Here is a 57,671-nt window from a genome sequence, read left to right as displayed (position 1 = left end):
AATTTCATTCGTAAAATTTTCATTAAATAACTTTTAACGTAGTCAAGGTTTCAGAGAACCCAGTGCCATCTCTTTAATTTAATTTCATTTTATTGAGATCCTAAATTAAATTCATTATGGAGCGCTTTTATGGCCTTATCTTTATCTGTAGAATTTACAAGACACCAAATTGTAGCATGTGAATCCGCAGTTTGAAGTACTTCTACATTTTCCTTTGTGAGCGATTTTAAAATACGAGCCATTACTCCTGGTACCCCACAAATTCCATTTCCAATAATGGCTATCTTACTACAATCTTCTATTGTTGAATAGGCTATTTTAAATGTATCCATTATTTCTTTAAATTTACCAAAACTACTTTCGTCAATTGTAAATATATTTTCTTTAGGAAATACATTTATTAAATCTATACTTATACCATTAAGCCCTAATATATTTAACAAATCAGCATAGTTATTATTATTTGTATTATCCTTTAATTTTGTATTTATTTGAATTCTTCCACTCATATAAGTTATTCCAGTTATAAGACCTTTTCCTGTAGTTTCTCCAAAATTATTTATTAATGTACCATCACAGCTGCTTAATGTATTTTTAACTACGAGTGGTATATTGCCAGCCATAGCTATTTCAACAGCTCTAGGGTGAATTACCTTAGCACCTTGCTCTGCAAATTCAAAAAGTTCATTATAACTTATTTTTTCTATTAATGTTGCATCTTCAACTATCCTTGGATCAGCTGTCATTATTCCATCCACATCTTTATAAACTTCAATTTTGCAAGCTTTCACAGCGCAGCCTATTATAGATGCAGTTACATCACTGCCGCCTCTTCCAAGAGTGGTAAAATACCCATTTTCACTTATTCCTTGAAAACCTGCTATAACGGGTACTTTTCCTTCTTTTACAATTTGAAATATTTTTTCTGGTTCAACTTTTTTAACGGATGCTTCATTATAATTATCATTAGTTATTATTCCTGCCTGTCCCCCTGTAAGTGGAACAGCAGCAATTCCATTTCTATTAAATTCATTGCTAACTACAACTGTGCTTATAAACTCTCCACAGCACATTAAAAGGTCTGCTGCCAATTTATTACTACTTTTAAATTCTTTATCTACAAGCGATAAAAGTGTGTCTGTAGCATATGGTTCGCCTTTTCTTCCCATTGCTGAAACTACTACTATTGGCAAGTAACCCTGTTTTTTAGCTTCTAGTACTTTATTAACTACACATTTTCTTCTTTCCTGATTAGATACAGATGTTCCTCCGAATTTTTGAACTATGAGATTCATAATAATCCTCCAAATCACAAGCGATTTTTTTTAATTACTGAATCCTCAACATCAATAATAATAGTTCTTGCACCGATTTTTTTTATATATTCCCATGGTACTTCAAAAAACTCACTTTTAGCAAATAATGAGAAACCAGATTTGTTATTCCCTAAAATTAATGATTTCATATTTCCTGCTTCATCTACTATTATATCATTATTGCTGAGAACAGAATATTTTTCACCATCATTGATATTAATAATTTCATACTTTTCTATATCACTATAATATTTTATTCCATCACTCATAATAAATTACCTCCTTAAATTATAAAATCCCATTAAAATATTATTCATAAGAAAAGTAATTTATTACTACAAATGTATAAAATAAAAAGGCCATTACGCCCTTCTATCGTTTGACTCTATTGTTCTTTTTCTTTTTCTTGTTCTTGTATTACATCTTTTCTTGATAAATTAATTCTTCCCTGATTATCTATATCAGTAACTTTAACTAAGATTTCATCACCAACAGAAACAACATCTTCAACCTTATTAACTCTCTCCACATCAAGTTTTGAAATGTGTACAAGTCCTTCTTTTCCAGGTAGTATTTCAACAAAGGCACCAAAGGTAGTTGTTTTTGTTACCTTTCCTAAATAAATTTCTCCTGCCTTAACGTCTTTAGTTAAATTATCTATCATTTTTAATGCTTTAGTTGCTGAAGGTCCATCAACAGATAATACAAAAACAGTTCCATCTTCTTTAATGTCTATTTTAACTCCAGTTTCATCAATAATCTTATTTATTGTTTTTCCACCAGGTCCTATTAAAGTTCTTATCTTGTCTGGTGATATACTCATAGTATATGCTCTAGGCGCATAAGGTGACATTTCTTTATTAGGTTCTGGAATACAAGCTTTTATTTTGTCAAGTATAAATAACCTAGCCTTTCTAGCTCCAGTTATTGCATCTCTAATACAAGTTTTAGAAAGTCCATGTATTTTAGTATCAACTTGTATTGATGTAATTCCTTTTTCAGTACCTGCAACTTTAAAATCCATATCTCCAAAGAAATCTTCTAGTCCCTGTATATCAGTCATAACTGTTTCTTTGCTTAAATCTTCACTAGTGATTAATCCCATAGCAATTCCTGCTGCTGGTCTTTTTATAGGCACACCTGCATCAAGTAAAGCTAACGTGCTACCACATACACTTGCTTGTGATGTTGAACCATTTGAGCTTAAAACTTCTGAAACAAGTCTAATAGTATATGGGAATTCTTCCTGTGAAGGAATTAATGGTTCAAGAGCTTTTTCAGCTAAAGCACCATGGCCAATTTCTCTTCTTCCTGGTCCTCTAAGTGGCTTAACTTCTCCCGTTGAATAAGCTGGGAAATTGTAATGATGCATATATCTTTTTGATTCTTCAGTACCTAAACCATCTAGCACTTGAACGTCACCTAAAGAACCTAATGTTGCAACAGTCATTACTTGAGTTAATCCTCTAGTAAATAATCCTGTACCATGAGTTCTTGGAAGCATTCCAACTTCACAGCTTATAGGTCTTATTTCATCAAAAGCTCTTCCATCAGGTCTTCTATGTTCATTAAGCATCATATTTCTAACTATTTTTTTCTGAAGATTATATATAACTTCTCCAATATCAGCAGAATCATCTGGATATTTTTCACCAAATTGTTCTGATATTTTTTCTTTTATTTCTTTTAATTTTAAATTTCTTTCATCTCTATCAGTTATGTACATAGCCTCTTTGAGCATGTCGAAAGCAAATTCATTTAAATCCTTTTCAATTTCTTCTTTTGGATGATATAATACTGGAACATCCTTTTCTTTACCAAATGATTTCATAGCTTCTTCTTGGAATTGAACTATTTTTTGACAAGCCTCAAATCCAAATTCTATGGCACTAATCATAACTTCTTCTGGTATTTCATCTCCACCAGCTTCTATCATCATAACTCTTTCTTTTGTAGCACATACTGTTAAATTTAATGTACTTTTGTCTCTTTCATCAACTGTAGGATTTAAAATAAATTCTCCATCAATAAGACCAACAGAAACAGTTGCCACTGGTGTAGTAAATGGAATACTTGATAAACAAAGCGCCATTGATGCTCCATTCATCGCTAAAATATCCGGTGCATTATCTTGTTCTACAGATACTACTGTACATACTATTTGAACATCATTTCTATATCCTTTTGGGAATAATGGCCTAATAGGTCTATCAATTGCTCTTGCATGAAGAATTGCTTTTTCAGAAGGTTTTCCTTCTCTTTTTACAAATCCACCTGGTATCTTTCCAACAGAATACAATCTTTCTTCATACTCAACACTTAATGGAAAAAAATCTATACCTTGGCGTGGCTGTTCTGAGGCATTAACATTAACCATAACAACAGTATCTCCATAGCTCATAAATATAGCGCAATTAGAAAGCTTTCCTGTTTTGCCATACTCAACCTTTAATTTTCTGCCAGCAATTATAGTCTCTAACTCATGTGACATACATCTACCTCCTTAATATAAAGTATCTCATTTATATTATTTATTTAATTATATACTTTTATGTAATTAAAGATAAACCACTTGAAACTTTAAAATTAATTTGTATCATAATGCCATCTTCTAGGCATTATGATGCAAATTAATTTTAGTAGTTGAAATGGTATATCTATATATAATTTTAATTAGTAAATTGCTATTGTTTCTATAAAATTTTCATATTTCCACAAACTTCATTAGAAACAATTGGCTACTTTGCTTTAAAATTGTATAATTCATTAATTTCATTAGAGTAATAGGTATAAAACAAAGAGCGGCATATACCGCTCCTGAGTTAATTATTTTCTTAAACCTAAGTTTTTTATTAATTCACGGTATCTTTCAATATCTATAGATTCAAGATAGTTTAAAAGACCTCTTCTTCTACCAACCATCATTAAAAGACCTCTTCTTGAATGGTGATCTTTTTTATGAAACTGTAAGTGCTCATTTAAATGATTGATTCTTTCTGTAAGTAATGCTATTTGCACTTCTGGAGAACCTGTGTCTCCTTCTTTTCTAGCATATTTAGTTATTAATTCTTGTTTTTTTGCCTTATCCATTGATAAAACACCTCCGTTAATATTATCGCCTCATTCCAAGAATATCGCCGGTGTCTCAGTATTCTTAGCATAAGGTTCCACGTGTAATTATAGCAAATAAATATATAAATGTAAATTAAAAAATGCTATTTTTGCTACAAATTATTATATTATTTTCTGCTTATCAGCAAAATGTTTATCTTTCTCAAGTTGATTCTTTAATTCAACTATATTGTTAAACTTAATTTCATCTCTAATCTTTCTTATAAAACTTACTTTTATATTTTTATTATAAATATCTTTATTAAAATTTAATATATAAGTTTCAACTGAAAGCACACTACCACCAACTGTAGGGTTAATACCAATATTTGTTATACCTTTATACAAAACACCTTCATATTCTACAATTGTATAATATACTCCCCTTCCAGGAACTGCAAACTTTTTATCGTATACTAAATTAGCTGTTGGAAAATTCATAGTTCTACCTATTTTCTTTCCATGACCAACAGTCCCACTAATAAAATATGGTCTTAATAACATATCATTAGCTTCTGAAATCTTACCACTAGAAATATATCCTCTTATATTTGTACTGCTTACTATAGTATCATTAATTTTTACAGGTTCAGTAATATACAGTTCAAATTTGTATTCTTTACTTAATTTTTTTAGTAATTCTACATCGCCCTGATTTTTATATCCAAACCTATGATTAAAGCCTGTTATAATTCCTTTTAAATTGTAGCATTTAATCATATTTAATATGTAATCTTTTGGTGATATTCTCATCATTTCTTCATTAAAATCACATAAGTTTAAGATGTCGATACCTAAGTTCTTAAGCATTTCTATTTTTGTTTCATTATCCATTATAATCTTAGGAGCTATATCCTTGTTAATTGTATTTAGTGGATGTTCTTTAAAAGTATTAACCATGCTTTTAGCATTATTTTTTTTACTAAGAGATATTGTTTTATTTATTAAACTTAAATGTCCCTTATGAAGTCCATCGAAACTTCCAATAGTAATATAAGTTTCATAATCAAGTTTAACTTTAAAATTATCATTTAAAACTATCATAAAACATTTCTCCTAAGTCAATAATTTTACAATTTTAAATCCCTTTTCAGTTAAAGAACCTAATCCCAATAACTTATTGTGAGAATTTTGCAATTTATAAATCTTCTCTTCTTCAACCATATCAATCATTTTTCTATCTTGGATGCTAACACCGTTTATAAGTAATTTTTCAAATTTTTCATTTACCTTTAATAAAGGATAATTACTTAAGCAGTCATCTAAAGAAATTATGTTTTCAAATATATTTTCTTTATTTAATTCTTCTAGTTTCACACTATTTTCAATATTAAATATCCCTGATGCACATCTAGTAAGGTTATACATTACCGCTCCACATCCAAGCTTTTGTCCAATATCGTAACATAAACTTCTTATATACGTACCTTTTGAGCATTCTACATCAAAAACCGCCAATGGTATATTTATGCTTTTAATATTGACATTGTAAATGCTTACTTTTCTAGCTTCTCTTTCCACTTCAATTCCGTTTCTAGCAAGCTCGTAAAGCTTTTTACCATTTACTTTTAACGCAGAATACATAGGGGGAACTTGAAGTATGTCACCTTTAAAACTCATAATAGCCTTGGAAATTTCAACTTCATCTGCTTCAACAGGTGCTGTTTTAATTATCTTTCCTTCTCTATCATAAGTATCTGTAATCTCCCCCAATTTCATTTCAGCCTGATAAACTTTTTTACCTGACATTATAAAATCTACAAGTTTTGTGGCCTTTCCCAAACATATTGGCAAAACCCCTTCTGCAAGAGGGTCTAAAGTTCCTGTATGACCAACCTTTTTCTCTCCAGAAATCTTTTTAATACTCTTTACAACGTCAAAGGATGTAATTCCTGATGGTTTATATACATTTATTACTCCATTCATCCTATCAACTCTTTTTCAATTTCACTTATTATAATTTTTTCTGCATCTTTAATGTCTGTATTTATAGCTAATCCAGCTGCCCTTATATGACCACCACCGCCAAATTTCTCAGCTATTTTTCTAACATCAACATAAGATTTAGACCTAAGACTTAATTTAGTGATATCATCTTTTTCTTTTAACAATACACTCACTTCTGCTGTATTAACTTTAAGTCCAAGTGAAACAAGTTCTCCAGTATCAGATTCATCTGCTCCAGAATTTTTTATCATATCCTTTGTAACTTTCATAACACACAATTTCTTATCGCAAGCCAAATACATATCATTCATAACAATAGCTTGAAGTTTTAAAACCTCAAATTTCTTATTATCAAATATCGTTCTATGTATTTCACTAAAATCAAGGCCAGTATTTATTAAATCTCCGGCTATATTATGCGTAACACTTGTTGTGTTAGAATGCCTAAATGAACCTGTATCAGTAAGTATTGACGTATACAAACATGCTGCAATTTCTTTGTTTATAGTTACATTCATCATTTTTAAAATTTGATAAATTATTTCGCCAACTGAAGCTGCATTAGAATCAACGTAATTTAAATCCCCAAATAAATCATTAGTAATATGATGATCCATATTTATAACTTCATAATTTCTATTTTTAAATTCTTCTACCGTTATATTGTAATTTAGCCTTTCAACATTACCACAGTCAAGAGTAATGAGCAAATCTGTATTTTCCCTTAAAGTTGTACTTTCTCCATCTATTTCATTAGAATTTGCCAAAAATGAAAATACTTCAGGAATTGCCTCTTTACACAATATATATGCATCTTTATTAAGTGATCTTAAACCATATAAAAGTCCAAGACTAGAACCAATAGAATCTCCATCAGGCGAAACATGAAAAGTAATTGCAATCTTATTACTTTTCATAATCTTATCTATTATTCTATTCACTATCATTTTTGTCATTCTCCTTTATCTTTTCCAAAAGTGCATCTATATGCATACCATACTCTATGGTATTATCTAGCTCAAAAATTACTTCTGGTGTATTTCTAAGCTTGACGCCTTTTGCTAATTCTCTTCTTATAAAGGAGGCACTATTTTTAAGTATTGCTAAAGCTTCTTTTTGTTCATCTTCTTTTCCAAGTATAGAAACATAAACCTTAGCATATCTTAAATCTTTAGTTACATCAACTTTAGTTACACTTACCATAGCTGTAAATCTTGGATCTCTTATTTCGTTTTGTATAGTATTGCTAATAGTTTTTTTTACTTCTTCGTTAATTCTTCCACTTCTATATTTAGCCATATAAATCTTCCCTTCCAAAGAAGTTTAGTTTACTTATTTAATTTAGGTTTAACTTCTTGCATTTCAAAAGCTTCAATGATATCTCCTTCTTTTTCATCATTGTACTTTTCTAGTGTAATACCACATTCAAATCCCTGAGCAACTTCCTTTGCATCATCTTTAAATCTTTTTAATGATCCAAGCTCGCCTTCTAAAATTACGATACCATCTCTAATAAGTCTAATTTGGCTATTTCTAGTTATTTTTCCATTTAGAACATAGCAACCTGCAACAGTTCCAATGCTTGATATTTTATATACCTGCCTTACTTCTACTCTTCCAATAACAACTTCCTTAAACTCAGGCTCAAGCATACCTGCCATAGCGGCTTTAATATCATCAATAGCATTATATATAACTCTATAAGTTTTTATATCTACATCTTCTTTTTCAGCAAGAGCAGCTGCATTATTATCAGGTCTTACATTAAATCCTATTATTATTGCATTAGAAGCACTTGCTAAAATTATATCAGTTTCAGTTATAGCTCCTACTGCACAGTGTATAACTCTTATTTTAACTTCATCAGTAGATAATTTTTCAAATGATTGTTTAACAGCTTCTACCGATCCTTGAACATCTGCTTTAACTATAATACTTAATTCTTTTACTTTTCCTTCTTGTATTTGACTGTACAAATCTTCCAAAGAAACTTTATGCTTAGCAGCAAGATTAGCGCTTCTTAATTTTTGAACTCTAAGTTCAGCCATATTTCTTGCAGATTTTTCATCTTTAACAACATTAAATTTATCTCCAGCTTCTGGAACATCTGAAAGTCCAAGTACTTCAACTGGTACTGATGGTCCCGCTGACTTAATTTTCTTACCTTTATCATCAAACATTGCTCTTATTCTTCCGTAAGTTGATCCTACAATAATCGAATCTCCTACATGAAGTGTACCATTTTGAACAAGCAATGATGCAACTGAACCTCTTCCTTTATCAAGTTTTGCTTCAATTACAGTACCTCTTGCCTTACGTTTAGGATCAGCTTTTAATTCAAGAATTTCGGATGTAAGTACTGTCATTTCAAGTAAAGTATCTAAACCTTCTCTTGTTCTAGCTGATACAGGTACACATACAACATCTCCACCCCAATCTTCAGGTATGATGCCATTTTCTGTGAGTTCCTGTTTAACTTTATCAATATTTGCACCTGGTTTATCAATTTTATTAATAGCAACAATTATAGGAACATCGGCAGCCTTGCAGTGATTTATTGCTTCTTTTGTTTGAGGCATAATACCATCATCAGCAGCAACAACTAAAATTACCACATCGGTAATTTGTGCTCCTCTAGCTCTCATTGCAGTAAAAGCTTCGTGGCCAGGAGTGTCAAGGAAAGTTACTTTTTCCCCATTTACATTTACAGTGTAGGCACCTATATGCTGTGTTATTCCGCCAGCTTCTGTTTCTGTAACCTTTGATTTTTTTATAGCATCAAGAAGAGATGTTTTACCATGATCTACATGACCCATTACAGTTACAACAGGTGGTCTTTTTATTAAATTTTCTTCTTCTACTACTTCTTCATCCTCAAAAATACTTTCAAACTCATTCTCAAGTTCCTTTTTATCTTCGTCATCAGCTTTCATAACTACATCTATTTCAAATTTATCGGCTACTTTTGTTGCTGTTTCGATATCAATTTCTTGATTTATAGCAGCCATTACTCCCATAAACATAAGTTGTTTAATGACTTCTGTCGTAGGTTTATCAAGTTTGTCAGCTAAATCCTTGACTGTTATTGTTTTTTCTATTTCTATTACGCCTCTTTCAGCTACATCTGAACCATTTTCGTTATTAATATTTTGTTCCTCCGCATCTTTAGTTTTATTCTTATTCTTTTTATTATTTTTTCTTACTTTTATACTATCTGCTATTGCATCTTCATATTCTTCTACTATGCTGGAAGTTTTAGTTTCATTATTTCCATCAGCTGCAGATTCTTTATCTTGCTCTGAAATCATCTCTTCTATTAATTCTGCATCTTCATCATCAATTGCACTCATATGATTTTTTACTTTGATACCAAACTCGTCTTCGAGTAAAGCTATGAGTTCTTTGCTTGATCTACCTAATTTTTTTGACAATTCATATATTCTAACTTTCGACAAATCATACACCCCCGTTTAATTATTTTCTTGCTTCAATAGCTCTATTAATTTAGTGCTCATTTTGTAATCTATAATACATAATACTTTAATTTCTTTTCTACCTAGTATTTTTCCCAATTCCTCACTTAAAAATCCATTATTTATAATAGGAACATTAAACCTTAGGGAATAATTTTCAAATTTATCCTTGGTGTTTTGAGAGACATCCTCTGACAATATTATTAATTTTGCTTTTCCATATTTTAATGCCTCTTCACATTTATTATAGCCTTCTAAAAGATTACCTGATTTTTTAGTTATACCTAAAAATTGAAGAAACTTATTGTTCATTAATAATCTCATCCTTTAATCTAGCATATAAATCATCATCAATCTTTCTTTCAAGATTTTTTTCAAGCCTTTTTTGCTTAACTGCCTTTTCTAAGCATTCAATATTTTTGCATATATATGCTCCTCTGCCAGGTTTTTTGCCAGTCGTATCTATTGAAACTTCATTATCCTTATTTTTCACAATCCTAATTAGTTCCTTTTTAGGTTTCATCTGCATACACCCTGTGCACATTCTTTGAGGTATCTTTTTTACTTTCATGGACAGCACCTCCAATACAGCATACTTAAATATTTAATTTTAGCTATTTTCAACTTGAGATTTACTCTTTATATCAATTTTCCAGCCTGTTAATTTAGCTGCAAGTCTTACATTTTGACCTTCTTTTCCTATAGCAAGTGAAAGTTGATTGTCATCTACAACTATTTGAGCTGATTTATTTTCTTCATTTATTGTAACATCTAAAACTTTAGCAGGGCTTATAGAATTAGCAATATACTCTTCTGGAAGCTTACTCCATTTTATAATGTCTATTTTTTCATTTTTTAGTTCATTAACTATGTTTTGAACTCTTACTCCTTTTTGCCCAACGCAAGCGCCCATAGGGTCTATATTTTCATCGTTGGAATAAACAGCTATTTTAGTTCTTGATCCTGCTTCTCTTGATATGCCTTTTATTTCCACAACACCATTATATATTTCTGGTACTTCAAGTTCAAATAATCTTTTAACAAGACCAGGATGAGTTCTTGATATTACAACTTGCGCACCTTTAGTTGTGTTTTTAACTTCCACTATATAAAGTTTTATTCTTGAATTATATACATATTCTTCTCCTTGTATCTGCTCAGACGGAGTTAGAATTGCTTCTATTCTACCAAGATCTATTAATACATTTCCTTTGTCTTTCCTAAGAACCTTACCTGTTACAATATCAAATTCCTTTTCAGAAAATTCATTATATACAAGGCTTCTTTCTGCTTCTTTTATTCTTTGAACAACTACTTGCTTTGCAGCTTGAGCTGCTACTCTTCCAAAACTTTTTGGTGTTACTTCTATATCTACAATGTCACCAACCTCATAAACATTACTTATGCTCTTGGCTTCTTCTAAAGAAATTTCTGAAATTTTATCTTCAATTTCATCTACAACTTTTTTCTGTGAATATACATGTATTTCACCATTGTCTCTATCCATAGATACTCTTACATTATGAATATTTTCTGCAACCTTAGCATAATTTTTCTTATATGCTGCAACTAACGCATCCTCAATTGTTTCAAAAAGCATGTCTTCGCTTATTCCCTTTTCACTAACAATTTCCCTAAGTGCTTGAATAAATTCCTGATTCATTTATTTAACCTCCTCAAAGCTCCCCTTCTAAATTAATCCTCTTTATTTTTTTTCTAGGAATTTTTATTTCTTCTTCATCAATAATAATTTCTATATTTTCATCATTAAATCCATTTAGTTTACCAACAAATTCTTTTTCATGATTAAAAGTACCTTTGATTTTTATTCTTACATTATTACCATTATATCTTTTTAAATGTTCATCTGTAAATAAAGTTCTAAAAATACCAGAAGAAGATACTTCTAAGTAGTAACTGTAAGGAATAGGATCTTCTTCATCAAGTACATCACTTACTTTTCTGCTTACCTTTTCACAATCAGAATGACTTATTCCCTCACTACTGTCTATATATATTCTTAAATAATTTTCTCCGTCTTCATTAACAAATTCAAGATGATAAAAATCATAATTTAGTTCTTCAACTAATGGTTTAATCAATTCTATCAGCTTATCTATCAAAATTATCCCTCCTCACAATATATATTTTACTATTTTAAAGTATTTAAACCTTTAAAGACATATAAAATGTAATATATTAAAGTTAGTAAAAAAACAAATTCACCTAGGGTATATTTTTTTCAAAAATCGTATTAATGAAAAACGCAACATATCGTTGCGCATACAAAACGAAAGAGCGGGTTTCAACCCACTCTCTAAGATAAAATTTATCAGCAAACTTTAATATAACTATATAGTATCACAGTTAGATACATATTTCAAGAAAAAGTTAAAAACTTATTACCTTTCCATTTTTAGATATGGTTTATTTTTATTTCAGTATAGAATTACATATTATCAATTTCATTTATTAATTCGTCAACTAAATATTCTTCTTTTACCTTTTTAATAATTTTGCCCTTTTTAAATATTAGTCCTTCGCCCTTTCCACCTGCAATTCCAATATCTGCTTCTCTTGCCTCTCCAGGTCCATTAACAACGCAACCCATTACTGCCACTTTAATATTTTTATTTGAATTTTCAAGTCTTTTTTCAACTTCATTTGCTATTTTAATCAAATCAATAGAAGTTCTTCCGCATGTTGGACATGAAACGAACTCAATTCCACTTTTAATGTATCCAAAAGTTTTTAATATTTCTCTTCCAACTTTAACTTCCTCTATTGGATCACCTGTCAACGAAACCCTTATTGTATCTCCAATTCCTTCACTTAAAAGAGCTCCAATTCCTATTGAAGATTTAATTGTTCCCCTCCAAATTGTACCGGCTTCCGTAACTCCAAGATGAAGAGGATAATTTACCTTTTTAGCTATTAATTTATAGCTATCTATCATCATTTTAACATTTGATGATTTTATAGATATAACAATATCATCAAAATTAACATTTTCAAGAATTTCTACATGTTTTAATGCACTTTCCACCAAAGCCTCAGCTGAAACACCTTTATACTTCTCTAAAAGATCTTTTTCAAGTGAGCCTGAATTTACACCTATACGTATTGGAATTTGTTTTTCTTTTGCACTTTTTGCTACTAATTCAACTCTTTCTTTTGCGCCTATATTCCCTGGATTAATTCTAAGTGCTGAGACACCATTTTTAATTGATTCCAATGCTAATCTATAATCAAAATGTATATCAGCAACTACAGGCATAGTCGTGTTTTTTGTAATTTTCTTCAAAGCCTCTGCCGCCTCCATATCTGGAACAGCACATCTTATTATATCGCAGCCAGCATTTTCTAATTTTCTGATCTGCATTAAAGTTTCATCTGCATCCCTAGTATCTGTATTAGTCATAGATTGAACAGTTACTCTATAATCTCCACCGATAAATATATTACCAACCTTTATTTGTTTAGTTTTAATTCTTTCCAATTTTAAACACCTCATATCTTAAGCGGATATAATACATCCTTTATTGTAACAACAACCATTAAAGCCATTAAAAGTGCAAAACCAATTGTTGTTACTATTCCGACTTTATCATCATCTATTTTTTTACCTGTTATTATTTGAATTACAAATAATATTACATATCCTCCATCAAGCGCTGGGAATGGTAGTAAATTAAACATACCAACATTAGCACTTAAAAAAGCCATAAAATTTATTAGATTAATAAATCCAGCACTTGCCGCTGCTCCTGTCACTCTAACAATACTTACAGGTCCCGAAACATCTTTAGCTGATAACTGGCCTGTAAATAACATTTTAAAGCTTAAAAAAACTTCTTTAATCATTGTTACCGTTTCACTACCACCATAACTAATACTTTCTATAATTGATGGCTTTGAAACAACTGTAGGTGCTATACCTACCATATATCTATTTTCTTTTTCATTTTTTATAGGTTTTACATTAAAACTTTTAATTTGATTATTTCTTTTTACAGTTATATTTATAGTTTTTCCTTTGTTTAAAAGCATTTTAAGAGAAAAATCATCCCAGGTATGTATAGATGAATTATCTGCCTTTACTATTACATCATTAACTTTAACTCCAGCTTCCTTAGCAGCAGAATTAGCTGTAAATCCGCTTATCTTAGGTGATGCAAATCCTGTTACGTTTGCAACTATGCAATACAGTATTATAGCAAGTAAAAGATTCATTATAGGTCCAGCCGCCACAATACTCAATCTTCTTAATGGTGATTTATTACAATAAGCGCGTGGATCATCACTCTTTTCCTGTTCACCAGTCATATTAACATATCCACCTATAGGCAAAATTCTAATTGAATATTGAGTTTCTTTTCCTTTGATTCCTAATATTTTAGGTCCCATACCTATGGCAAATTCTTCTACCTTAACACCATTTAATTTTGCTAATATAAAATGTCCGAGTTCATGTATGAGAACTATAATTCCTAAAACTATTATAGCTATAATTATATTAATAAGGCTCAAATTCATCACTCCTAATTATTCATATTTACCCTTTAAATATTCAGTTACCTTCTTATTTTCATTCAAAATGGTTTCAACACTGTCAATTTGTGTATTTTCAAATTTATTCAATGAATCATATATAATCTCGCTTATTTGATTAAATTTAATCTTGTTATTTAAAAATAAATCTACCGCATATTCATTTGCTGAATTTAAAATAGTTGGCATTATACCACCTGCTTTTCCAGCTTCATATGCGTATTTTAGACATTTAAAAGTATCCATATCTGGTTTTTCAAATTCTAAATTATGCATAGAATAAAAGTCTAGAGGCTTTATTACACTTTCGCATCTTTTAGGATAATTTAATGCATACTGTATAGGCAGTTTCATATCTGGTGATGCCATTTGTGCTATAACACTTCCATCTTTATACTCAACCATTGAATGAATAATACTTTGAGGATGAACAACAACCTTGATATTATCAAAATCAGCATGAAAAAGCCAGTGTGCCTCAATTACTTCAAGTCCCTTATTCATAAGTGTAGCGGAATCTATAGTTATTTTTTTGCCCATACTCCAGTTTGGATGATTTAAAGCTTCTTTTAACGTAACATTCTTAAGTTCATCAATTTTTTTACCTCTAAAAGGTCCTCCTGACGCTGTTAAAAGTAATCTTGATACTTCTGAATTTTTGTTTCCCTGAAGACATTGAAAAATAGCACCATGCTCAGAATCAACAGGGAGTATCTTTACTCCATACTTTTCTGCTTCCTTATTTACTATTTCTCCTCCAACTACAAGTGTTTCTTTATTTGCTAAAGCTATATCTTTACCAGCCTTTATTGCCGTCAATGTTGGTACTAAACCAATCATTCCAACTATGGAAGTAACTACTATGTCTACCTCTTGCATTGAAGCAGCTTCACTTAATGCATCAAAACCAAACTTTACAATTGTATCAGTGTTCCTGCAATATTCATAAACTTTATCATATGCATATTTCTCAGTCATAACAACAAGTTTTGGGCTAAACTCCTTTATTATTTCTATCATTTTATTAAAGTTTTTATTTGCTGTAGCAGCTATTAATTTATAATTATCTTTATCACTTTTCATAACCTCTAGTGTTTGAGTTCCAATAGACCCAGTTGCACCTATTATTGATATGTTCTTCATTGTATCACTCCTATATATAGATAAACCATTTCAACTACCAAAATCAATTTAAATCATAATTCCAAGAAAACGTCATTATTAATACAAATTAATTTTGAAGTTTCAAGCGTTTTATCTTTAGCTAAAGCATTTACCATAAAATTCATCATTCTTAGCTTATAGTTTCACTATATTATAACCTTAAAAAGAAAATATTATTTCCTTAGCACTTATCACATATAGCGGTCCCATAAACAATCCTATTATTCCAAAAAGCTTAACTCCAACATAAATTGAAATTAAAATAAGTAACGGATGAATTTTTAGTTTAGTGCTCATAAATTTAGTCTCTAAAATTTGTCTATTTATTTGAAGTAAAATATACAAAAAAAGCAATCCAAAAGCAATTATGTAGTTTTGTTCATTTATGCGGCACAAAATCAAAGGGATAAAAACAATTATTGTTCCCACATATGGAAGTATATCCAAAATGCCACATAAAGCACCAAGCATAAAAGCATCTTTTATTCCCAAAATATAAAAACCAGCTACAGTTTCCAAGGATGTAACTAAAACCAAAGAAACTTCAACTTTTAGCAATTGTTTTACTTTTTCAAATTTATCAATAAGTAATTTTACTTTTTCTTCTGTAAATAGCATTTTAGATAAATTAACTATATCATATTTATCTACCAAAATAAAGTAAACAGCCATATTACCAACAAAATAAGAAAATATACCGTCTGTAGTATAAATTGCTCCTTTTTTTATAAAATCACTATTAATAAAACTTACAATATGCGATTTTAAATTTACAATTAGATTGTTTAAATTAAAATCTTTTGTTAATGAAACATGGTTAAGGCCTGTTCCATTTAAATTATTATAATAATCTATTGCCACAGCTCCAATTTCCCTAATAATAAAATTTCCCATATACAAAAGTATAATAAAAACTACTATGTTAATAAATATTATACTTATAATTGCATTTATTTTATCATTAAAAAGTTTAAGCTTACAAAGAAGCTTGTACACAGGATTACATAGTATAATTAAAAAGACGATAGCAAAAAAGGGCTTAAAATAGTATTTTATTAATAATGTAAAGATAATAAATATTAACAAAAGGACTATGCACTGAATTAATTTTTTATATTCTCTCACTTCACCATTATACTCCTTGAATAAAATTTAAATTAAAACTTTATTTATTAATATTCAAGAAATTATATTTATATTATCAAACCTCAACTTTTTTTAATATTCCAATTGCTATTCCAAGTATTCTTGCACCTTCCTCTTCATTAATTACAATAGGATTATATCTTTCATTTTCAGGCATTAAAAGCACTTGATTTTTCTTTATAATAAGTCTTTTCAAAGTCGAACTTCCAGCTATGTCTACCGCTACGATATCGTTATTTTGAGCCACTGCTTCTTGTTTAATAACAACATAATCCCCGTCATTGATATTCACATTTATCATACTGTCACCCTTAATTTTAAGTATGAAACAATCTTTAGCACCTTTTGTCCATAGTTTAGGCATGTAGAAATTATCCATAACCTCAGGAGTCATCATAATCGGTTCTCCTGCAGCTATTTCACTAAATACAGGTATTGAATTCATCTCTTCTGCTTCAAATTTTACATCCTCACTATCTAACATAATTTCAGTTTTATTATCAATATCTCTTATAAATTTAAAACTTGTTTTATGCCTTAAATCATTGTATTGAAATTTCTCTATAGCTTTTACAATCATTTTTATGGGCGCATAATCATTTCTTAATAAATATTTTTTAATATTAGTATATTCTAATATAGTATTCAAATTTTTACTCTTTACAAACCACGCATTTTTATCTTTAATATTGTCTTTATTAAAGGTAAAAAACATAGTAGAATAACTTTTTTCATTACTTAAAGCCTTTATCAAGCTCACTTGAAGTTTTGTAAAATTTTCAATACCATCTACAATTATATGAGTGTATTTATTTTTTTTCTTTAAATTTTTAATAGCATTACAAATTTTATCTTCCTCATCAATTAATCCTTTATCTTTTAGAAATTCATTATACATAAGCATAAACTTAAATATTGCTTCCCTGCTTCTAGAATTTCTATTAATTCGCTTCGCTTTATAGGCTTTTGTTGATTTTTTTACTGTTCTTTCTGCATTTTGATATTGATTTAATGTAGTATATTCACAGCTTTTTATCCATTTAATTTCATCTCTTAAAAATGAAAAATCTTTATCTTCATACTTTTTTATTTCAGGATAAATTTTAACAATTTCCTGAAAAACCTTTTTTACAATTAAAATTTGGTCTTCTATATTTATTACTTTTAGCTTTTCACTTTCATCAACTATATCCTTTATTGTAGTTGCATCTATAACATTATCTTTAGGCTCTAGCAAACTAAGGTATATAAATTCAGCTTCCTTAGAAACCTCTTTATAAACTTTCTTAAAATTTTCAAGTTCAGCAACCTCATTTGTAATTATTAAAATTCTATCATTATTATATAAACAATAATTATTTTTTAGGAAAACACTTCTATATGCAGCTACTGTAGTTTTTCCTCTACCTGTTTTACCTTTAACCAAACTATATAGAGCTTTACTTTTTATTATTCTATTTTGAGCATTATCTAGCTTCATATCAACATTTCTCCTCAGGAACATAAATAGTTTAAAGTTTTAAGTGGTTTATCTTTATATAGTTACCGACTCAACTATTAAGTTATACATGTCTCATAATGCCAAGAACATGACGTTTTGAAACATGTATAACTTAAGTTTCGCTACGGTAACCCTTTAGATAAACTTTTTAGATTATTTATAATATACCATATATTTTATAAGGTTGCCAGTTCAACTAAGACATCTTAAGAATCTTTTAGGCATCTTAAAGAAAATAAAAAGAGAGGTTTGTCTAAAATTAACAAACCTCTTAAAATTTTATTTTTAATAAATTAGGAAAATACATAAAAACTCAAGTAATAAAACACTATGACAGAGGAAAATAATATACTGTCAAATCTATCTAATATTCCTCCATGCCCAGGAATTAGATTACTGTAATCTTTAACTCCAGCGTGTCTTTTTATTGAAGATGCTGCCAAATCTCCGCATTGAGAAAAAATCCCGCATAATGCTCCCATTATAACATAATTATAAATCTGAATTCTAACGCCATACTTACTTATCACATATCCATATATTGTACAAGCAATTATACTTCCAATTAAGCCACCTAAAGAACCTTCAACAGTTTTTTTAGGACTTACCTTAGGGCAAAGCTTATTTTTACCGAAAAATCTTCCTGCATAATATGCAAATGTATCACACATCCATGATGCTATAAATACTATCCACACAAGATATTTCCCATAATGAAATTCACTTGTTAAATAAATAAAACTAAAAAATACAGCTACATATATAAATCCCAAGATTGTAACCCCTATATCGATATAATTATATCTAGTATCCAAAATAGGTATACAAAACATTAAAAATACACCTGCAATTATTAAAAACATTAATATCTTATAATTGTTATGAGCTAGACAAGCGTAGTAAATTGTGCAAAGCGTATATCCCACCACACTCATGGGATGTATTTCATTTTCTTTTGATACCTTATAATACTCATATAGTCCTAGAATTGATAAAGCAAAAACAAATATTTTTAAGTATACTCCACCTAAAAACAAGAACAAAAGCAAAGGCGCCAAAAATAGTGCTCCAATATATCTTTTATTTATTTTTTCCACTTTTTACTCCTCCAAACCTTCTATCTCTATTTTGGAAATCTGCTATAGCTTCATGAAGGTTTTCAATTGAAAAATCCGGCCAATTAATATTTGAATACCAAAATTCTGAATATGCACACTGCCATAATAAAAAATTACTTAGTCTTTCTTCTCCACTTGGTCTTACAATAATATCAGGATCAGGAATTCCTCCTGTATATAAATATCCAGAAAATTTATTATCGTCTATATTTAATATATCTTCTTCTGATATAATACCTTCTTTATAATCTTTGAATATATTTTTTACAGCTCTAAGTATTTCATACCTGCCACCGTAATTTAATGCTAAATTCAAAACAAGACCTGTATTATCTTTAGTATCATGCATTGATTTGTCTAATATATCAATGCAAGGTTTCGGAAGTTTTGATACATCTCCAATAGTACGTATTTGTACATTATTTGCATATAATTCCCTTAATTCATTACTTAAATATTCAACAAGGAGCTTCATAAGTCCACCTACTTCTTCAGGTGGTCTTTTCCAGTTTTCAGTTGAAAAAGCGTACACAGTCAAATACTTTACGCCCAAATCACTGCATTCTCTTACTATTTTTTTTAAAGTTTCAACTCCTGCTCTATGTCCCATTGTCCTAGGCAAATTTCTCGCCTTTGCCCAACGTCCATTTCCATCCATTATAATTGCAATATGTTTGGGAATATTATTGATATCAAAATCAACATTTGTTTTTTCTACTTCATTACTCTTTTTATTTAGAAACTTCCACATAATATTCTCTCCAATCAATTTATAAATGGTATATTTAAAATTATATAAAATATATTATTTAACCACAATGCCAAAAAACCTGCGTTTAACGCAGGTTTAAAGAAATAAAACACGCCTTATATAGACATAATTTCCTTTTCCTTTAGTTCTATAATTTTTTCAACTTCTTTTATATATATATCAGTTTTCTTTTGAATGTCATCTTCAGCTTTTTTACTTTCATCTTCAGTAATAGTATTATCTTTTTTAAGCACTTTTACCTTATCATTTGCATCTCTTCTTATAGATCTTATTGCAACTTTTGTTTCTTCTCCATTTTTCTTTACATTTTTAACGATGTTCTTTCTTGTCTCTTCTGTTAATTCAGGTATAACAAGTCTTATAGCTGCACCATCATCTGATGGATTCAAACCTAAATCTGATACCAATATAGCTTTTTCTATACCCTTAATTGAAGTTTTATCCCATGGTTGAATCAATAATATTCTAGGTTCTGGCGAAGAAATATTAGCCATTTGGTTAAGTGGTGTCATTGTTCCATAGTATTCTACTTCAATTCTATCAAGTAGAGAAGGATTCGCTCTTCCAGCCTTCATAGTTGCTAAATCTTGCTTTAAGACAGAAATGCTTTTTTTCATTTTTTCTTCTGATTCCTTAATTATCTCATTTATCATAGAATTACCTCCTTAAAACATCTGATATAAAATATCATTTTTTATCATAATAAATATTATTTTGATATTAGTGTTCCAATTTTTTCTCCAACTATTGCTCTTTTTATATTTCCTGGCACATCAAGGCCAAATACAATTATAGGAATATTATTATCCATGCATAATGATGTAGCTGTTGAATCCATAACCTGCAAGCTTTTGTCCAAAACTTCTATATAACTTAAATTTTCATATTTTACTGCATCAGCATATTTGTGTGGATCTTTATCATAAACTCCATCAACTTTTTTAGCAAGCAATATAACATCCGCTTCTATTTCTGCTGCTCTTAAAGCTGCTGCTGTATCAGTTGAAAAATATGGATTTCCTGTACCAGCGGCAAAAATAACCACTCTTCCTTTTTCAAGATGTCTCATGGCTCTTCTTCTTATAAACGGCTCAGCTATTTGCTTCATTTCTATAGCTGTTTGAACCCTAGTAAGTACTCCTATATTTTCAAGTGAATCTTGAAGAGCTAATGAATTTATACAAGTTGCAAGCATTCCCATGTAATCTGCAGTTGTTCTATCCATTCCTTCTCCATTTCTTCCACGCCATATGTTACCAGCTCCAACAACCACACCAACTTCTAAGCCTAAATCAACTATTTCTTTTATTTCATGTGCTATTCTATTAGCAACATCAAAATCTATTCCGTATCCATTTTCTCCCGCTAGAGCTTCTCCTGATAATTTTAACATTATTCTTTTATATTTTACAGCTTCCATATTATACCTCCATATTGCCAATGCTTATTTTTTAAATTTGTGATAGGCTTTAAAAAAAGAGAACACGCAGTGTTCTCTTTTTTTATTTACTCTGCTGCATTTGCTTCTGCACTTCTTCAGCAAAATTTTCTTCTTTCTTTTCTATACCTTCGCCTCTTTCAAATCTAACAAATTCAGCTATGGTAATTTCAGTACCTAATTCTTTTGACTTTTTCTCTAATAATTTAGATATAGTTAATTCAGAATCTTTAACCCAAACTTGGTCAATTAAACATACTTCTTTTAAGTATTTATGGATTCTTCCTTCAACCATTTTGTCAACTATCTTTTCTGGTTTTCCTTCATTTAATGCTTGAACTCTATAAATTTCTCTTTCTTTATCTAAAGCTGAGTGATCAACTGAACTTTCATCTAAGAATAGAGGATTTGCTGCAGCAACTTGCATACAAATATCTTTTGCTAAAACTTCAACTTCTTGTGAAACTTTATCACAGTTTAATTTTACAAGAACTCCAATTTTTCCGCCTGCATGAATATAGCTTTGAACTAATCCATTATCAGCTGAAAATTTAACAAATCTTCTAACATTGATGTTTTCTCCTAATTTAGCAATTAAATCTGTAACAAACTCTTTAAGAGTTTTAGAATTATCATCAATATATTTTTCTGCTAATAATTCTTCAACATCTTTAGCAGTTCCTACAGCTGCCATTTTAGCAACATTTTGAGCTAAAGCTTTAAATGCATCATTTTCTGATACGAAATCAGTTTCACAGTTAACTTCAGCTACAGCACCATTTTTTCCGTTTTCATCAACATATGCTAAAACTAAACCTTCAGCAGCAATTCTTCCAGCTTTTTTAGCAGCAGCAGCTAATCCCTTTTCTCTTAATATCTCAACGGCCTTTTCAGCATCCCCGTTTGCTTCTGTTAAAGCTTTCTTACAAGCCATCATTGCGGCTCCAGTTCTTTCTCTTAATTCTTTAACTGCACTTGCAGAAATCATATTTATTACCTCCGTTGTTTTTTATCGTAAAATAAATTTAATTTATATATGCGATTATACTATTCAGCTAATTGTTCTCCCTGTCTACCTTCGATTATAGCATCTGCCATTTTAGCTGTTATTAATTTTACAGCTCTTATAGCATCATCATTTCCAGGTATTACATAGTCAACTTCATCTGGATCACAGTTAGTATCTACAATAGCAACTACTGGTATTCCTAAAATCTTTGCTTCTGAAATAGCATTTTTTTCTTTTCTTGGATCTACTACAAATAATGCACCTATATTTCCTTGTTGCATATTAGTTATTCCGCCTAAATTTTTAACAAGCTTTTCTTCTTCACCTTTTAATAAAGTAACTTCTTTTTTAGGAAGAACTTCAAATGTTCCATCTTCTTCCATTTTCTTTAAGCTTTCTAATCTTTGAATTCTTGTCTTTATAGTTTGAAAATTTGTTAACATTCCACCTAACCATCTGTTGTTAACAAAATGCATTCCACTTCTTACTGCTTCTTCAGCAATAGCTTCTTGTGCTTGTTTTTTTGTACCTACGAATAATACATCTTTTCCTTCTTCAGAAACACTCTTTATAAAGTTGTAAGCTTCATCAACTTTTTTCACTGTCTTCTGTAAGTCAATTATGTAGATTCCATTTCTTTCTGTAAAGATATATGGAGCCATTTTTGGGTTCCATCTTCTAGTTTGGTGACCAAAATGTACACCTGCTTCTAATAATTGTTTCATTGAAATAACTGCCATAAATATTTCCTCCTTAAAATTGGTTATTACCTCCACTACCTTTTATTTGGAATTACCTGTTACATATATGTAACCTGGCACCAATTCACAAAATGGGTAGTGTGTGTATTTTTACTCTAAGTAGTATATCACATACAGAAAATGTATTCAATACATTTTTATTATTTTTTATTTATAAAAACAAATTTATACATATAAAATCTAAAAAAGCTATGTTTTAAATAAGTGTTAAAATCAACGCTTATCTAATGCATAGCCTAAAAAAGTGTTTTGCCTACTTAGACCAACACCCCTTATACATTGAAACTATATAAACTTGAAATTCATTTGTACCAAAATGCCATCTTCTGAGCATTATGGTGCATATGAATTTTAATAGTTGAACTAAAAATAAACCACTTAAAACTTCAAAATTAATTTGTATCAAAATGCCGTCTTCTAGACATTATGACGCAAATTGATTTTTGTAGTTGAACTGGTTTATCTATAATTTCACTATATGTTCTAAAATCAAAATTTAAAATTGGTATGGTACATATATATCTTTTAATAAATTGATTTATAAATATCATTATAAATAATTAAAATACTTTTCAATTAAAGCTATTTAATATCTTCATGAATTTATTTTATTTTTTTTAACTCATCTAATAATTTATCATTTAATATCTTTATATGAGTTCCCTTCATTCCAAGAGACCTAGACTCAATTACTCCAGCGCTTTCAAATTTTCTAAGAGCATTAACTATAACAGATCTTGTTATTCCAACTTTATCTGCTATTTTTGAAGCAACAAGTAAACCTTCTTCTCCATCTAATTCATTAAATATATGTTCAACAGCTTCAAGTTCTGAATATGATAATGTGCCGATAGCCAATTGCACAACAGCCTTTTTTCTAGCTTCAAGTTCAATTTCATCATTTTTTGATCTTAAAATCTCCATGCCTACAATCGTAGCACTATACTCTGCTAAAACTAAATCATCATCATCAAATTTTTCTGAAAATCTTGCAAGCAAAAGAGTACCAAGTCTTTCCCTGTTTCCTACTATAGGGACTATTGTTGAAATTTTTTCTTTGAGATTACACTTAGAATTCTCATCGTAAAAGCAAATTCCACTATTATATAAATTTGCATTAGTTTCAAAACAATTTAATAATTTTGAATTATAGTTTTCAGGAAATTTCATATTAGCTATAAAATCCTTTTTAACAATTTCGCATTCAAATCCACTTGAAAAGTTGTAACCTAAAATTTTACCTTTTCTGCTTATAACATATACATTACATTCAAGCACTTCACTTAGAAGTTTACATATATCATCAAAAACTACAGGCTCTGTTCCTGTTTTCTGAAGTATTTTGTTTAGCATTCGTGTTTTACTTAATAGTGTAGACATCCTTATTCCTCCATTATATCTTTATACCTTAATGGGTATCCTTAAATCAATTTAAAATATTGTAATTTTTCACAACATTCAAAATTAATACAAAACCATTAAAATAATACCACATTAAATATAAAAATTCAACTTTTTTAAAAATATTATGACAAAATAATTCACTATTAAGTTATCATCTAAATGTTTAATTACTTAATTATCATTATTATCATTATTTTTTTCAACATTGTCACTAACTTTTTCGATAAACTTACATTCCGAATTTGAGCATTCTAAATAATTTCCTTTAGTTTTGCTACTTTTTTTAACCATAAAAGTGCCGCATTTAGGGCATTTTTTTTCAGAAGGTTCAAACCAACTTATGAAGTCACACTCTGGATAATTGCTGCATCCAAAGAATTTTCTTCCTTTTTTACTTTTTCTAGCGACAACCTTACCACCACATTTTGGACATGGTACCTTAAGTTCTTCAACAATTGGTTTAGTATTCTTGCATTCAGGATATCCTGGACATGCTAAAAAATCACCAAATCTACCATGTTTTATTACCATGTTTTTGCCACACTTATCACATTTTATATCTGTAACTTCATCTTCTATTGTAATTTTTGCTACTTCTTTTTCTGCTATTTCAATAGATTTTTCAAGTGGCTTAAAATATTCATCTACAACTTTATTCCAATTTTCTTTTCCTTCTTCAACGTTATCTAACTTATTCTCCATATCTGCGGTAAATTCAACATCAACAATTTGGTTAAAATATTCGCTTACTATGTTGTTTACTATGTTACCAAGTTCAGTAGGTAATATAGCTTTTTTTTCTTTTTTTACATATTTTCTATCAATCAAAGTAGATATTATAGGTGAATACGTACTTGGCCTGCCTATACCATTCTCTTCCAAAGTCTTTACTAGTGATGCTTCTGTAAATCTAGCTGGTGGTTGAGTAAAATGTTGTTTTCCTTCTACGCTTTTAGATTCTAAAATTTCATTTTCAATTAGTTCTGGTATTTTTTCATTATTCTCTTCATCTTCTGTTAAATACTTATATACTTTCATAAAACCTTCAAACTTAATTTTACTACCAGAAGCCTTAAAACCATATTTTCCATTTTTAATATCAACCGTAATAATATCCATAATGCAATTAGCCATCTGACTTGCAATAAATCTACACCAAATTAAATTATATAACTTGAATTGATCATCTTTTAAACTATCTTTGATTTTATCAGGTGAAAGTTCAATATAACTTGGTCGAATAGCTTCATGAGCATCTTGGATATTTTTCTTTCCCTTATACTCTTTTGGCTTTTCTGGTAAATATTCCTTGCCATATTCATTCATTATAAAGTTGCTAGCAGTCTTCTGTGCTTCATCTGAAACCCTTACAGAATCTGTTCTCATATAAGTAATAAGTCCAATAGTACCATGACCTTTTACTTCTATTCCTTCATATAATTGCTGAGCTATAGACATAGTTTTCTTAGTTGAAAAATTTAATTTTTTATTTGCATCCTGCTGAAGCGTACTAGTTGTAAAAGGTGGCAGTGAATTTTTATTTTTTGTACCTTTTTTAATTTTAGCCACTTCAAATTTACCATTTCTAAGTTCATTAATAATTTTTTCATTTTCTGCTTTATTTGCAATGTTTATTTTTTTGCCATTATGCGAAGAAAGCTTTATAATGAAACTCTTACTAGTCGATTTTTTATAAACTTCACTTTCAATAGTCCAATATTCTTCTGGTGTAAATTCATTTATAGCTTTTTCCTTATCGCATATCATTTTAAGTGTAACTGATTGCACTCTACCAGCGCTAAGTCCCCATTTAACCTTTCTCCATAAGATAGGGCTAATTTTATATCCAACTAATCTGTCTAATATCCTTCTTGCTTGCTGTGCATCTACTAATGAAGTATTTACCTGCCTAGGATTTTTAATTGCATTTTTCACTGCATTTTTAGTTATTTCATTAAATTCTATTCTGCATTTTTGAGCTTCTTCTATTTTAAGCACTTTTTCTAAATGCCAAGATATAGCTTCTCCTTCTCTATCAGGGTCGGTAGCAAGATATACCTTATCACATTTTTTTGCAAGTTTTCTTAATTTATCCAAAAGGTTTCCTTTTCCTCTAATAGTTATGTATCTAGGATTATAGTTATCATCGACATCTACACCTAAAGTACTTTTAGGTAAATCTCTTACGTGTCCCATAGACGCTTCTACTATATAATTGCTTCCAAGATATTTTCCTATAGTTTTAGCTTTAGCCGGCGATTCAACTATTACTAATTTTTGTCCCATCTTATCCCCTCCAAAATTCTGTCTAAATAAGCTATTTAAAAAGTATCATTTATTCTTACGTAATAATTTCCGCTCAAACATAAAATTTCATTTTTTAACTGCATTTCAAATAATAACTCATATAACTCCTTTATGTCAATATTAGTTAATCTTTTAATATCATCTATATGTATTGGAATATCTGTAATTAAGCTATACAAATTTTTTTCTATAGTGCCACAAACTTTGCATCTTGTTTTACTATTTAATTCTTTTTCTTCATTAATTTGTAATCCTAATATTGAAAAAATATCACTGCCTTTTGTAATTGGATGTGCTCCTTCTTTAATCAACATATTGGTTCCCAAACTCATTTGTGAAAATATAGATCCTGGTACTGCACCAACATCCTTTCCCTGTTCCAATGCATCAGTCGCTGTTATAAGTGAACCACTCTTTATTCCTGCTTCAATTACAACAACTAGTTTACTTAATCCACTTATAATCGCATTTCTAACTGGAAAGTTATATGCAAAAGGTTTTGTATCTGGCTCATATTGAGAAATTATACACCCATCTTTAATTATATTGCAATACAAACTTTTATTTTCTCTTGGATATATTACATTTGCACCAGAACCAAGTATTGCACAAGTATACCCTCCATTTTCAATGCATTCTGCATGAGCATATGAATCTATTCCACGTGCCATACCACTTATTATACCAATATCATGCTTTACTAATTCTCTGCATATTATTCTAGTTGTATCAATGCCATAATGGGTACACTTTCTAGATCCAACTATTGCTACATTATTACTTATGCTGTTTAATTTTTTTATATTACCCTTATAAAACAATCCTATTGGCATGTCTTCATAATTTTTTAATGCTTTAGGATAATTATCATCGGTATAAAAAACTGCACTTATCTCATCTCTAATCATAGTTTCTTTAATTTTATTTATTTTACTTTCATCATAACAAAACTTTTCTTTGAACTTTTGTTCATTTATAAATCTATACCAAATTTCTTTTGTATCTCCAAATTGCTTTATTAAATTTAATTTATCCTTGTTCGTTATCTTAAGAATAGTAAACCATAAATCATAATCATTCATATTAAATTACCTCAACAAACTATTTTAAATATAATTTGAAACAATCTATATATAATTTTAAACACAAAAAAATTTTTTATTCAATAAATAATGGATGAATAGAATATAATTAAGCCTATTGTCAATAATTTAAACCGAGGTGATTATATGGCTACAATAATAAATTCGGCTGCAGTATCTGGCATAACTGGATTTATAGTTTCTGTGGAAATTGATATTACTAGAGGACTTCCTTCATTTAATATGGTTGGCTTAGCTGATACTGCTGTTAGAGAATCTAAAGAAAGAGTTCGTTCAGCTATATTAAATTCAAATTTTACTTTTCCAGTTAAAAGAATGACTGTTAATTTAGCACCCGCTAATTTAAAAAAAGAAGGTTCTTCATTTGATCTTCCTATAGCAATAGGTATACTTAAAGCCACCGATCAAATATATTTTGACGATTCAAATGAATATCTAATAATTGGAGAACTATCCTTAAACGGGAATATAAATGCAGTTACTGGTGCACTCCCTGTAGTGCTAGAAGGTATATCAAAAGGTTATAAAAAATTTATAGTACCGTTAAAAAATGCAGAAGAATGTTCAATCATAGATGATGTAGAAATATACCCATTTGAAAATCTAGATCAATTAATAAATTTTATTAAATTCAAAGATATGCTTCCGTTTCACAATGCTAAAAGAAAACAAAAATTAGACTATACACTTAATTTTTCTGAAGTTTCAGGGCAATCTGCTTGCAAAAGGGCAATTGAAGTTGCAGCAGCTGGGAATCACAATATTATACTATTTGGACCTCCCGGATCAGGTAAGACAATGATGGCCAAACGAATTCCCTCTATACTTCCTGATTTAAGCTATGATGAAGCAATTGAAGTAACAAAAATATATAGTGTCACCGGGAAGCTCTTAAATAATCAATTAGTTACAAAGAGACCCTTTAGAAATCCTCATCATACATGTACAAAAACAAGTTTAATAGGAGGAAGCTCAAAACTTCTTCCTGGTGAAGTTTCTCTAGCACATGATGGAGTGCTATTTCTTGATGAAATGCTTGAATTTAACAAAAAATGTTTAGAAGCTCTTCGTCAGCCACTAGAAGATAAAAATGTTGTAATATCAAGAGCCTCAGGCAATGTATTATACCCTTCAGATTTCATGCTAGTTGGGGCTTTAAATCCATGACCGTGACAATTCCAAGTTTGACATAACTAAAAAAATAACTACATATATATATGTAGATTCTTTAGGGGCTCGAATTAAAACTCTAAGATTAGAGCATAATATGACTATAAAAGAATTGTCTAAACATGTAGGCATAAGCGAAACTACATTATCTTATGTAGAAAGGGACAGAATTAAATCACCTTATTATTATTGGAAACATATTTGTGACTATTTTGAAGTTAATAATATAGAATATCTTCAATTATATAATATGAAGGAAAAAACTATACAAGAAAAGCTATATAAAATAAGAGCATATATTGGTGCCAAGAACTGGGATGATGTTGGTAAATATTTAGGATATAGTAAGGGGTTTGTAAGTGATCTGCTTACAAGGTATGTCCCTAGTAAAGATTTAACTAATAGATTGAATAGAAAATTAGAAAAGATTAAGGGAGAGCCTTTTTGAGGCTTTCCTTTTTATTTTTACTTTCCCTTTTAATTATAATTCTCTTTTTACCACAAACTATTGTCATTCTGATCTTCATACTTTGCTTCCCCCAATGCTAAGTTATCTATGACGAATTATTGAATGTATGTTCTGTTTTAGATTGCATTATTTTTGATATGCATAAAATAATGTTTGCTTTTTTAATTTACAGTAACAGATAACCCTGCACCTGTATTGCTTGTTTAAAATAATTTTATTTTGTAAGTGAATTTTCTTACTTAATGATATAATTTTACTACCGGACGAATAAAAAAAGCAATAGAAAAAATTCCGTAATTCTTGTCGAATACGGAATTTTTACTTTTTTTGATTATTTTATTTGCAATGTAGCTTCTGTCGCAGCTGGCGACACCCCACCAGGTCCGCCACATAAGTTTACTATATAAATTAGTGAAATAACTATCAAAGAGATTGTAAAAATTTTTTTTAATTTTTTCATTTTTTACCTTCTTTCATCTATTATTAAAATTAAATTCAAAATAGTACTAAATATATGAAATGCATATTACTATTTTGTTATTTTTTCAAAAAAATCTTCAAACTGTGAGCTGTTACGAGTTCGTTTTAGTATTTCTAATTTTACACTATCATTTATAATTATATTCTTTTTATCAAAAAATTTTAATACATCTACAATATTTGTTTCGTCATGTTCTACGCAATATTTTACATAGAGAATTATATTTTCATTCATTCGGTCTATGTCTCTAGCTTTGACAGACAGTAATATTAACTCTTTAAATGATTCAAATGTCGCAGTGCTTTTTTTCAATTCTAAATAAAATTTATTATTCACTATATTAAAACGATAGTAAACTTCTATATCATTATAGTATGAAAGCGCTTTGTTAATATATTTTTGTGCTTCATCTAGTTTACTTTGTTCCGTAAACATGTATGCTATATTGCTAAAAGCATTTGCGATATATAATTTTGAATTTGACATTGTTGCTTTCTTGATTATTTTTTCATTAATCGCTATCGATTCTTTATATTTTTTCTCCATAGTCAATATATTACTTTCAACAGTAAGTATGTGTAGATCAAGGCTATGTTCATTAATTCTCGTAGCCTTAGCTAAAAATTTTTTTGATATTCCATACTGTTTCAAATAATAATAGGCGTTTGCAATATTAAAATTATATGCAGCAAAATCTTTTTTACAGAACTCACCTTCATAATTTTTAATTGCCGTCGATACAATTAATACATCATTGTATCGTTCCAGTATTGTATATATGCGCATCAAATCTAAATTGATTTGTATGTAATCTTCTTTTTCTAGTTTAAATTCATTAAGTTTAATTATATATTTTAAAATTAAATTTGCATATAGGTACACATCTTTTTTTAGTGCATTTATTGCACCAAGTATAATTTCAACAGCCTTATCATCGCTTGATTTTGAAATTATTTCATCCATTTCATATAATGTATTCTCTGTTATATTATGTTGTATAGGTTTTAATATTTCTGCTACATCTTTATCCTGCCCCAAAAGCACTTGTGCTGAAACTATATATCCAAACTCCCCAAATCTAGTGGCTAACATAGATGCTTGTTTGGGATTTAACTCCCTTTCTCCACTTTCTAATTTCGCTATAACACTTTTAGTCATTCCCTTAAACGCCAGTTCAGATTGTGTTATCCCCAATTCTTTTCTTATCTGCTTAATTTCCTGATTCCCTTTATTTTCTTTTGTAGACAATTTTTTTCGCCCCCCACATTTAATTTTAAATCCACTGAAACATTTTGTCTAGTTACAAAAAAATAAAAGGAGCATTTAACACGCTCCTTTTTGGTTACTCCTCTTTCTAATTCGCAGGTGCAAAATTAACTTGATTTAACGATGAAATATTAATTATATCTCCATCATCTAAGTCTACAGTTACCTGTTTTACTCCATCTTCACCTAAAACTTCATTAGACTTATTATCTCCATCTTTACTAGTAACTATGAAGTTTCCACCTCCGCTTGCTGGTGTAGCTGTGTATCTTCCTTTTCCAATATCTTCTCCTACCACAAATCTTCCACTATAAAGTGACAATGCTTTATGATCTGTAACAAATTGAGCTGTAACTGGTTCAAAATGAGTTTTATTTATACTCTCTAATTTTATCTGTTCATCTTTAACAAGTTTTACTCTAACTTTTGAAACTCCCATTCCATCAGATGTTCCTAAAATTTCATTTACATCAAGGTCCATACTGGCTGCATTTGTAATAGTGAAATTACCTTGTCCATCTGCTGGTGTTGCATCATATACTCCTTCTGGAATATCCTTTCCTACTGTGAATGTTCCCGCTCCTAAATCAGTAGCTTTCCCCTGTACTTGTCTTTGCTTAACTTCTGGTTTAGTTTCAGTTTTAGTAGCCGTAGAAACTTTTGTACTCTTTGAAGTTGTAGAGCTTGCCTCTTTTGTGGTAGAGGTGTCCTTATTTCCATCACTACCTAATGCCTTACCTGCCACACATAGTATAATTATTATTCCTACTGCTGATATAATCTTATGCTTCATGAAAAAATTCCTTTGGTCTTTTCCACAATGTGGGCATATTTTTGCGCCTTTGGCAATTTCTTTACCACATGCTTTGCAAGTTGTCATATTTTTATTCATTATGAGTCCCCCTCTAGATATGTATTTTTCTTTTATATTGTAACAAAATGTTAATATTTTGGCAATATTTTATACAAAAATAAAAATAAAGTAAAATATCAAGTTTAAATATTATTTATCCATTTTTATATAAAAGTATAAATTTATTCTAATTTTATATTGACACGTCCTATTTAGACGTGCTATAATATAATTGTAAGGAGGAGTGATAATGAAACCAAAAGAAATATTAAAAATCCTAAAAAATGATGGTTGGGAAATAATAAGACAGCGAGGTTCACACATTCAGCTAACTCACCCAACTAAAAAAGGAATTGTAACAATTCCAAATCATAATACGGATTTAAAAGTCGGAACACTGAATTCTATACTTAAACAAGCGGGACTTAAATAAAGTCCCCTTGCAAAAGTTTTATAATAAATAATATTAAAATTCAAAAGGAAGTGGTAACTTGAATAAAAAAGATAAGTATATTTATTCTGCTATATTTGAACCTGCTGAAGAAGGTGGCTATTGCATCACCTTCCCTGATTTACCTGGATGTATAACCGAAGGTGATACATTAGCTGAGTCTTTATCAATGGCAAAAGAAGCTTTAGAATTGCATCTATATAGTTTTGAAGAAGATAATGAAGAAATCCCCGAACCAACTGCACCAGAAAAAATAAAAGCACAAAATGGCAGCTTTATAGTCCCTATTGAAGCCTTCATGCCTTTAATACGTGAAGAAATGGCAAACAAGAGTGTAAAGACTACTGTAACAATGCCACAATGGCTTAAAAAGCTTGGTGAAGAGAAAAAGGTAAATTTCTCTTTGATTCTTCAAACTGCACTTAAACAACATCTAGGCATTAAAGATAATAAATAATATTAAACAAAAAAAAAGAAATCTGCTCCCTGACCAAAGTTTGCAGATTTCCCGTACAACACCCAACTGAAATAAAGGAGTTGCTAAAATTATAATAGCATACTCCAATAAAATTGAAAAGGAGTAATTCAAAATGACAAATTTAGAAAAAAGTAAATGTGAAAAATTATGCAAGGAAGCAATAAACAGTATTGAGGAAGCTAATGAATTATATAAAAAGGCTGAAAAAGTTGATAAAGAACTTCATGAGGCAACTATGAAACTAAGGAGAGCAGACCAAAAACAAGGATACGCCGAGGGAATTAACCAAGTGCTGGCTATTATAGGATATAAATCGGAATCTATGAAGCAGTTAAGTAAACTGCTATAAATCTTGAAGGGAGTTTTTAAAATGGTAGGTACTGTAATAGACTATTCTGGAATAAATGATTGTTTCCCATATATAAAGGTTGTAGCTGGAGAAAAATTTTATACTATATACCCAAATGAATTTCCAACAGATATTAGAATGAATGATGATATTGAGTTTTACCCAGGAAGTAATAAATATAATCATTTGGGCGTAGTGACATTAAATGATTATATTTTGATAGATTGTGGCTTAATACATCAGTATGCTATTAGAAAGCAGCATAAGAAATTTATTGAGAATGTTACTCTTTATGATATTAGAATTATAAAAGATTTGAGTTCATATGATATGGAATTAATAAATAATAAAATAATTTTTAGTAATGGATCTGATAGAGTTGTTTTTAAAAAAGTTGAAACTTCTGGAGAATTGCAATGGATGCTTGACGAGTTTATATAAAATAGTAAAATGTAGTTAGATTGGAGTGAGAATATGAACAAAACATTATCTAAAACAATAACAGTTATAACAATGTGCGCTATGCTCGCAGGATGTGCAAGTGTAAAAGCTGCTACAAAACATAATAAGAAACATCATAAAGCTAAAACAACTGTAGAACAAACACAAAGCACTACATCAACGTCTACCACAGCACAGCAAAATACCAGCAGTGGTAATATAAGCTATTATTTTCCACGTGATAACGGTCAACCGGACAAGCGATTAATTGATATTATAAATAACTCTAAGAGCAGCTTAGATATTGCCATTTACAGCATCACAAAGAAGGATATAGTTGACAGCATTATATCAGCTAAAAAACGAGGTTTGATCGTAAGACTTATCACAGATGGAAAGGAATCAGAAAGTAAGTCCGAAGCTAAGGAGCTTTCTCTACTAAAAAATGCCGGAATACCCATTAAGGTTAATACACACACTGGTTTAATGCATTTAAAGGTTACTATTGCGGATAGCAAGATTGTAACCACTGGAAGCTATAATTATACTAATGATGCATCATTCAAAAACGATGAAGTGCTTGTTGTTTTGAATGATGTAACTGTAGCAAAACAATTTGAAACAGAGTTTACTCGCATGTGGAATGATAACAGCAATTTTAAAGAATATTGATTATTTATTTTATTATTTGTCAATAATCCTAATATGTAGTTATTTAACCAACCTCAGGGATGCATCTTTATGGTGTGTCCTTTTATTAATTAAGGAAGTGATTAAGTGCAAAAATCTCATATTAGAATAAGTACTGCTATATCTGCAACATTATTTGTTTTATTTTTTATTAGTGTGTTATACTTAAGAAAATAATGTTTTAGGAGAATTAAAATGAAGGATATCGAGAAATGTTTGGAAGTTAATATACAAGCTCTTAAGGATGCTGGGTTTATAGATGATGATGAAGAGTTGAGCGAGAAAGAATTGTCGGAACTTAGGAAGGTTATCAAACATGCTAAATGTGACAACTGTCTTAATGAAGCTTGTACAAGATAACAATTCATAGAATAATTTTAGATTTATAGTACAGAATATTAGTATCACTCCTCTCATGATTAAAGAAGGTGATACTAATGAAAGTAATTCTAGTAATAATCAAAATAATAATTCTGCTAATAGAATTCTTTCGCTAAACACTTTATAGAGCAGCTGCCACTGCTCTTTTTTTATGCCATTTTATACTAGTTATTTAAAAATAAATTATGTTGTATTCTTTTGTGAACTAATACGATACAAAACTTCTACTAATATTATTATCTCTTTCAAAATTTTTATTCTAATATTATTTATTAAGTTTTTAATATTTTTGCGAAAATAGTGGTCTCGCAAGTTTTTGCTTTACAATGAATTAACTTTTTTAAAAATTAATTTTACTTATATTGCAATTATGGCTTATGGCGCCTTTTAACAAAGTAAGTATTCATGCGTGTTTTGAGGTTTCCACCTCAAAATGTAATTTCACTGTTTTTAATATTATTTATTAAGTTCATATATATTATTGACATAACTCCTAATATTATTTATTAAATTTAATTGTTTTTTTAATTTTTAATATAAATTTGAGGAATATAGGTATTAAGGATTGATTTTGAGAATAGATTTATATTGACGGTATGAAAAAATACCGCACTCCCACATAGCAATTCCGTAGGAGGCGATAGTATGAGCCCTAATATAATTAAGAAGATTATAGCTGCCCTAAAGCTTATATCTTCAATTTTAGAGTTCATAAGCAATTTTTTTAATAGATAATTTTTCATGAGCAGATTTTTATCTGCTCTCTAATATTATTTATTAGATATCTATAATTATATTATGAACTCACTTACTGAAATATGTATTGTATTAGTTCACATTATTGCGTAAATTAAATTTTGTGTAGTATTAGTTCACAAAGAAAGGTGTGACCGTTCCATATAGAACAGCCACACCTTTATTATTTATCTTGCCGTTATCGGAAAAATTAAGATTAATTAAAGCTTGCATTGTTTGACTTAATCTTATTTAGAATGCTCTTAAAATTATTTTTAGCAATCCACTTTATATTTTTTTCAATTTCTATTGCCAGGAAAGGAATATGTGGCCCTATTTTTGCATAAATTTTTATCTCGCATTTTAAAACAACATTTATAAATTTATTTTTTAATAGCATACAATTGCCTCCCTTCATTACTCTTAGTTATCATTTGATTTGTCCTCTTGTTTTTTCACTGAACTTTCTTCTATATACATAGGCGTATTTAATAATTTTTTAGTATCTTCACTTCTGCTAAGTACTTTTTCATTTACTTTAACATCAGGATTTGCGCTTAAAAACACATTAGCTTGTTTAAATATAATTGCTGCTGTCTCTTTCGCTATTGGTTTTAAACTGCTAGTATCAATTCCTACTTCCTCCATAATTTTTATTATATTTAGCTCTGTACTTGTTATATCTAAGCTTTCTGCAATATTTATTTTACGTCCTTGTCTAGTAAAATTTCTTACAAAAAATTCATGAAATTTTGAAAGTATACCTAAAATTATTTTTCCAATATCAGAATTTAAATTAATATTAAAATTCCAAGTTCCTGACTCCACCCTGACAATTTCTATTGGTTCAACTTTTTCATCCACATTTAAAATCATACATAATTGTGTATACATAATTTGTATAGGATGTATGATACTTTTAAAACTTTCCTGCGTAATATTTTCAGTGTTACTTCTAATCCTTAAAGGTGCATCTTTAATTCCTTTACATAAATCCTTATTAATAATACTTGTATAGCTAAAGAGTGTTTCCAAGGTATCAATTTTCACTATCATATCACTTAAAATCTTAAAACATTGGCTATAGTTATTTGATTTATCTGCATCATTATTAAATATTCTTCTTATTCTTATTATTTCTTTATAATCAAATTCAATTGTATTTAATAAAAGATCTATTATTTCATTATTATATAAGGCTTTTATTTTGTTAATAGTATCTTTTAATTCATATCCATCTATCGCAATAAGTGTTTCCCTTAGCATAGTGTATTGATTTCTAAGATTCGAGCATGCCGCATTAATTTGATTAGTAGCGGCACTACAGCAAGCTACGAATAAATTGTTATTGATTTCATTACATCTTACTAAAGCATTTCCTATATATGATCTAATTTCTTTTAAATTATTTACTAGCTCAATTTGTTCTTTATTGCTATCAACTATATCTTGAAAATTCATTATTTTGCCTCCATATATTCATATTTCACTAAATATGTGTTACAATAGAAGCATACTTAATGAAATACGTTTATTTAAGAAATCACTGCTGATTGGTCGTCAAAGTGGTTTCTTTTTATTATTGTATAACCTTTTACTAAAAAGGACAAGTATTTACAAAAAATAAAAATAAACCCTAGAATAGCTTTTAGACTACTCTAGGTCTTTTTTTACTTTTATTACTGTACTGCTGCTGTCGATTTAATAGTATTTAGTTTCTGTTGCAACTGTTGATTTTGACTTTCAAGGGTATTGACTTTATTTAAAGTATCCTGGAGCTGTTTATTCTTTTCAGCTTCACTTACTGGTACATGTCCAAGATCATTAACAGCATTTTTAATAGTCGCATCTATAAGAGCTTTTTTATTATCATCTACCTCAATATTTAATTCTTTAAGCACATTTAATACAACACTTTCTGCTGCTCCTGCTCTATCATCTTTTCCGATATCTCCAGCATGATAAAGTTGTTCTGCATTTCCGACAGCAATCGGCGCCCACTTCTCTATAAGATTTATAACGCCTTGTGCTTGTATAGGAAGTAGTGCCTTTACTTCGTCCACTGCCGCTTGTACCAATGCACCTTTCGTATTTAATTCTTTTATAGCTCCATCTACGTTTATGCCTTTCTTTTTTGCATATGGCAATATTCCAATTACAGCTCCTAAAACTCCTACAGTAGTTCCTAACATTGCAATTACACCTAATAAATTACTTGATAACATTTTACATTACCTCTTTCTTTATATTTTTTATTTTTATAAATTAAAAAGAGTGCCATTTGACACTCTAATTTAGCTTAGCTTTAATATTTTCTTCCAGGTATCTTGACCTACTATGCCGTCCATTGACAACTTGTAATATCCTTGATAATTAATAACCGCTTGTTTTGTGCCTTGTCCAAATATTCCATCCATGCTTAATCCTGAATGACATAGGCTGTTAAGTACGTATTGAAGCCACTTAACAACATTCCCGGTTGAACCTGTTCTAATAGTTGGGCACTTACTAAGAGTTTGTGGTCCTGGTATTCCATCTGCGTTAGCGCCGATAAGTGATTGCAGTTGCTTGATACTACCGTTAGGCGTAAAATTGTTTGAATTATTTCTATTTATTATTGAATTAAATGCCGGGCCAGTAACATTTAAATCTGCATTCTCACTAATACCATTAACTCTGCCACTTTCAGAATACTGCCATATCGCATAAGTTCCCCATATAGGTACTTTGGGACTCGATACCCCATAGTTAGCTATCCATAAATGGTACTTAGTTATAGCAGAATTTAAATAGCTGTTAATATAGTTTGGATTGCAATAGATTATCGCTGGTGCTATTGAAGATATAGTATCTAAAAATGCTAAACATGCATCCGTCATATCTCCGCTGCACTGTTGTTCAAAATCCAGCACTACAAAGTCTACATTTGCTGGACAATTTTGTTTAAAAAAGTTAGCTTCTTCAATTGCTCCAGCCTTGTCCTTAAATCTTGCAAAATGGTAAGCACCTGCAATAAGTCCATTACTTTTTGTACTTGCTACATTCTGCTTTCCATATTTGTCAACAAAAGTGCTACCTTCTGTTATTTTAGAGATTACAAAGCCATATCCAGCATTTTTAAAGCTGGTAAGCTGTCCATTATTAAGAATGTTCATTGTTTCAGTTCGTGCTAGTCTTAAGGCATCATATGCGCCAACACCCATTGCATTCTTTAATGCAGCTGCCATATTATTTATTGGCTGTCCTGAAGCTATCCCATTAACAATTACACTGTTTAGGCTTTTTAATAGCTTATCTTTATTTGCCCATGTCCTTGTACTAAAATTACCACCTTGCCAATTTTGTTTTATAGCACTATCTATAAATTTATCATCTAAATAACTCCAATCAATCTTTATGCCTGCTGTTTTATTAATATACTGGGTAGTTTGTTGAACTACATCCTGAAAATTCTTATATAGGCTTTTGCTTAAAAAAAGTTCCTCGTCATATCCAAGAGATTTAATATTTTTCTTTATATTGCTCTGGAGATTATTGAGCCTATTAAATCTATACATTTCGGTTGTGCTCAAGGTATCGCCGTCTGAGTACTTCCTATACAATGCATCAAGTTGACCTTGAATATCGTTGTATAGCTTTTTATACTGCTGAACCAACTGAACATTCTTTCTTTCCTGGTCATTATATATACTGTGAGCTATCTGCTGGATTCTGTTCATCCAATACTGACTGTTCGGCATTGTTATCACCTCCAGCATTACTTCTTGGCGGTATGTTATCTAAGTTTAAGCTTGGACTTTCTTCATTCTCTTTTTTTACCTTCTCCATTTCTTCCTGAACATCTGTTACAAAAGGCAATTGAGCTAATAATGTCTCATTACTTACCATTCCCCTTAACTGATTCACAACTGTTGCTATATCAACTAAATTTGCCGGTATATTTCTTGTAAATGTTGTGTCTATTGCAGTGTAATCATATTTGCTGCCTTTTAAATTTAACATATTGGTTATTAATTCATTCCTTCGTTGAAGAGCCTTTTTAAACTTTCTTTCCTTAACCACTGCTAACTGCTCTAAGCAAAACAATTTAAATTTAACAGCGATACCGCTAAGATTTCCACTAAACTTTTCATCCTCCAAGTCAGGAGTTTTAGAGAACTTATGAATATCATCTTTTAACCTTTTCTTAAAATTCTCTGTAGCAGTATCATTTATATCTTTAACTAGCCAACTAGCATCACCATTTTCATCTACAAGTATTACCCTATTCTTTTTCATTTCCTTAGTATCTTCGGAATCAGTACCGCTCATACCCTTTAACAATAAATATGCATCAGTGAAGTAATCAAAATCATTCATGGTATCGCTCTGCATACCATCATAGGCATCAATGAGAGTTATCACGCCCTCATAGTCTCCTGTCAACTCATGGTTATTTTTAAAATGTATTACTGGCACTTCACCAAATAGATTTTCCTTTGTGTCGGTAAGCGTTAATTCGCCTAAGTAATCATCATAGTAGTTTATAGAATCTTTTGTATACACTTCAACTTTAACTATTGGAAGTACTTCATCTTGACCATATGCTGTGGGTTCTGAAACTGAATAATATCTAACCGCGCATAATGGAGTTGGATCTATATTATTATCATAAACTAATAGAAGTTGCTCATTGGGTACAAATTTAAATCTTGTGTTACCATCATCATCTATATAGATTAATTCAAATGCTTCACCTTTTATACTACAAGTCTTTGCTAACTCAATGTTTTCGTCTGCCTCATCATTGTAGTCGTATATATCCTTAAGCTTTTGCAAATACTCTTCGTTTGTATCAGAATCAGAACTATACGTTACTGGATTTCCTATAAAATAACCTGTTGCCAAATTAACTATATAACCAGGATAATCATTCACAAGTTTATTGTTAGGCTTGCTTGGATCCCCACTTGTTCTATCCAATATATCATGCTTATAGTCATAATAGCTCTGCAATTTTTGATATCTTGGTAGTAAATGCTCTTTATGATAATTAATTAATGCTCTTATTGTATCTGCATCATATGTCTGTATATCAAATCTTACTATATCCACTTTCTCACCTCCTACAATCCAAGTAAATCTTTATTTATAGTTCTTAATGCATTACCTTTTAAATTAGAAACCTCATATTCATCAAGTGCATACCAAATAGCACTAAATGTATGTGGATCTATGTTGAATTCATCCTCAATTATTTCTCCATCTTTATCTACTGCATAGGTTAAATCTTTTAATTCGCTTATAGTGTTAGGACATGCATCTGAGCATATAATTTTTTTAAATCTCTTTACCTTTTTGGTATATTGGAGTCTTGAGCCTTGAAATTTCTTAGCTGGCTTCATGTTAAAACCCTGTTGCTTATAAAAGGTAATTGTTTTAGGTTCAGCTGCATCTGCCTTTATTAGCTCTCTAGTATTTTTGAATTCTTGAAGTTCTATTGAAGTTTTATCATCTGTCATATGGTTTTTATAATATTCCCAGTATATATAAAGTATTTTATTCTCATGGTCTATTTCTAATCGAACCACAGCATTATATGATGTTTCGAATCCAAAATCCATGCCTACTCTATGCATTGGTTTTCTTATAGATTTTATATTTTCCAATACTTCGTAATGTGGTTTAACTTCAAATTGTGGTAATACTCTTGTTCCATTTATTCCATAGTGTCCTTTACGCGCTATTCTGTATAGATCAATATCATAGGTCTTTAACTCATCAAGCTGCTCTGTGTAACTTTTAGGCAAAAATAAATTATCATCAGCAGTTGAGTGATGATAATACGTATTACCTTTTATTATTATTCTTTTTTTATAGAGTTCTTCATCATCAAGTATAAATATTTTCTTCTTGTCATCCTTAAAGAAATGCTTATATGTCCAGTTGCTTTTGCTTACGGGATTACTTGTTAATATCATGTGTAATGATAGGTTTGGATGCCTTAAACGTCCTAGAAGTTCTTTAAATCCTTCATATTTTACTTCTGAGCACTCTTCTATCCATATAATAGAAACATTGTTTATGGATTTTAACTTTACTGGCTTATCCATTCCTTTGAATATTATTTTACTGCCATTGGGAAATTTAACTTGCATTGGTGAAGTTGTGCATTTTATTTTATCTTCTAATCCCATGTCTGTAACTATTTCCTCTAGTAATGAATAGCAGCTGTCTCTTATAGTGTCAAACACTTCTCTAACTACCAGCGCTGTTCTCTTCTCCTGCAGCAACTTAAGAATTATTTTTAAAGCGGCATTATAGCTTTTTGATGATCCATAGCCTCCAACTAAAAGATAGAATTTGTATTCCCAGTCAAATAAGAAATCTTCAAAGTGAGGATTAACTTCTTTTTCAATCACTATTTCCTCACTCCTCCCTTACTTCTCAAAAACTTTATTTCACGAAATTAAATGCTATTTTTATACGTAAAAAAGCGATTATCTTGTCAAATTGCGTTACTTTTATGAATAAACATACCGTTTCAATCGATTTATACATTTATTATACATAGATATCTTATACAATTATTCATTTTTGCGCTTTATTACTATCTCAATAGGCTCATTGCTATCATTATTCTTAGACTTGTCTATCTCTGATTTAAGCTTTTCGCATTTCAGTCTTTGTTCTTCTGTTAACAAATCTATATGATCACTTAACCATTGCATAGCTTTCATTTTATCAAGTAATTTTATTTTTGCTCCATCCTTACCTTTTGATATTTCAGATATTAAAGTACCATCTACATTGGAACTATCTTTAAAATGTGCATAGTCCATAGTAAAAGTTTGCGGATTACCTTCCTTATCAGTCTTTTGTTCTCCTGCTTCATCTAGTATTGGAATTTCTTTTGTACCAAACTCCATGAACTCATTCATATCTGCAAAAGCTATATCTAAGTACTTTTGAATCAAGCTTTTTTTTATAAGTTCTTTGTTAAATTCCATTGATATTAGTCTATCTATTTGTGCTTTAACCTTAGCATTTCTTAGTAGTTGACTACCATTGACCATTGCTGTTTCGTAAGTGCATTTATACACCTTTTTATATGCTTTAGTAGCATTCATACATTTACTATATATAACGCAAAAAAGCCTTTGCTTATCAGTAAGTTGGTCATTATTTAAAACTTCTTCAACTTCCTGCTGCATTGGCTCTTTTTTAGGCTTCTTATTTACTTTTTTATGTTTGGAACGTTCCGTATTTTTATTGCACTTTTTTTGGAGCGTTCCATTTAATTTATTATCCCATTGGTCTTTATTCTTCCATCCCCGTATTGTTCCTGGTGAAAGATTTAAAGTTTCTGCAATCTTGACTAAATCAATGTTTCCTTTATGATTCTTGTATATTTCAAATGCCTTATCGCGACTCGGACTTCTTTGCCTTGGCACATCACCTCACCTACCCTAGTTGGTTATTTGCTTTATAAAAAAGAGCCAGTTAAAGCTCTTTTTTGATTAATTATTAATATGTATCTCTTACCGTTGAAAGACACGTATGACCATCAACAGGATTTCCACTTCCGTCCAAAACTTCCACGGTATATCCTGGATATTGTTTCTTAAATTTTAATTTCCATTCACCAACCGTAAACGAGTTTTTTGACATTCTGGTAGCCTCGTACTGCTTTGGAAGCGATTTATCACTTCTGCAATTTGTCCCATCTGGGTTTATAATATTTACTTCAAATGACTCAATGTCATAAATCCTTTTTTCAATATTTTTAACGCTAACCATTTATCTTCTTCCCCCTTTAAATAATTTGTACGAATTTATCATTCATTATATAATAATTCTACAAAAAAACGTATTTTCCTGCTTCATTTAGATGAATTTAACATTTTATGCTGAATATTGTTATTAAAGGTGGTTGATTATTATGGAGGATTGATAAAAATGGCTACAAATACTGGTAAAGGTTATCGTATTGGTCCCGTTAAAGTACATTCACAAAATCACGATCCTAAAACTGACACTTGAATTGAAAGAGATACAGGTACTGAAAGATTTACAAATGGTAAAACATCAAGTGATGCTCCATTTAAAGGAGTACGTAAAGAAAAATAATTCTTTTCATTAAATAAATCTATGTCAGTCACCTTGTATAAAAGCAATATTATTATCTTTCAGTACTTGATATAGAACATTTGATAACCTTGTTACGCTTTCCTCATTCTGCTCCCATCCACAGAAATCAAATACACCATGTACTATTTCATGCAACATTGCAATTTCACCTTCCATCTTTATTTTATGATATAGAATAAAGAACCCACTTAGGAGTCCTTTTTATATCATCCCTTGTTGTTTCATTAATTTCACTGCCGTTTCTGATGCTATATCTATAAATATTTTTTGAACTGTAGCTCTCATGGTTTCACCAACATTTCCTAAATACTTTTTAATTTTTAAAACACCAACTTGAGTTTTAGGATTATTTGTTGATATATCTTTTGCAGCTTTTTTTAATTGTTGTTTTTCATCTTCATTTAATTCGTCAATTAAATCAACAGTTTCTTCTAAAGCCTCAATTTTGGCTTTTGTCCAAGGATATGGATTTCCACAATATTTGCAATATGCTGGAATAGTCATGTAATCTATATCTCTGCTGAAACATTTAATGTGCTCTGCTTTCGTATACGTTATACTTTCAATTAAATTATTGCAATTTGGGCATTTGCTAATAGCTTTAGCTCCACATTCTTCGCAGTAATCACTATTGTCTGCCGGAAATGTTTTCATGCTATCATTTATCAAATGCCCATTTTCACAGATTAATGCATTGTCAACATAGCTATCAATATCACTATCAAAATTATCTATCATTAGTATCCCCCCTTATTCCAACATTCTACAATATCTTGTAAAATATCACAATAACAATTTACACATAAATGAAACAATGACCAGAATTAACCAGTGCCCTTTAAGAGGACTTTAAATAAATTTCTATGCTCTCATTATAAACCTTTATAAGATTAAAAATAATTTAGATTTAATGCATATTTTATGCGCTTTTTAGCACATAAAAAAATTTCATGTCCTGCATCTTTTTATTTATTGGTTCCTATTGAATCAATAAACTTATAAAAATTAGGGGTTAAATTTCCTTTGTCTCCAGAATAGTCCAAATACGCCCCAGTAATAGTTCTATATAGACCTGTTCTGTTCAATCTTGTAAGTACGCCTGGAATTTCTTTCTTTGGTATTTCTAATTCTCTGTATACTTTATCGATAAAATTATCCCAAAATTTATCTGCCATTTCTAAATCACTCTTAGTATTATCTTTTGGATTCTCTTTTTCAAAATCAGATAAAATTATTAATACCTGAAATTCCTTATAGCTCATATCATCTAATATATTTAACATTTCTTCATATTCATCACTCTTATTAACATCAAAGTGTTTTTTCTCAACATAGTTATTAAAAAGTTTTGCAAATAATTTAATCTTTTCTTCCCTTCTTGTATTTAAAACATATTTTACAGTGCAAAAATAAGAATGTAAAAATCCATCTTTTTTCTTATCTTCTTCAGAAAGACTTATTTTCCTTTTAGATAATTCATCAAAAAAAACATATATACGTTTTTCTCTCATTTTGTTAATTTGAGCTACTAAAGCACTATCAACTGCTGAACCCAACCCCGGTATAGCCTGTGCTAAAAAACGTATATATGGATCATTTACATATCTCTCTGCCATATTATCTGCTATATTGCTTAATGTATCAATTGATTTATTTTTCATTATAGTATATCTCCCCTTACAAATTATTCTAAAAAATCACAATATATTTATTATACTACTGCGCATATATTTTGTATCCTGTTGTTTGTAAAAACTCACAGGCATTTTCTTTTATTATAGGAAATCTGTAATCATATTTTCTAATAAAAAAGTTTTCATTTATTTTCACCCTACTTCAAAATAAAAAAGAACCCTTGTAAGAGTTCCTTTCAATTAGCTCTAAATCGACTAACTTGTTTTAAATATAAAAAAGTTATTTAAGATTCTTTTCTATAGTTTTTTATAAATTCAATAGTTAATTTTTTCAATAATTCCGTTTGTTGACTAAGTATTTTTTCATTGTTTCCGTTCTCATAGAAACAATATTTGTTATGAACTTTATCTAATTGTATCAGCAATGCTTTTGCTATATTAATTTCATCTAATTTTATATGTAATAAATAATAAATTTCTACTGATACTTTTCTATTAGACCTTGGAACTTCATTTATATCGCGTAATATTTGGGAATAAAAATATGCATCTATATCTGTAATATATTTTGCAACAAGTGAGGCTATTTCATCAGTAAACTTCTTCTTATAGTTTGCAATTTGTGTATTTCTATCTTCTTCCTGTACTTTTCTAGTTACTTTAGTTGTTAAAAGTACTGCTATTAAAGTTCCTATCCCTCCAATTAGTCCTCCAAGATAACTTCCCCAAAACGAAATCCATGAGCTATCATTTGATTGCTTTAATAATAAATTCACAAAAAAAGGAATTGCTATTAGTATTATCAATAAACCTATAATATAAAACTTATATTTAATTACTTTTTTATATGATTTGCTCATAATACCCTCTCTTTCTTTTTGCTGTTTTATAATGTCTGTTTCTTCTGGAATAATTTTTGAAATTTCATTTGTACTTATATACTCATAGTTATTTTCTTTATCTACTATCAAAGTAAAGTTTCCAGTATCAAAAATTATTTTCCCTGTTTTTATTTGATTATTTTTATATAATATTTTTACATATTTAAGTTTTTGAATTTCATTATAAATATTTAATATGCTATATGCCTGTAGCATAAGTATATAGTCAATAATTACAAGACAAATCAATACAGGAACAATATCAAATAAATATTTATAATAAAACGTTTCTATTTTATTGCTACCAATCTCTTTATTTCCCTGCCAAATAGATATTGTGTCTCCGTTCTTTATTCCTTTTTTATAGTCAAGATTTATTTCGCCATATTTATTATCATTAGTTTTTATTTCTAGTTTTTTCACATTCTTTTGTTTATATAATTCACCAATTTTAACATAACCTAATTTATCATTATTAACTTTAATTAAAAGATTATTTGATTCTGATTTGTTTTTTATACTTGATATATCTAATAAGTTAGTATTATTTATTATTATAGAATAAACCCTGTTTTGTAAGCTATCACGTTCTATGTATATTTGACTATACATTGTTGAAATGTAAGATACCGGTAAAAATATAGCTGAACATACAAATAATATAATTATATAAATGCCGTAGTGTTTTTTGTGATATTTACCTTCACATATCTTTATAATTTTTTTCTTAAATCTCACACTTTCGATAATAATAAAAATAATTAAGACTATTGGATATACATATATAAGTTGATAACTATAATATTCCATTGGAACGCTTGTGACTGATTGATTTGTTGATTTAATATTCAAAAACAAACTAAAATAAAGTAATAACCCTACTATAATGCTTATAGCTCCAATCATTATAGAAAGAATCAAATATCCAGCACAATTTTCTTTTGATATGTTTATATATGCTTTATATCTATATACGTGCATTAACATATTCTTACCTTCGTTTAAAATAAACCAAGTCGCTGTAACTAGAATTGCAAAAGTAGTTGTAACTGCAAATATTATATAATATGAATTTTCAAGCACTAAAATCCCCCCTTTTGGTTTATATTTCTACATATAGTTCTAAATTCCTCCTACCATATTCAAATAAGTGAAAAGCACTGGAATTAACCAATGCTTTTCACTTATTTCTTTTTTATCTGCTGCCAAGCATCCCACCTAGCCACATTCTCAATCAATCTTTGCTTCTTCCTATTAACCTGTGATTGTGACATATGAAGTTCAACCCCAACTCTCCACTCAGGTAACTCCTTGTTATACTTAGTTTCAAGAAATTCTGAATCTCTTCTACGCAAACCGCCTATGTTATCACCAATAATCACATTGTCAGCTTCAATATTCCGTATTTCCTCCTCAATATCAGCTATCTCTTCCATTTTCCTTGATTGCTCTTTTATAAGTTTATCAGCTATTCTTACTGCAGTTCTTTCAGCATAGCTTTCACCAGTTGAGCTTGTCTGAACTCTTTCCTCATAGCTCATAGCTTTAGATTCTTCCGGAATACTTATATCAGTACTTCTTAGTTTCTTTTCTATCTGATCCACTTGCTTATTTAATATTTCAACTTTATGCTTAAGACTATTTATTACTTTATCTTTTTTAAAATAGTTATATATTTTCTTCTCTGTAGCTCTAAATGTTTCTTTATCTATCATGCCATCACTTCTCCTTTTAAAAATAAAAACACCGCAAAATTCATTTTTGAATAATACGGTGTTTTATAATTTCATTTCTATAATGTCGTAAATGCTAATCCATAATTAATTTGCAAATCCAATCCATATTCTTTTTTCACTAAATCTGTAATGAGATCAAATGCATCAGTACAATCATTATAAGTAACTTTTTTATCACTTGAAAAAAAGTCATGTAAATCTCCATTTCTCTTTATTCTAATTGTATGCATTTTGCTTGATTCTTTATCTAGTATAATTTGTTTATCCTTAAGAAAATTTATTTTTTTGAATGCAGTATCAATTTCGTCTCTAATGCTGTCCTGATTCTTTATATTTCTCCTTACCAAATAGGCATTAAACATCTTATTAATATACCATTCAACAATACACCAAGATTGAACAAGTGATTGCCTAAAATTTAAGCTCTTATATTCCCCAAGAGCACTATTTAATTGACTAAGTATTTGAATTGCTTTGATGTCTTTTATAACTATATTAATATCTTCAAAACAAGTCTTAAATACTTCTTCTTGAATAGGTTTTCTCATAAAAATTCTATCATCAACATTTATTGGCAAATCACATCGGTAATAGCATAGGTACCTTCCATGAAAATAATATGAAGTTGCTCCCCTAGGCACACCACTTGCTGTCCCTCCATCACCAATACTCAAACCAAAAGCTTCTCCTGTACGAATAATAAAATTTTGTAAAAAACCATGTGCTTCTTTTTTTAATAATGCTGAACTAAGAATTAATTGGATAGAATTTAGATACTTTAAATATTCCTCTATAAATCGGATATTACCGTTCTTTACATCCCGTTTTATGATTTTTTCTTTTTGATAATCCAATTTCTTGATTTTAGTCATTATTAAACCATCTTTACAAACTGCAAAATAAATTTCATCATTTTCATATTCGAATTCTATTTTTGATAACGCATTTGTAAATAATGAATCAGAAAAAGTATTTACTTTAGATACTAAATTATTTATATTGGGTGCTTCTCCAGCCCAAAAGGGTGTTACTGTGTAAAAACACACATAATTTTCCAAGGCCTGTCCCTCCCTTAATTCTTCTCATTCCTTGTGAAATATTTATATTATTTCTTTTTATTGTAATTGTAACACAAGTTTTACTTCATATACATTATCACACCGTATTATTCAATTTTCAAAGTACAAATTTATTATTTGATTATTATATAAGAGCAGAACATTACACCCATTTCCACATAAAATATTACTTCACTAATTACTTGCCTATATCTTCCCATCTATAATTACCACCAACACATGTCCTTATAATGTCCTCTCTGCTGTATTCTCCATTCTTAGGTAACATTAACTTGCATAAACTCCTAGTTGCATTGCTGCTTATATGAAGCTTGCTTTTTATCTTCTCCATAGAGTAATACTCTTCCGTAAACAATTCTTCTAGTTTTGCCTTAACTTGTGATTTATAGTGCTTGTTTAACTTCTTATTGAAATGCACTCCATATTTATGGTCTCTATGATGCACATTACAGAGATAAACATGATTAAAAGGACATTTATCTAGCGGCTTACACTCTGATTTAAAAATTGTGTGGTGGTCTTCTGCATATGGTCCACCTCACACATCACAGAAATGTAATTCGCTCATTCTATTTCTACTTTTCCCATATTATTCACCTTCCTGCACTTTAGCATTGCTTTTGAAGATTCCACACCATACACCATTGCTAAAGATTATATAGTGTGTTTTTGTTTCAAAATTGACCTTGTATATTTCATTCAAGACTAATGGAATACCATCAGTTAGCTCTAATACTTTTACTTTCATATTCGATTCCTTATATTCTTTTATTGTTATATATAGATAATTGGATTTAATTGAGTATACTGATGCATTTCCAGTTATCTATACTCTTAAGCCATACTATTTTAAAATTCTTTGATGCTTTTATATTTGCTACATCCAGTCGAAACATATCTTTGCCATTATCCATATACAACTTATTTTTATACTTCATTTTGTAAATAAGTGATACAATAAAAATAAAAAAGGAGTTTTTGCAATGAAAAATAATGCTATTCTTGATAAAACTGATATTTTAAATTTAACCTTGATTTGTTCAAATCAACCTTTACCCATAGTTCAATATTTAAAAGAAAATCCTAATGGTGCTACAGTGAAAAAAAACAATGTGTTTTTAGCTAATAGTGAATTTCAAGATATCAACTCTCAGTGCGAATCATTACTAAAATTACAAAAAATAAATTTAATCGAAATAACTTATGACACTTGGTATAATGAAATGAGTGTATATTCTGATTTTATTAAATACGAAACTGCACATCCTAAATTCAAAGAATATTTCAGAAAACGCGGCCAAGTTTGTGCGACTAAATCAGGCAAAAACTATTTATCAAAGCTTAAATAATTTTTATTAAAAATAGCATCTCATAATTCTTTATTTACTTTGGATAAGCCTTTTTTATTTGATGAAGTATCACTTATTATAAAAATATTTGATACTTCATTTAGTTCGTACTTTTCTTGAATTGCGAACTATTTTCTTTTAAATTGTCGTGATAATGCTAATTCAGCATTAAAAATTTCAATATTATTTTCTTGAAAATAATTTTTTAATTGAGATATATCCGCAATCTCACTGTCTCCAAGATATATAGGTACTTGCTTAAAAAGTAATCCTGTATAAATATTTGTAAAATACATATGTCTATCAAACCAAAATGGTTTATACGGAATATCTTTTACAAATACAATATCTGTACAAGTTAAATATTCATTCATTGATAATCCTCCTTAATCTAATTCGCATTTTATTCAAAATGTTGATCAAACTACGCTCCTGTATTAGCAACTAATGCAACTTGTTCTATATCCATATTTATCTCTGTTACTTTCAATTTTGCTTTTTTAAAATCACGGCTTTCTAATCTTGCACACCTTTCTGCATGAATTTTATCTTCTGCTATAACTACCATAGAATAATCTTCAGCATATGTTACTTTATCAATTCTATCTATTTTAAAACATTTCATTTTCAAATCACCACTGCATCACTTTTACTTATATTTCTTGTTTCTTTACCAATCTTAACCTCATAACCATATTTGCCTTCTCTTGTAACTGTATATTGCTTGCCTATATAATCTATATTTCCATACCAGCTACTTTTGCTATAGCTCATTATCATTACTTTCATCTTTACCATCCAACATACCAGTATTAGAAGCAAATTCTAAAATTCCATATATCATATTTATTAGATCATTTCCACTAAATTTACAGAACTCCATATTCAATTTTATTTCACCATCAGTTTCATTTTGTTCAATAACTGCACCTTTATTTATTGTCTTTGAAGTTCCATCTGAATAAATTATAGTTATTTTTTTAACATCAACATCATTTTCGTTTATGCTCATATTTCTGCACCTCCACATTTGCCAAAATTGGCTCATATTTAACTTTTTATTTATTTTTAATATAATTACACATTCGCAACTAAGTTGTCCTTAAAATCATTCCTACGTTGGCATATAACTCCACTTTATTTTTTCTTCACTGTGAACTTTATTTCTCCAATCAATTTCTTGACCGCATTCGCATTTTGTCTCATTACTGCATAAAAACTTTTCACACTTTGGACAAAAGTAAGCTATCCCGAGTTCATCATCATACTTCCAGAAGATACATTTTGCTTTACCTAAAACAGCTCTTACATGTGCCCTTGGTATTGCAGTACTGAAAATAGTTCCGTTTCTTTTAAAACTTATATTTAGGCTTTCACTACCAAGACCATATTCACTTACTATAGTTCCTTCTACTAAGCTTTTCCCAATGGTTGCTTGTACTAAATCTCCAACCTTAACCATCTTTCCAACATCCTGTTTTTCTTGAAAGTCTTCTAAAACTTCATCCTTTGCACAATCTACATGGGTAGTTTCCGTAAATTCTAGCACCCACCCATTAGAAATAATATCAAGCAGCTTTCCTTCAACTTCAACCAATATATTTTCATCACCATGCCTGTGTATGATCTGTTTAATTTTTCCTTTATATTCTTCTTTAACTTCCCGTAATTTCTGCTTCTGTATAGTATTTATTTCAAAGTCGTTTTTATAATACGATATCTTATCCCATGGAAGCACCTGAGTTTTCTTGTCCCATGTAAATTCTTTTCCACCCACTGTATTAATATAAAAAGTTTCAACTTTATTCATACGTTTTAATTCAACTTCCAGTCCTCCGGAATACTTTAAAATTAACCTGGATAGATTCTCATTTTCCATGATTTTATTTTCATCTAAGAATTTTTGTTGTTGGGTTGTTAGTTCTACTGCTCTTGTAGCTTTCTCAATTTTAGGTTCAGATTTTTCTTTGAGAATATTTGTGTACGATTGATCTATTTTTGTATCCAAAGTAAGCTTTTCTGTGTCCAAACTAAGTACTTTTGTATCCAAAGCCTTGTTTTCTGTAACTTTTTCCTTAGAAACTGTAAAATTCATATCAAACAAACTTAACTGAGTACCTGGCATATTCCCACCACCTTAAAAACTTTCCTTATTCCCTCTAAGATCATCCCTGGAATTACTGTAAATAACTCTAGCATCAACATGAACTTCTTTTAAAAATTCACATATTTCTTTAAGTCTTTCCTTTGTTGCAGAGTTTTCTCCACGCTTTGAAACTTGTTTAACATCATGTTTTATCTTTGACCACCTGTTATAAGCTTGTAAACTATCTCTCATAAGCTCATATGCTCCACCGATACTGTTCTCTTGTAAGTTTGAATATCTAGCAACTATGTTATTGAATAACTTGACTTCCTCGGTATATTCTTGTGTATAATCCATCTAATCACGCTCCAATAATTTTGGATTTTCATGTATATTTCCGATAACTTCAATATCATAGTCAGTACCTATTAACCATATAAAAGGTCTTAAGCCTTTACTTTTTGTATTTTCTCTTAGTCCAAAAGCTCCATAATCATGTGCTACAAGTAAAATGGATGTTCTTGTGCTTTCTAATTTCTCCATGCTGCAATCTGTATAATTTCTTTCTGTAAGTCTAATAATATCTCCCTCATATATTTCTTTACCCTTTTTGTCTTTAAAACCTATATACTGCATTATATTGTTAAGTTTTATATCTCTTTTTTCTTCAATTCTTACACAAATCATGCACCCATCATTATCTGTAAACCATCCGTATTCTTGGTTGCCATCATCACTATATGCCATTGTTTTATTTTTCTTATCCCATGCTCTAAATTTAATATTTCTACTCATTGCCATTTTCCTCCTTATAAGGTTTCCCACAGAATGGGCAATATTTAGCTTGCATATCCAAAGTTTTATGCCTTGTCTGAATTGCACCCTTCTTGGTTTTTCTTTGGTACTCAACCTTTATAGGTAAACTAAACTTTGTTTTCCAGTTATCTTCTGTATCAAAATACAGATTTTCAAAATGTGCTTCAATAGTTTTTACATCTCCGCACTCATGACAGAGTTCATGGAACTTTTCTCTTATTTCTTTTTCTATCCGTTTTATGCAATCACACATTGCTTTTACTTCCTTAGGTAGTCCCTAGCTTATACACTAGGGACTTACAAACTTAATTAATCAAATATACTTATTTGCGGATTCTCTATTGGAACTTCTACAAAATCACCAGTATCATCTTTTTTTAGTTCCTTTTCCCCAAAGTATTCACCATCTACCTTATCTACTTTCTTTAATGTTTTAGTGATATTATGCTTAAAATTTAATGCTTTATATTCATAAGTCTTTACAACTGGATGTTCTCCAAGTTCACTACCTTCCACTGGAAACTTTTTAGTTACCGTAGGAACAGCTAATGTTATTTTTAGGGATATATCACCGCTCTCAAATTCCCCATTATATGCTTTCTTTAGTACTTCAATCATTGCTACATTTAGCTCTTCCAACATAGGTTTAAATATTGGGCTATTTAAATCCACGTTTAAAACTGCTCTTGATAAATCTTCTCTTTCACTAATTTGCCTCATTACTTTTTATTCTCCCTTCTCTTTTTCTGCAACTCTTTAAAATCAATCCATCCATATTCATCACCGAATTTCAAGGACCTTGCTATCCATCTAAAGTCCATATCTGGATGCTGACTTTTTAAAAGTTTAAATTTAAACTCTCCTTGTTGTGTACTAAATCCCTTAACATCAATATAAGTTTCTGTATCATCAAGGCTGTATATAAGAAAGTCTAGTGTATATGTTGCTGCTCTTTCTGCCTTACCTTTATATTTAAATTTAGGTATTAACGTAAATTGCGGTTGCAACTCAAAATTTTTAATCTTACCTTTTGCCTTAAGTGTTTTAAGATACTCGTAAAATCTAGCTTCATCTTTGCTATCAAAAGTAATTCCATCTATAACACATTTCTCTGATTTATATTTACTCATTTACTTCACTTCTTTCTCTGCCTGTGGAAACTAGCTTTCGCGTTTAAGCTTCTCTCCACTAATATTTGTCTTGCTTGTATATCTGCTATTTGCTTACTCCTAGCAGCTTTCTTTTTTCTCTCCTGGATAACTTTATATGTCATTGCACCTTGCTGCTTAGGTGTTAAATTCTCCACATACCCGCCTTCTTTCAATTGAGTGTCATTTGATAATAATAAAATATACCTATAACCAAATGTCACAATAGTTTTCTATTCACATTATATTTGAATTTAAATATTAATCTAATTGCTTTGCTATCTCATAAATTACGTTAACAGTAACACCGTTGCCTGCTTGTTTATAGAGTTGACTATCAGAACATACACTTGCTGCCCTTTCAAAATCTTCATCATTCCAACCTTGTAATCTAAAGCATTCTTTTGGAGTCAATTTCCTTATTCTAAATCCTTTTTCTATTACTCCGGCATGACTTCCAGTTGTTAATGTATTACTAATTTGTGGCTGTACTCTATCTCTACCAGTTGTACCTCCAATATGATCTAATCTAATTCCATCACCTTCGTAAGCTTCCACATAACCTTTTTTAGTGTTTTCTCTTACTAATACCTTTTTTTGTCTAATTCCAACTCTATAAAGTCCTGTTTTAGCCCCCAAACCTCCGGCATTGCCAACTAAACTTACTGATATACCTTTAGTATCATATACTCTGTTCCCTTGACAGTTTTTATCTATATATCCTATCTGATTCAACTTATTATCATTAATAATTATTTGCTTTGGCGTTTTATAATCTGTAGCTGATAAGCAACTACACACTCCATTAGTTCCTAACACAATCGCTCTTTTGTTTTTATTTATTGTTAGAGCTTTAATATCCGTTGCCCCCACTATTTCAATATCAGGCGCTTCTGCATTTTTTCCGACAGGAAATACTTCTCGTCTACTTCTTCCTCTAAGATGTCCGATAATGAACACTCTTTCCCTGTTTTGAGGCACTCCATAATATTTAGAATTGAGAACTTGCCATTCCGCATCGTACCCGATTTCATCCAACTCAATGAGAAGTTTAAGGAAGTCAACCCCCCCATTAACACTAAGTAGGTTTTTAACGTTCTCAATGAATAAGGTTGAGGGTCTATTTTCTTCTTCCGTGTCTCTAATAAGTCTTGTAACTGTGAAAAACAAGCTCGAACGGTTTCCATTGAATCCAAGCTGCTTTCCTGCGACACTGATATCTTGACAAGGGAATCCGAAACACCACACATCTGATTTAGGCAATTCATCTGCTCGTACTCTTCTAATATCTTCTCCAAACCATTCATCCTCCTTTGGTTCATGTATAGCTTTATAACTTTTATTTGCGTATTTATCTAATTCACAATGCCCTAGACACTTATGCCCTGCCATTTCCATTCCTCGCCTAAATCCTCCTATTCCAGCGAAAAAATCTAAAAATGTTTTACTCAAAAATCCACCTTCTTTACTTGACATTTTATTTATATTGCATCTTCATTTCTCCAATTCTCAACTATCCTGCAAGCGTCCTCAAATCCATAACCCTGCTTACATAATTGAACTATCTTATTCACCCAAAACTTTATCACGTAATCACCTTCTAACTTTAAAATACCTTGCCACTCTTCCCATACTCAAACGCTCTATCAATTTCATTTTTAAAATCTTCCCATTGCTGCTTATTTTCAAATGCAAGTATTTGCCCTTCATTTACAAGCTCCAAACCATTCTTACAAAGCTTATACGTACCATTTTCGCCTTTAAGATTTACTCCAACTATGTCTAGCTTTAAAGTTGCTTTAGGTTCCTTTGGAGATTCTTTTGGCTCTGTATGATTATTACTTTGAACCACATTAGGAGCATTTAATTTGTTATTGTCTTTCATATATTTGCCTTTCCATGTATAGTAATAAGAAGTTGCAGTTTTCTCAGATATTTTATAATTCTCAACTGCTTTTTTAATTGCCTTTTCTTTTGGAATATTGTCAGCACCATTGAACATTTTATTTAAATTTTCTTCGCTTATCATATTTTTCACCCTTTCGAATCATTGTCCCATCCTAATAATTTAGCTTCTAACGTAGGATCAAATGGTCTCTGACTATAATCATTAAAGTGTCCCTTATCCTTGATTGCTGTTTTTACTGGTTGCTTCATTTGCACTAGTAGTCTATCATACTGTTTTCGCAACTTATCAGGACTTAATATATTTGTGCACCAGAAATCATCATTTTGACACCATTTAATAACGCTCTTTGCTTCTTCAATATCTCTTTTATCTATACGCAATATATAATCAAACTGCTTGGACCATTTTTGTAAGTTTGGTTCCCTTGCATCTGGATTGTTACGCTTAATAAAATTAAACAGATATGAAGCGAGTCGAAACTCATTTGAGTTTGGACAATATATATTCTTATTATCATTATTTACATTATTATCATTATTGTTTGTTTCTGATTGTATTCTGTTTGCATTCTGATTGTGTTCTGTTTGCGTTCTATTTTCATTCTGCTTGTTGGCTGTATCGCTTGGTATATCTGCGCTTAAACCGTTCTGATTTTGGTACTCCTCATAGTTGTTAATTACGATAGTTGTTTTCTTTTTATCTGTCTCAATTTTTATCATTCCATCACTATGAAGTAACTTTAAAAATCTTCGAGTTTTTTCAGAACCCCATCCCCATCTATACATTAATTTTTTTTGTGAGGTTATAAAACTACCGCGTTTAACTACTACTAACTCATTGCCAAGTAGTGTTTTTTTATCTTGATGATTGGCAAGCAAGAGAAGGTCAATCCAGGCATGTGCTTTATCAAAAGGTTTCTCCTGCCACAACCAACTATCTTGAATCTTTCTGTATATACTTATCCAGCCTTTACCTTCTCCCATAGAATTACTCCTTTAAAATAGTTCTAATTCCAAGC

General features: G+C 29.8%; 70 protein-coding genes (1 of these 70 cut by a window edge). 9 read left to right on the top strand and 61 right to left on the bottom strand.

Annotated features, from left to right (window positions below; translation table 11 throughout):
* Positions 1-89 precede the first annotated feature (89 nt).
* The 27 genes from dapG to dprA all read right to left on the bottom strand — a co-directional run bounded on the left by dapG (position 90) and on the right by dprA (position 28,100).
* The gene (gene dapG / locus CUEA01_RS08510) at positions 90-1,295 is read right to left on the bottom strand and encodes an aspartate kinase (protein WP_234121223.1); all 1,206 of its coding nucleotides are present in this window, start codon (positions 1,293-1,295) and stop codon (positions 90-92) included.
* Between the two features lie 14 nt (positions 1,296-1,309).
* Positions 1,310-1,585 (bottom strand): YlmC/YmxH family sporulation protein, encoded by a 276-nt coding sequence (locus CUEA01_RS08505; RefSeq protein ID WP_234121222.1) that lies wholly within the window; start codon positions 1,583-1,585, stop codon positions 1,310-1,312.
* A 116-nt stretch (positions 1,586-1,701) separates the two neighbouring features.
* Positions 1,702-3,807, bottom strand: coding sequence for a polyribonucleotide nucleotidyltransferase (locus CUEA01_RS08500; RefSeq protein WP_234121221.1), 2,106 nt, complete (start codon positions 3,805-3,807; stop codon positions 1,702-1,704).
* Between the two features lie 335 nt (positions 3,808-4,142).
* A complete protein-coding gene (rpsO, locus tag CUEA01_RS08495) occupies positions 4,143-4,406 on the bottom strand; it encodes a 30S ribosomal protein S15 (protein ID WP_234121220.1) in 264 nt (87 codons plus the stop codon).
* A 144-nt stretch (positions 4,407-4,550) separates the two neighbouring features.
* Entirely contained in the window at positions 4,551-5,471 is a 921-nt protein-coding gene (locus CUEA01_RS08490) for a bifunctional riboflavin kinase/FAD synthetase (protein ID WP_234121219.1), read from the bottom strand.
* 12 nt (positions 5,472-5,483) lie between these two features.
* Entirely contained in the window at positions 5,484-6,353 is an 870-nt protein-coding gene (truB, locus tag CUEA01_RS08485) for a tRNA pseudouridine(55) synthase TruB (protein WP_234121218.1), read from the bottom strand.
* Positions 6,350-7,321, bottom strand: a complete 972-nt coding sequence (locus tag CUEA01_RS08480; protein ID WP_234121217.1) for a DHH family phosphoesterase — start codon at positions 7,319-7,321, stop codon at positions 6,350-6,352. The genes truB and CUEA01_RS08480 overlap by 4 nt, the downstream gene beginning before the upstream one ends.
* Entirely contained in the window at positions 7,308-7,673 is a 366-nt protein-coding gene (gene rbfA, locus CUEA01_RS08475) for a 30S ribosome-binding factor RbfA (RefSeq protein WP_234121216.1), read from the bottom strand. Before rbfA ends, CUEA01_RS08480 begins: the two co-directional genes overlap by 14 nt.
* A gap of 29 nt (positions 7,674-7,702) precedes the next feature.
* Positions 7,703-9,829 (bottom strand): translation initiation factor IF-2, encoded by a 2,127-nt coding sequence (gene infB, locus CUEA01_RS08470; protein WP_234121215.1) that lies wholly within the window; start codon positions 9,827-9,829, stop codon positions 7,703-7,705.
* A gap of 15 nt (positions 9,830-9,844) precedes the next feature.
* Positions 9,845-10,159 carry a ribosomal L7Ae/L30e/S12e/Gadd45 family protein gene (locus CUEA01_RS08465; RefSeq protein WP_234121214.1) on the bottom strand — a complete coding sequence of 105 codons (315 nt, stop codon included), beginning with the start codon at positions 10,157-10,159 and terminating at the stop codon, positions 9,845-9,847.
* Positions 10,149-10,418, bottom strand: coding sequence for an RNase P modulator RnpM (gene rnpM, locus CUEA01_RS08460; RefSeq protein ID WP_234121213.1), 270 nt, complete (start codon positions 10,416-10,418; stop codon positions 10,149-10,151). Before rnpM ends, CUEA01_RS08465 begins: the two co-directional genes overlap by 11 nt.
* Before the next feature lie 39 nt (positions 10,419-10,457).
* The gene (nusA, locus tag CUEA01_RS08455) at positions 10,458-11,510 is read right to left on the bottom strand and encodes a transcription termination factor NusA (RefSeq protein WP_234121212.1); all 1,053 of its coding nucleotides are present in this window, start codon (positions 11,508-11,510) and stop codon (positions 10,458-10,460) included.
* A gap of 13 nt (positions 11,511-11,523) precedes the next feature.
* The gene (gene rimP, locus CUEA01_RS08450) at positions 11,524-11,970 is read right to left on the bottom strand and encodes a ribosome maturation factor RimP (protein WP_234121211.1); all 447 of its coding nucleotides are present in this window, start codon (positions 11,968-11,970) and stop codon (positions 11,524-11,526) included.
* 326 nt (positions 11,971-12,296) lie between these two features.
* Positions 12,297-13,346 (bottom strand): flavodoxin-dependent (E)-4-hydroxy-3-methylbut-2-enyl-diphosphate synthase, encoded by a 1,050-nt coding sequence (gene ispG, locus CUEA01_RS08445; protein WP_234121210.1) that lies wholly within the window; start codon positions 13,344-13,346, stop codon positions 12,297-12,299.
* An 11-nt stretch (positions 13,347-13,357) separates the two neighbouring features.
* Entirely contained in the window at positions 13,358-14,377 is a 1,020-nt protein-coding gene (gene rseP / locus CUEA01_RS08440) for an RIP metalloprotease RseP (RefSeq protein WP_234121209.1), read from the bottom strand.
* A gap of 15 nt (positions 14,378-14,392) precedes the next feature.
* Positions 14,393-15,541 (bottom strand): 1-deoxy-D-xylulose-5-phosphate reductoisomerase, encoded by a 1,149-nt coding sequence (gene dxr / locus CUEA01_RS08435; protein ID WP_234121208.1) that lies wholly within the window; start codon positions 15,539-15,541, stop codon positions 14,393-14,395.
* Between the two features lie 180 nt (positions 15,542-15,721).
* The gene (locus CUEA01_RS08430) at positions 15,722-16,687 is read right to left on the bottom strand and encodes an AI-2E family transporter (protein ID WP_234121207.1); all 966 of its coding nucleotides are present in this window, start codon (positions 16,685-16,687) and stop codon (positions 15,722-15,724) included.
* 76 nt (positions 16,688-16,763) lie between these two features.
* Positions 16,764-18,188, bottom strand: coding sequence for a LexA family protein (locus CUEA01_RS08425; RefSeq protein WP_234121206.1), 1,425 nt, complete (start codon positions 18,186-18,188; stop codon positions 16,764-16,766).
* Positions 18,189-18,502: 314 nt separating this feature from the next.
* The gene (locus CUEA01_RS08420) at positions 18,503-19,297 is read right to left on the bottom strand and encodes a phosphatidate cytidylyltransferase (protein ID WP_234122148.1); all 795 of its coding nucleotides are present in this window, start codon (positions 19,295-19,297) and stop codon (positions 18,503-18,505) included.
* The gene (locus CUEA01_RS08415) at positions 19,290-20,078 is read right to left on the bottom strand and encodes an isoprenyl transferase (RefSeq protein ID WP_234121205.1); all 789 of its coding nucleotides are present in this window, start codon (positions 20,076-20,078) and stop codon (positions 19,290-19,292) included. The genes CUEA01_RS08420 and CUEA01_RS08415 overlap by 8 nt, the downstream gene beginning before the upstream one ends.
* A 116-nt stretch (positions 20,079-20,194) precedes the next feature.
* Positions 20,195-20,752, bottom strand: coding sequence for a ribosome recycling factor (gene frr, locus CUEA01_RS08410; protein ID WP_234121204.1), 558 nt, complete (start codon positions 20,750-20,752; stop codon positions 20,195-20,197).
* Between the two features lie 56 nt (positions 20,753-20,808).
* Complete coding sequence (pyrH, locus tag CUEA01_RS08405) at positions 20,809-21,519, bottom strand: UMP kinase (protein ID WP_234121203.1); 711 nt, start codon at positions 21,517-21,519, stop codon at positions 20,809-20,811.
* A gap of 82 nt (positions 21,520-21,601) precedes the next feature.
* On the bottom strand, positions 21,602-22,525 hold the full coding sequence (gene tsf / locus CUEA01_RS08400; RefSeq protein WP_234121202.1) for a translation elongation factor Ts: 924 nt from the start codon (positions 22,523-22,525) through the stop codon (positions 21,602-21,604).
* A 59-nt stretch (positions 22,526-22,584) separates the two neighbouring features.
* A complete protein-coding gene (rpsB, locus tag CUEA01_RS08395; protein ID WP_234121201.1) occupies positions 22,585-23,286 on the bottom strand; it encodes a 30S ribosomal protein S2 in 702 nt (233 codons plus the stop codon).
* A gap of 624 nt (positions 23,287-23,910) precedes the next feature.
* Positions 23,911-24,687, bottom strand: a complete 777-nt coding sequence (gene codY / locus CUEA01_RS08390) for a GTP-sensing pleiotropic transcriptional regulator CodY (RefSeq protein ID WP_234121200.1) — start codon at positions 24,685-24,687, stop codon at positions 23,911-23,913.
* 195 nt (positions 24,688-24,882) lie between these two features.
* Positions 24,883-26,997 carry a type I DNA topoisomerase gene (gene topA, locus CUEA01_RS08385; protein WP_234121199.1) on the bottom strand — a complete coding sequence of 705 codons (2,115 nt, stop codon included), beginning with the start codon at positions 26,995-26,997 and terminating at the stop codon, positions 24,883-24,885.
* Positions 26,998-27,032: 35 nt separating this feature from the next.
* Positions 27,033-28,100, bottom strand: a complete 1,068-nt coding sequence (dprA, locus tag CUEA01_RS08380) for a DNA-processing protein DprA (protein WP_234121198.1) — start codon at positions 28,098-28,100, stop codon at positions 27,033-27,035.
* 147 nt (positions 28,101-28,247) lie between these two features.
* Here dprA and CUEA01_RS08375 point away from each other — a divergent pair, with 147 nt between their 5' ends.
* Positions 28,248-29,288 (top strand): YifB family Mg chelatase-like AAA ATPase, encoded by a 1,041-nt coding sequence (locus tag CUEA01_RS08375; protein ID WP_234121197.1) that lies wholly within the window; start codon positions 28,248-28,250, stop codon positions 29,286-29,288.
* Positions 29,281-29,739 carry a helix-turn-helix domain-containing protein gene (locus CUEA01_RS08370; RefSeq protein ID WP_329603988.1) on the top strand — a complete coding sequence of 153 codons (459 nt, stop codon included), beginning with the start codon at positions 29,281-29,283 and terminating at the stop codon, positions 29,737-29,739. Before CUEA01_RS08375 ends, CUEA01_RS08370 begins: the two co-directional genes overlap by 8 nt.
* A gap of 550 nt (positions 29,740-30,289) precedes the next feature.
* On the opposite strand, the gene CUEA01_RS08365 is transcribed toward CUEA01_RS08370, so the two are convergent.
* Positions 30,290-31,489 carry a helix-turn-helix domain-containing protein gene (locus CUEA01_RS08365; RefSeq protein WP_234121195.1) on the bottom strand — a complete coding sequence of 400 codons (1,200 nt, stop codon included), beginning with the start codon at positions 31,487-31,489 and terminating at the stop codon, positions 30,290-30,292.
* A 106-nt stretch (positions 31,490-31,595) separates the two neighbouring features.
* On the bottom strand, positions 31,596-32,399 hold the full coding sequence (locus CUEA01_RS08360; protein WP_234121194.1) for a zinc ribbon domain-containing protein: 804 nt from the start codon (positions 32,397-32,399) through the stop codon (positions 31,596-31,598).
* Between the two features lie 211 nt (positions 32,400-32,610).
* Between CUEA01_RS08360 and CUEA01_RS08355 the strand changes: the two genes are divergently transcribed.
* From CUEA01_RS08355 to CUEA01_RS08330, 6 genes are all read left to right on the top strand, one after another.
* Complete coding sequence (locus CUEA01_RS08355; RefSeq protein ID WP_234121193.1) at positions 32,611-32,793, top strand: type II toxin-antitoxin system HicA family toxin; 183 nt, start codon at positions 32,611-32,613, stop codon at positions 32,791-32,793.
* A 58-nt stretch (positions 32,794-32,851) separates the two neighbouring features.
* A complete protein-coding gene (locus CUEA01_RS08350) occupies positions 32,852-33,268 on the top strand; it encodes a type II toxin-antitoxin system HicB family antitoxin (protein WP_234121192.1) in 417 nt (138 codons plus the stop codon).
* A 133-nt stretch (positions 33,269-33,401) separates the two neighbouring features.
* Entirely contained in the window at positions 33,402-33,638 is a 237-nt protein-coding gene (locus tag CUEA01_RS08345; RefSeq protein WP_234121191.1) for a hypothetical protein, read from the top strand.
* Positions 33,639-33,659: 21 nt separating this feature from the next.
* Complete coding sequence (locus tag CUEA01_RS08340; protein ID WP_234121190.1) at positions 33,660-34,079, top strand: hypothetical protein; 420 nt, start codon at positions 33,660-33,662, stop codon at positions 34,077-34,079.
* Between the two features lie 33 nt (positions 34,080-34,112).
* Positions 34,113-34,751: a phospholipase D-like domain-containing protein gene (locus tag CUEA01_RS08335; protein ID WP_234121189.1), complete on the top strand. Its 639-nt coding sequence runs from the start codon at positions 34,113-34,115 to the stop codon at positions 34,749-34,751.
* A 213-nt stretch (positions 34,752-34,964) separates the two neighbouring features.
* Complete coding sequence (locus CUEA01_RS08330; RefSeq protein WP_234121188.1) at positions 34,965-35,129, top strand: hypothetical protein; 165 nt, start codon at positions 34,965-34,967, stop codon at positions 35,127-35,129.
* Positions 35,130-36,102: 973 nt separating this feature from the next.
* Here the strand turns inward: CUEA01_RS08330 and CUEA01_RS08325 are convergent.
* The 17 genes from CUEA01_RS08325 to CUEA01_RS08245 form a co-directional block, all read right to left on the bottom strand.
* Positions 36,103-36,285, bottom strand: a complete 183-nt coding sequence (locus CUEA01_RS08325) for a hypothetical protein (protein ID WP_234121187.1) — start codon at positions 36,283-36,285, stop codon at positions 36,103-36,105.
* 23 nt (positions 36,286-36,308) lie between these two features.
* On the bottom strand, positions 36,309-37,346 hold the full coding sequence (locus CUEA01_RS08320; RefSeq protein WP_234121186.1) for a hypothetical protein: 1,038 nt from the start codon (positions 37,344-37,346) through the stop codon (positions 36,309-36,311).
* A 218-nt stretch (positions 37,347-37,564) separates the two neighbouring features.
* Entirely contained in the window at positions 37,565-38,110 is a 546-nt protein-coding gene (locus tag CUEA01_RS08315; RefSeq protein ID WP_234121185.1) for a hypothetical protein, read from the bottom strand.
* A gap of 69 nt (positions 38,111-38,179) precedes the next feature.
* Positions 38,180-39,625, bottom strand: a complete 1,446-nt coding sequence (locus tag CUEA01_RS08310) for a GH25 family lysozyme (protein ID WP_234121184.1) — start codon at positions 39,623-39,625, stop codon at positions 38,180-38,182.
* A complete protein-coding gene (locus tag CUEA01_RS08305; RefSeq protein WP_234121183.1) occupies positions 39,567-40,979 on the bottom strand; it encodes a phage portal protein in 1,413 nt (470 codons plus the stop codon). The genes CUEA01_RS08310 and CUEA01_RS08305 overlap by 59 nt, the downstream gene beginning before the upstream one ends.
* Before the next feature lie 11 nt (positions 40,980-40,990).
* A complete protein-coding gene (locus tag CUEA01_RS08300) occupies positions 40,991-42,289 on the bottom strand; it encodes a PBSX family phage terminase large subunit (protein WP_234122147.1) in 1,299 nt (432 codons plus the stop codon).
* A 162-nt stretch (positions 42,290-42,451) separates the two neighbouring features.
* The gene (locus CUEA01_RS24695) at positions 42,452-43,318 is read right to left on the bottom strand and encodes a terminase small subunit (protein ID WP_234121182.1); all 867 of its coding nucleotides are present in this window, start codon (positions 43,316-43,318) and stop codon (positions 42,452-42,454) included.
* A gap of 73 nt (positions 43,319-43,391) precedes the next feature.
* Entirely contained in the window at positions 43,392-43,664 is a 273-nt protein-coding gene (locus CUEA01_RS08290; RefSeq protein WP_234121181.1) for a hypothetical protein, read from the bottom strand.
* A 354-nt stretch (positions 43,665-44,018) separates the two neighbouring features.
* A complete protein-coding gene (locus tag CUEA01_RS08285; RefSeq protein ID WP_234121180.1) occupies positions 44,019-44,171 on the bottom strand; it encodes a hypothetical protein in 153 nt (50 codons plus the stop codon).
* A 45-nt stretch (positions 44,172-44,216) separates the two neighbouring features.
* Positions 44,217-44,753, bottom strand: coding sequence for a DUF2321 domain-containing protein (locus CUEA01_RS08280; protein ID WP_234121179.1), 537 nt, complete (start codon positions 44,751-44,753; stop codon positions 44,217-44,219).
* Positions 44,754-44,980: 227 nt separating this feature from the next.
* On the bottom strand, positions 44,981-45,676 hold the full coding sequence (locus CUEA01_RS08275) for a hypothetical protein (protein ID WP_234121178.1): 696 nt from the start codon (positions 45,674-45,676) through the stop codon (positions 44,981-44,983).
* Positions 45,677-45,933: 257 nt separating this feature from the next.
* Positions 45,934-47,613: a hypothetical protein gene (locus CUEA01_RS08270; RefSeq protein ID WP_234121177.1), complete on the bottom strand. Its 1,680-nt coding sequence runs from the start codon at positions 47,611-47,613 to the stop codon at positions 45,934-45,936.
* A gap of 101 nt (positions 47,614-47,714) precedes the next feature.
* Positions 47,715-48,245, bottom strand: coding sequence for a hypothetical protein (locus CUEA01_RS08265; RefSeq protein WP_234121176.1), 531 nt, complete (start codon positions 48,243-48,245; stop codon positions 47,715-47,717).
* Positions 48,246-48,322: 77 nt separating this feature from the next.
* Entirely contained in the window at positions 48,323-49,324 is a 1,002-nt protein-coding gene (locus CUEA01_RS08260) for a hypothetical protein (protein ID WP_234121175.1), read from the bottom strand.
* A gap of 199 nt (positions 49,325-49,523) precedes the next feature.
* On the bottom strand, positions 49,524-49,676 hold the full coding sequence (locus CUEA01_RS08255) for a hypothetical protein (protein ID WP_234121174.1): 153 nt from the start codon (positions 49,674-49,676) through the stop codon (positions 49,524-49,526).
* A gap of 258 nt (positions 49,677-49,934) precedes the next feature.
* Positions 49,935-50,093 carry a hypothetical protein gene (locus CUEA01_RS08250; protein ID WP_234121173.1) on the bottom strand — a complete coding sequence of 53 codons (159 nt, stop codon included), beginning with the start codon at positions 50,091-50,093 and terminating at the stop codon, positions 49,935-49,937.
* A gap of 46 nt (positions 50,094-50,139) precedes the next feature.
* Positions 50,140-50,283, bottom strand: coding sequence for a hypothetical protein (locus tag CUEA01_RS08245; RefSeq protein WP_234121172.1), 144 nt, complete (start codon positions 50,281-50,283; stop codon positions 50,140-50,142).
* Between the two features lie 45 nt (positions 50,284-50,328).
* On the opposite strand from CUEA01_RS08245, the gene CUEA01_RS08240 reads away from it, so the two are divergent.
* A complete protein-coding gene (locus tag CUEA01_RS08240; protein ID WP_234121171.1) occupies positions 50,329-50,694 on the top strand; it encodes an Abi-alpha family protein in 366 nt (121 codons plus the stop codon).
* Positions 50,695-50,822: 128 nt separating this feature from the next.
* Here the strand turns inward: CUEA01_RS08240 and CUEA01_RS08235 are convergent, their stop codons facing one another.
* The 15 genes from CUEA01_RS08235 to CUEA01_RS08165 form a co-directional block, all read right to left on the bottom strand.
* Positions 50,823-51,068: a hypothetical protein gene (locus CUEA01_RS08235; protein WP_234121170.1), complete on the bottom strand. Its 246-nt coding sequence runs from the start codon at positions 51,066-51,068 to the stop codon at positions 50,823-50,825.
* Positions 51,069-51,118: 50 nt separating this feature from the next.
* Positions 51,119-51,319, bottom strand: a complete 201-nt coding sequence (locus CUEA01_RS08230; RefSeq protein WP_234121169.1) for a hypothetical protein — start codon at positions 51,317-51,319, stop codon at positions 51,119-51,121.
* A gap of 2 nt (positions 51,320-51,321) precedes the next feature.
* Positions 51,322-51,483, bottom strand: a complete 162-nt coding sequence (locus CUEA01_RS08225) for a hypothetical protein (protein ID WP_234121168.1) — start codon at positions 51,481-51,483, stop codon at positions 51,322-51,324.
* The gene (locus CUEA01_RS08220; RefSeq protein WP_234121167.1) at positions 51,458-51,706 is read right to left on the bottom strand and encodes a hypothetical protein; all 249 of its coding nucleotides are present in this window, start codon (positions 51,704-51,706) and stop codon (positions 51,458-51,460) included. Before CUEA01_RS08220 ends, CUEA01_RS08225 begins: the two co-directional genes overlap by 26 nt.
* A 102-nt stretch (positions 51,707-51,808) precedes the next feature.
* Positions 51,809-52,819: a hypothetical protein gene (locus CUEA01_RS08215; protein ID WP_234121166.1), complete on the bottom strand. Its 1,011-nt coding sequence runs from the start codon at positions 52,817-52,819 to the stop codon at positions 51,809-51,811.
* A gap of 12 nt (positions 52,820-52,831) precedes the next feature.
* Positions 52,832-53,137 (bottom strand): hypothetical protein, encoded by a 306-nt coding sequence (locus CUEA01_RS08210; protein WP_234121165.1) that lies wholly within the window; start codon positions 53,135-53,137, stop codon positions 52,832-52,834.
* Entirely contained in the window at positions 53,138-53,575 is a 438-nt protein-coding gene (locus CUEA01_RS08205; protein ID WP_234121164.1) for a YopX family protein, read from the bottom strand.
* Positions 53,568-53,849, bottom strand: coding sequence for a hypothetical protein (locus CUEA01_RS08200; RefSeq protein WP_234121163.1), 282 nt, complete (start codon positions 53,847-53,849; stop codon positions 53,568-53,570). The genes CUEA01_RS08205 and CUEA01_RS08200 overlap by 8 nt, the downstream gene beginning before the upstream one ends.
* A 56-nt stretch (positions 53,850-53,905) precedes the next feature.
* Entirely contained in the window at positions 53,906-54,316 is a 411-nt protein-coding gene (locus CUEA01_RS08195) for a hypothetical protein (RefSeq protein ID WP_234121162.1), read from the bottom strand.
* Positions 54,316-54,726: a DUF1064 domain-containing protein gene (locus tag CUEA01_RS08190; RefSeq protein WP_234121161.1), complete on the bottom strand. Its 411-nt coding sequence runs from the start codon at positions 54,724-54,726 to the stop codon at positions 54,316-54,318. The genes CUEA01_RS08195 and CUEA01_RS08190 overlap by 1 nt, the downstream gene beginning before the upstream one ends.
* A 5-nt stretch (positions 54,727-54,731) precedes the next feature.
* Positions 54,732-54,902, bottom strand: coding sequence for a hypothetical protein (locus tag CUEA01_RS08185; RefSeq protein WP_234121160.1), 171 nt, complete (start codon positions 54,900-54,902; stop codon positions 54,732-54,734).
* 103 nt (positions 54,903-55,005) lie between these two features.
* Entirely contained in the window at positions 55,006-56,220 is a 1,215-nt protein-coding gene (locus CUEA01_RS08180; protein ID WP_234121159.1) for a DNA cytosine methyltransferase, read from the bottom strand.
* Positions 56,221-56,350: 130 nt separating this feature from the next.
* Positions 56,351-56,773 (bottom strand): hypothetical protein, encoded by a 423-nt coding sequence (locus CUEA01_RS08175; RefSeq protein ID WP_234121158.1) that lies wholly within the window; start codon positions 56,771-56,773, stop codon positions 56,351-56,353.
* 5 nt (positions 56,774-56,778) lie between these two features.
* Positions 56,779-57,636, bottom strand: a complete 858-nt coding sequence (locus CUEA01_RS08170; protein WP_234121157.1) for a hypothetical protein — start codon at positions 57,634-57,636, stop codon at positions 56,779-56,781.
* 12 nt (positions 57,637-57,648) lie between these two features.
* A protein-coding gene (locus CUEA01_RS08165; RefSeq protein ID WP_234121156.1) for an MBL fold metallo-hydrolase crosses the window boundary here: on the bottom strand, positions 57,649-57,671 show its 3' end. The gene runs 703 nt beyond the window's last position; 23 of the gene's 726 nt are visible here — the last part of the coding sequence; its start codon lies off the right edge, out of view — the gene reads right to left on this strand; its stop codon occupies positions 57,649-57,651.

The sequence above is a fragment of the Clostridium hydrogenum genome (genome assembly GCF_021432385.1).
GTDB lineage: Bacteria > Bacillota > Clostridia > Clostridiales > Clostridiaceae > Clostridium_S > Clostridium_S hydrogenum.
This window is presented reverse-complemented; position numbering and strand designations above follow the sequence as displayed.

Bases quoted from the DNA above. Each gene is read 5' to 3' on its own strand.
- dapG (WP_234121223.1), bottom strand. From the start codon at position 1,295: ATGAATCTCATAGTTCAAAAATTCGGAGGAACATCTGTATCTAATCAG.
- CUEA01_RS08505 (WP_234121222.1), bottom strand. From the start codon at position 1,585: ATGAGTGATGGAATAAAATATTATAGTGATATAGAAAAGTATGAAATT.
- CUEA01_RS08500 (WP_234121221.1), bottom strand. From the start codon at position 3,807: ATGTCACATGAGTTAGAGACTATAATTGCTGGCAGAAAATTAAAGGTT.
- rpsO (WP_234121220.1), bottom strand. From the start codon at position 4,406: ATGGATAAGGCAAAAAAACAAGAATTAATAACTAAATATGCTAGAAAA.
- CUEA01_RS08490 (WP_234121219.1), bottom strand. From the start codon at position 5,471: ATGATAGTTTTAAATGATAATTTTAAAGTTAAACTTGATTATGAAACT.
- truB (WP_234121218.1), bottom strand. From the start codon at position 6,353: ATGAATGGAGTAATAAATGTATATAAACCATCAGGAATTACATCCTTT.
- CUEA01_RS08480 (WP_234121217.1), bottom strand. From the start codon at position 7,321: ATGATAGTGAATAGAATAATAGATAAGATTATGAAAAGTAATAAGATT.
- rbfA (WP_234121216.1), bottom strand. From the start codon at position 7,673: ATGGCTAAATATAGAAGTGGAAGAATTAACGAAGAAGTAAAAAAAACT.
- CUEA01_RS08465 (WP_234121214.1), bottom strand. From the start codon at position 10,159: ATGAACAATAAGTTTCTTCAATTTTTAGGTATAACTAAAAAATCAGGT.
- rnpM (WP_234121213.1), bottom strand. From the start codon at position 10,418: ATGAAAGTAAAAAAGATACCTCAAAGAATGTGCACAGGGTGTATGCAG.
- nusA (WP_234121212.1), bottom strand. From the start codon at position 11,510: ATGAATCAGGAATTTATTCAAGCACTTAGGGAAATTGTTAGTGAAAAG.
- dxr (WP_234121208.1), bottom strand. From the start codon at position 15,541: ATGAAGAACATATCAATAATAGGTGCAACTGGGTCTATTGGAACTCAA.
- CUEA01_RS08425 (WP_234121206.1), bottom strand. From the start codon at position 18,188: ATGAAGCTAGATAATGCTCAAAATAGAATAATAAAAAGTAAAGCTCTA.
- CUEA01_RS08415 (WP_234121205.1), bottom strand. From the start codon at position 20,078: ATGTGGAAGTTTCTAAATAAAAAGAGTAATGAAGTAGAAAAAACAAAT.
- frr (WP_234121204.1), bottom strand. From the start codon at position 20,752: ATGATAAATGAGATAATTAAGGAATCAGAAGAAAAAATGAAAAAAAGC.
- pyrH (WP_234121203.1), bottom strand. From the start codon at position 21,519: ATGGAAGCTGTAAAATATAAAAGAATAATGTTAAAATTATCAGGAGAA.
- tsf (WP_234121202.1), bottom strand. From the start codon at position 22,525: ATGATTTCTGCAAGTGCAGTTAAAGAATTAAGAGAAAGAACTGGAGCC.
- rpsB (WP_234121201.1), bottom strand. From the start codon at position 23,286: ATGGCAGTTATTTCAATGAAACAATTATTAGAAGCAGGTGTACATTTT.
- codY (WP_234121200.1), bottom strand. From the start codon at position 24,687: ATGTCTACACTATTAAGTAAAACACGAATGCTAAACAAAATACTTCAG.
- topA (WP_234121199.1), bottom strand. From the start codon at position 26,997: ATGGGACAAAAATTAGTAATAGTTGAATCGCCGGCTAAAGCTAAAACT.
- dprA (WP_234121198.1), bottom strand. From the start codon at position 28,100: ATGAATGATTATGATTTATGGTTTACTATTCTTAAGATAACGAACAAG.
- CUEA01_RS08375 (WP_234121197.1), top strand. From the start codon at position 28,248: ATGGCTACAATAATAAATTCGGCTGCAGTATCTGGCATAACTGGATTT.
- CUEA01_RS08360 (WP_234121194.1), bottom strand. From the start codon at position 32,399: ATGAATAAAAATATGACAACTTGCAAAGCATGTGGTAAAGAAATTGCC.
- CUEA01_RS08355 (WP_234121193.1), top strand. From the start codon at position 32,611: ATGAAACCAAAAGAAATATTAAAAATCCTAAAAAATGATGGTTGGGAA.
- CUEA01_RS08345 (WP_234121191.1), top strand. From the start codon at position 33,402: ATGACAAATTTAGAAAAAAGTAAATGTGAAAAATTATGCAAGGAAGCA.
- CUEA01_RS08340 (WP_234121190.1), top strand. From the start codon at position 33,660: ATGGTAGGTACTGTAATAGACTATTCTGGAATAAATGATTGTTTCCCA.
- CUEA01_RS08335 (WP_234121189.1), top strand. From the start codon at position 34,113: ATGAACAAAACATTATCTAAAACAATAACAGTTATAACAATGTGCGCT.
- CUEA01_RS08330 (WP_234121188.1), top strand. From the start codon at position 34,965: ATGAAGGATATCGAGAAATGTTTGGAAGTTAATATACAAGCTCTTAAG.
- CUEA01_RS08325 (WP_234121187.1), bottom strand. From the start codon at position 36,285: ATGCTATTAAAAAATAAATTTATAAATGTTGTTTTAAAATGCGAGATA.
- CUEA01_RS08320 (WP_234121186.1), bottom strand. From the start codon at position 37,346: ATGAATTTTCAAGATATAGTTGATAGCAATAAAGAACAAATTGAGCTA.
- CUEA01_RS08315 (WP_234121185.1), bottom strand. From the start codon at position 38,110: ATGTTATCAAGTAATTTATTAGGTGTAATTGCAATGTTAGGAACTACT.
- CUEA01_RS08310 (WP_234121184.1), bottom strand. From the start codon at position 39,625: ATGCCGAACAGTCAGTATTGGATGAACAGAATCCAGCAGATAGCTCAC.
- CUEA01_RS08290 (WP_234121181.1), bottom strand. From the start codon at position 43,664: ATGGTTAGCGTTAAAAATATTGAAAAAAGGATTTATGACATTGAGTCA.
- CUEA01_RS08285 (WP_234121180.1), bottom strand. From the start codon at position 44,171: ATGGAAGGTGAAATTGCAATGTTGCATGAAATAGTACATGGTGTATTT.
- CUEA01_RS08280 (WP_234121179.1), bottom strand. From the start codon at position 44,753: ATGATAGATAATTTTGATAGTGATATTGATAGCTATGTTGACAATGCA.
- CUEA01_RS08275 (WP_234121178.1), bottom strand. From the start codon at position 45,676: ATGAAAAATAAATCAATTGATACATTAAGCAATATAGCAGATAATATG.
- CUEA01_RS08265 (WP_234121176.1), bottom strand. From the start codon at position 48,245: ATGATAGATAAAGAAACATTTAGAGCTACAGAGAAGAAAATATATAAC.
- CUEA01_RS08255 (WP_234121174.1), bottom strand. From the start codon at position 49,676: ATGGAGAAGATAAAAAGCAAGCTTCATATAAGCAGCAATGCAACTAGG.
- CUEA01_RS08250 (WP_234121173.1), bottom strand. From the start codon at position 50,093: ATGAAAGTAAAAGTATTAGAGCTAACTGATGGTATTCCATTAGTCTTG.
- CUEA01_RS08245 (WP_234121172.1), bottom strand. From the start codon at position 50,283: ATGAAGTATAAAAATAAGTTGTATATGGATAATGGCAAAGATATGTTT.
- CUEA01_RS08240 (WP_234121171.1), top strand. From the start codon at position 50,329: ATGAAAAATAATGCTATTCTTGATAAAACTGATATTTTAAATTTAACC.
- CUEA01_RS08235 (WP_234121170.1), bottom strand. From the start codon at position 51,068: ATGAATGAATATTTAACTTGTACAGATATTGTATTTGTAAAAGATATT.
- CUEA01_RS08230 (WP_234121169.1), bottom strand. From the start codon at position 51,319: ATGAAATGTTTTAAAATAGATAGAATTGATAAAGTAACATATGCTGAA.
- CUEA01_RS08225 (WP_234121168.1), bottom strand. From the start codon at position 51,483: ATGAAAGTAATGATAATGAGCTATAGCAAAAGTAGCTGGTATGGAAAT.
- CUEA01_RS08220 (WP_234121167.1), bottom strand. From the start codon at position 51,706: ATGAGCATAAACGAAAATGATGTTGATGTTAAAAAAATAACTATAATT.
- CUEA01_RS08215 (WP_234121166.1), bottom strand. From the start codon at position 52,819: ATGCCAGGTACTCAGTTAAGTTTGTTTGATATGAATTTTACAGTTTCT.
- CUEA01_RS08210 (WP_234121165.1), bottom strand. From the start codon at position 53,137: ATGGATTATACACAAGAATATACCGAGGAAGTCAAGTTATTCAATAAC.
- CUEA01_RS08205 (WP_234121164.1), bottom strand. From the start codon at position 53,575: ATGAGTAGAAATATTAAATTTAGAGCATGGGATAAGAAAAATAAAACA.
- CUEA01_RS08200 (WP_234121163.1), bottom strand. From the start codon at position 53,849: ATGTGTGATTGCATAAAACGGATAGAAAAAGAAATAAGAGAAAAGTTC.
- CUEA01_RS08195 (WP_234121162.1), bottom strand. From the start codon at position 54,316: ATGAGGCAAATTAGTGAAAGAGAAGATTTATCAAGAGCAGTTTTAAAC.
- CUEA01_RS08190 (WP_234121161.1), bottom strand. From the start codon at position 54,726: ATGAGTAAATATAAATCAGAGAAATGTGTTATAGATGGAATTACTTTT.
- CUEA01_RS08180 (WP_234121159.1), bottom strand. From the start codon at position 56,220: ATGTCAAGTAAAGAAGGTGGATTTTTGAGTAAAACATTTTTAGATTTT.
- CUEA01_RS08175 (WP_234121158.1), bottom strand. From the start codon at position 56,773: ATGATAAGCGAAGAAAATTTAAATAAAATGTTCAATGGTGCTGACAAT.
- CUEA01_RS08170 (WP_234121157.1), bottom strand. From the start codon at position 57,636: ATGGGAGAAGGTAAAGGCTGGATAAGTATATACAGAAAGATTCAAGAT.